General features: G+C 66.4%; 52 protein-coding genes and 1 tRNA gene (1 of these 53 only partly in view). 11 read left to right on the top strand and 42 right to left on the bottom strand.

Annotated elements, in window-relative coordinates:
* From ASC37_RS07055 to ASC37_RS07020, 8 genes are all read right to left on the bottom strand, one after another.
* Positions 1–521, bottom strand: partial view of an ATP-binding cassette domain-containing protein gene (locus tag ASC37_RS07055; RefSeq protein WP_055423701.1) — the 5' end (the start) only. It extends 1,399 nt beyond the left edge of the window; the window shows 521 of its 1,920 coding nt (coding positions 1–521); the start codon lies at positions 519–521; the stop codon falls past the left edge of the window.
* Between the two features lie 21 nt (positions 522–542).
* A tRNA-Arg gene (locus ASC37_RS07050) sits at positions 543–614 on the bottom strand.
* Between the two features lie 11 nt (positions 615–625).
* Entirely contained in the window at positions 626–1,954 is a 1,329-nt protein-coding gene (gene rimO / locus ASC37_RS07045; protein WP_055423700.1) for a 30S ribosomal protein S12 methylthiotransferase RimO, read from the bottom strand.
* Complete coding sequence (gene phaR, locus ASC37_RS07040; protein ID WP_055423699.1) at positions 1,944–2,543, bottom strand: polyhydroxyalkanoate synthesis repressor PhaR; 600 nt, start codon at positions 2,541–2,543, stop codon at positions 1,944–1,946. The genes rimO and phaR overlap by 11 nt, the downstream gene beginning before the upstream one ends.
* A gap of 167 nt (positions 2,544–2,710) precedes the next feature.
* On the bottom strand, positions 2,711–3,454 hold the full coding sequence (gene phbB / locus ASC37_RS07035) for an acetoacetyl-CoA reductase (RefSeq protein WP_055423698.1): 744 nt from the start codon (positions 3,452–3,454) through the stop codon (positions 2,711–2,713).
* 45 nt (positions 3,455–3,499) lie between these two features.
* On the bottom strand, positions 3,500–5,203 hold the full coding sequence (locus ASC37_RS07030; protein ID WP_055423697.1) for a PHA/PHB synthase family protein: 1,704 nt from the start codon (positions 5,201–5,203) through the stop codon (positions 3,500–3,502).
* Positions 5,204–5,222: 19 nt separating this feature from the next.
* Positions 5,223–6,011, bottom strand: coding sequence for a peptidoglycan editing factor PgeF (gene pgeF / locus ASC37_RS07025; RefSeq protein ID WP_055423696.1), 789 nt, complete (start codon positions 6,009–6,011; stop codon positions 5,223–5,225).
* Complete coding sequence (locus ASC37_RS07020; protein ID WP_082438409.1) at positions 6,008–6,982, bottom strand: RluA family pseudouridine synthase; 975 nt, start codon at positions 6,980–6,982, stop codon at positions 6,008–6,010. Before ASC37_RS07020 ends, pgeF begins: the two co-directional genes overlap by 4 nt.
* A 19-nt stretch (positions 6,983–7,001) precedes the next feature.
* On the opposite strand from ASC37_RS07020, the gene ASC37_RS07015 reads away from it, so the two are divergent.
* The 4 genes from ASC37_RS07015 (at position 7,002) to ASC37_RS07000 (ending at position 10,465) form a co-directional block, all read left to right on the top strand.
* Positions 7,002–7,802 carry an outer membrane protein assembly factor BamD gene (locus tag ASC37_RS07015; RefSeq protein ID WP_055423694.1) on the top strand — a complete coding sequence of 267 codons (801 nt, stop codon included), beginning with the start codon at positions 7,002–7,004 and terminating at the stop codon, positions 7,800–7,802.
* A 118-nt stretch (positions 7,803–7,920) separates the two neighbouring features.
* A complete protein-coding gene (locus tag ASC37_RS07010; RefSeq protein ID WP_055423693.1) occupies positions 7,921–8,841 on the top strand; it encodes a branched-chain amino acid transaminase in 921 nt (306 codons plus the stop codon).
* A gap of 11 nt (positions 8,842–8,852) precedes the next feature.
* Positions 8,853–9,068: a zinc-finger domain-containing protein gene (locus ASC37_RS07005; RefSeq protein ID WP_055423692.1), complete on the top strand. Its 216-nt coding sequence runs from the start codon at positions 8,853–8,855 to the stop codon at positions 9,066–9,068.
* 20 nt (positions 9,069–9,088) lie between these two features.
* Positions 9,089–10,465: a phosphomannomutase/phosphoglucomutase gene (locus ASC37_RS07000; protein ID WP_055423691.1), complete on the top strand. Its 1,377-nt coding sequence runs from the start codon at positions 9,089–9,091 to the stop codon at positions 10,463–10,465.
* A 3-nt stretch (positions 10,466–10,468) separates the two neighbouring features.
* Here the strand turns inward: ASC37_RS07000 and ASC37_RS06995 are convergent, their stop codons facing one another.
* From ASC37_RS06995 to ASC37_RS06960, 8 genes are all read right to left on the bottom strand, one after another.
* Complete coding sequence (locus ASC37_RS06995; RefSeq protein ID WP_055423690.1) at positions 10,469–10,723, bottom strand: hypothetical protein; 255 nt, start codon at positions 10,721–10,723, stop codon at positions 10,469–10,471.
* Positions 10,720–11,022 (bottom strand): DUF4258 domain-containing protein, encoded by a 303-nt coding sequence (locus tag ASC37_RS06990; RefSeq protein ID WP_055423689.1) that lies wholly within the window; start codon positions 11,020–11,022, stop codon positions 10,720–10,722. The genes ASC37_RS06995 and ASC37_RS06990 overlap by 4 nt, the downstream gene beginning before the upstream one ends.
* A gap of 72 nt (positions 11,023–11,094) precedes the next feature.
* Positions 11,095–13,722: an alanine--tRNA ligase gene (gene alaS / locus ASC37_RS06985; RefSeq protein WP_055423688.1), complete on the bottom strand. Its 2,628-nt coding sequence runs from the start codon at positions 13,720–13,722 to the stop codon at positions 11,095–11,097.
* Positions 13,723–13,787: 65 nt separating this feature from the next.
* Positions 13,788–15,785 carry a sodium:solute symporter family protein gene (locus ASC37_RS06980; RefSeq protein WP_055423687.1) on the bottom strand — a complete coding sequence of 666 codons (1,998 nt, stop codon included), beginning with the start codon at positions 15,783–15,785 and terminating at the stop codon, positions 13,788–13,790.
* 13 nt (positions 15,786–15,798) lie between these two features.
* On the bottom strand, positions 15,799–17,955 hold the full coding sequence (locus ASC37_RS06975; RefSeq protein ID WP_055423686.1) for a 3'-5' exonuclease: 2,157 nt from the start codon (positions 17,953–17,955) through the stop codon (positions 15,799–15,801).
* Positions 17,955–18,332 (bottom strand): response regulator, encoded by a 378-nt coding sequence (locus tag ASC37_RS06970; protein ID WP_055423685.1) that lies wholly within the window; start codon positions 18,330–18,332, stop codon positions 17,955–17,957. The genes ASC37_RS06975 and ASC37_RS06970 overlap by 1 nt, the downstream gene beginning before the upstream one ends.
* A gap of 36 nt (positions 18,333–18,368) precedes the next feature.
* The gene (locus ASC37_RS06965; protein ID WP_055423684.1) at positions 18,369–19,814 is read right to left on the bottom strand and encodes a M48 family metalloprotease; all 1,446 of its coding nucleotides are present in this window, start codon (positions 19,812–19,814) and stop codon (positions 18,369–18,371) included.
* A 31-nt stretch (positions 19,815–19,845) separates the two neighbouring features.
* Positions 19,846–20,877, bottom strand: coding sequence for an NAD-dependent epimerase (locus tag ASC37_RS06960; protein WP_055423683.1), 1,032 nt, complete (start codon positions 20,875–20,877; stop codon positions 19,846–19,848).
* Positions 20,878–20,956: 79 nt separating this feature from the next.
* Between ASC37_RS06960 and aat the strand changes: the two genes are divergently transcribed.
* The 3 genes from aat to ASC37_RS06945 are packed head-to-tail and all read left to right on the top strand — an operon-like array spanning position 20,957 to position 23,480.
* Entirely contained in the window at positions 20,957–21,688 is a 732-nt protein-coding gene (gene aat / locus ASC37_RS06955) for a leucyl/phenylalanyl-tRNA--protein transferase (RefSeq protein ID WP_055423682.1), read from the top strand.
* Positions 21,685–22,434: an arginyltransferase gene (locus ASC37_RS06950; RefSeq protein WP_055423681.1), complete on the top strand. Its 750-nt coding sequence runs from the start codon at positions 21,685–21,687 to the stop codon at positions 22,432–22,434. The genes aat and ASC37_RS06950 overlap by 4 nt, the downstream gene beginning before the upstream one ends.
* Positions 22,434–23,480 (top strand): quinone-dependent dihydroorotate dehydrogenase, encoded by a 1,047-nt coding sequence (locus ASC37_RS06945; protein WP_055423757.1) that lies wholly within the window; start codon positions 22,434–22,436, stop codon positions 23,478–23,480. The genes ASC37_RS06950 and ASC37_RS06945 overlap by 1 nt, the downstream gene beginning before the upstream one ends.
* Here ASC37_RS06945 and motD read toward each other — a convergent pair.
* The 8 genes from motD to clpB all read right to left on the bottom strand — a co-directional run bounded on the left by motD (position 23,422) and on the right by clpB (position 34,442).
* Positions 23,422–24,300: a flagellar motor protein MotD gene (gene motD / locus ASC37_RS06940; RefSeq protein WP_055423680.1), complete on the bottom strand. Its 879-nt coding sequence runs from the start codon at positions 24,298–24,300 to the stop codon at positions 23,422–23,424. The two genes, ASC37_RS06945 and motD, sit on opposite strands and share 59 nt — an antisense overlap.
* A gap of 13 nt (positions 24,301–24,313) precedes the next feature.
* On the bottom strand, positions 24,314–25,090 hold the full coding sequence (locus tag ASC37_RS06935) for a flagellar motor protein (RefSeq protein WP_055423679.1): 777 nt from the start codon (positions 25,088–25,090) through the stop codon (positions 24,314–24,316).
* Entirely contained in the window at positions 25,090–25,896 is an 807-nt protein-coding gene (locus tag ASC37_RS06930) for an RNA polymerase sigma factor FliA (protein ID WP_055423678.1), read from the bottom strand. Before ASC37_RS06930 ends, ASC37_RS06935 begins: the two co-directional genes overlap by 1 nt.
* A gap of 116 nt (positions 25,897–26,012) precedes the next feature.
* Complete coding sequence (locus ASC37_RS06925) at positions 26,013–26,798, bottom strand: MinD/ParA family ATP-binding protein (RefSeq protein WP_141055788.1); 786 nt, start codon at positions 26,796–26,798, stop codon at positions 26,013–26,015.
* A gap of 14 nt (positions 26,799–26,812) precedes the next feature.
* On the bottom strand, positions 26,813–28,261 hold the full coding sequence (flhF, locus tag ASC37_RS06920) for a flagellar biosynthesis protein FlhF (protein ID WP_055423676.1): 1,449 nt from the start codon (positions 28,259–28,261) through the stop codon (positions 26,813–26,815).
* 133 nt (positions 28,262–28,394) lie between these two features.
* A complete protein-coding gene (gene flhA, locus ASC37_RS06915; protein WP_055423675.1) occupies positions 28,395–30,506 on the bottom strand; it encodes a flagellar biosynthesis protein FlhA in 2,112 nt (703 codons plus the stop codon).
* Positions 30,507–30,530: 24 nt separating this feature from the next.
* On the bottom strand, positions 30,531–31,700 hold the full coding sequence (gene flhB / locus ASC37_RS06910; protein WP_055423674.1) for a flagellar biosynthesis protein FlhB: 1,170 nt from the start codon (positions 31,698–31,700) through the stop codon (positions 30,531–30,533).
* Positions 31,701–31,862: 162 nt separating this feature from the next.
* Positions 31,863–34,442: an ATP-dependent chaperone ClpB gene (clpB, locus tag ASC37_RS06905; RefSeq protein WP_055423673.1), complete on the bottom strand. Its 2,580-nt coding sequence runs from the start codon at positions 34,440–34,442 to the stop codon at positions 31,863–31,865.
* Positions 34,443–34,652: 210 nt separating this feature from the next.
* On the opposite strand from clpB, the gene ASC37_RS06900 reads away from it, so the two are divergent.
* Positions 34,653–35,171, top strand: a complete 519-nt coding sequence (locus tag ASC37_RS06900; RefSeq protein WP_055423672.1) for a phasin family protein — start codon at positions 34,653–34,655, stop codon at positions 35,169–35,171.
* Positions 35,172–35,198: 27 nt separating this feature from the next.
* Here the strand turns inward: ASC37_RS06900 and moaE are convergent, their stop codons facing one another.
* The 15 genes from moaE to ASC37_RS06825 all read right to left on the bottom strand — a co-directional run bounded on the left by moaE (position 35,199) and on the right by ASC37_RS06825 (position 51,577).
* Positions 35,199–35,636, bottom strand: a complete 438-nt coding sequence (gene moaE, locus ASC37_RS06895; RefSeq protein ID WP_055423671.1) for a molybdopterin synthase catalytic subunit MoaE — start codon at positions 35,634–35,636, stop codon at positions 35,199–35,201.
* Between the two features lie 4 nt (positions 35,637–35,640).
* Positions 35,641–35,895 carry a molybdopterin converting factor subunit 1 gene (moaD, locus tag ASC37_RS06890; RefSeq protein ID WP_055423670.1) on the bottom strand — a complete coding sequence of 85 codons (255 nt, stop codon included), beginning with the start codon at positions 35,893–35,895 and terminating at the stop codon, positions 35,641–35,643.
* Positions 35,896–35,920: 25 nt separating this feature from the next.
* The gene (locus ASC37_RS06885) at positions 35,921–37,126 is read right to left on the bottom strand and encodes a molybdopterin molybdotransferase MoeA (RefSeq protein WP_055423669.1); all 1,206 of its coding nucleotides are present in this window, start codon (positions 37,124–37,126) and stop codon (positions 35,921–35,923) included.
* A 49-nt stretch (positions 37,127–37,175) separates the two neighbouring features.
* Positions 37,176–39,155, bottom strand: a complete 1,980-nt coding sequence (locus tag ASC37_RS06880) for an ATP-dependent DNA helicase (RefSeq protein ID WP_055423668.1) — start codon at positions 39,153–39,155, stop codon at positions 37,176–37,178.
* Positions 39,156–39,166: 11 nt separating this feature from the next.
* Positions 39,167–40,324, bottom strand: a complete 1,158-nt coding sequence (zapE, locus tag ASC37_RS06875; protein ID WP_055423667.1) for a cell division protein ZapE — start codon at positions 40,322–40,324, stop codon at positions 39,167–39,169.
* A complete protein-coding gene (lpdA, locus tag ASC37_RS06870; RefSeq protein ID WP_055423666.1) occupies positions 40,324–41,745 on the bottom strand; it encodes a dihydrolipoyl dehydrogenase in 1,422 nt (473 codons plus the stop codon). The genes zapE and lpdA overlap by 1 nt, the downstream gene beginning before the upstream one ends.
* Positions 41,746–41,799: 54 nt before the next feature.
* A complete protein-coding gene (gene odhB / locus ASC37_RS06865) occupies positions 41,800–43,002 on the bottom strand; it encodes a 2-oxoglutarate dehydrogenase complex dihydrolipoyllysine-residue succinyltransferase (RefSeq protein ID WP_055423665.1) in 1,203 nt (400 codons plus the stop codon).
* A gap of 28 nt (positions 43,003–43,030) precedes the next feature.
* Positions 43,031–45,865 carry a 2-oxoglutarate dehydrogenase E1 component gene (locus ASC37_RS06860; protein ID WP_055423664.1) on the bottom strand — a complete coding sequence of 945 codons (2,835 nt, stop codon included), beginning with the start codon at positions 45,863–45,865 and terminating at the stop codon, positions 43,031–43,033.
* 49 nt (positions 45,866–45,914) lie between these two features.
* Entirely contained in the window at positions 45,915–47,210 is a 1,296-nt protein-coding gene (gene gltA, locus ASC37_RS06855) for a citrate synthase (protein WP_055423663.1), read from the bottom strand.
* A complete protein-coding gene (locus ASC37_RS11270) occupies positions 47,207–47,515 on the bottom strand; it encodes a succinate dehydrogenase assembly factor 2 (RefSeq protein ID WP_072247945.1) in 309 nt (102 codons plus the stop codon). The genes gltA and ASC37_RS11270 overlap by 4 nt, the downstream gene beginning before the upstream one ends.
* On the bottom strand, positions 47,512–48,219 hold the full coding sequence (locus ASC37_RS06845; RefSeq protein WP_055423662.1) for a succinate dehydrogenase iron-sulfur subunit: 708 nt from the start codon (positions 48,217–48,219) through the stop codon (positions 47,512–47,514). The genes ASC37_RS11270 and ASC37_RS06845 overlap by 4 nt, the downstream gene beginning before the upstream one ends.
* Positions 48,220–48,237: 18 nt before the next feature.
* Positions 48,238–50,031: a succinate dehydrogenase flavoprotein subunit gene (gene sdhA / locus ASC37_RS06840; protein WP_055423661.1), complete on the bottom strand. Its 1,794-nt coding sequence runs from the start codon at positions 50,029–50,031 to the stop codon at positions 48,238–48,240.
* Positions 50,032–50,033: 2 nt separating this feature from the next.
* Positions 50,034–50,381 carry a succinate dehydrogenase, hydrophobic membrane anchor protein gene (sdhD, locus tag ASC37_RS06835; protein ID WP_055423660.1) on the bottom strand — a complete coding sequence of 116 codons (348 nt, stop codon included), beginning with the start codon at positions 50,379–50,381 and terminating at the stop codon, positions 50,034–50,036.
* On the bottom strand, positions 50,375–50,767 hold the full coding sequence (gene sdhC / locus ASC37_RS06830; protein ID WP_055423659.1) for a succinate dehydrogenase, cytochrome b556 subunit: 393 nt from the start codon (positions 50,765–50,767) through the stop codon (positions 50,375–50,377). Before sdhC ends, sdhD begins: the two co-directional genes overlap by 7 nt.
* Positions 50,768–50,848: 81 nt before the next feature.
* Positions 50,849–51,577, bottom strand: a complete 729-nt coding sequence (locus ASC37_RS06825; protein ID WP_055423658.1) for a GntR family transcriptional regulator — start codon at positions 51,575–51,577, stop codon at positions 50,849–50,851.
* A 134-nt stretch (positions 51,578–51,711) separates the two neighbouring features.
* Between ASC37_RS06825 and ASC37_RS06820 the strand changes: the two genes are divergently transcribed.
* From ASC37_RS06820 to ASC37_RS06810, 3 genes are all read left to right on the top strand, one after another.
* Positions 51,712–52,704: a malate dehydrogenase gene (locus ASC37_RS06820; RefSeq protein ID WP_055423657.1), complete on the top strand. Its 993-nt coding sequence runs from the start codon at positions 51,712–51,714 to the stop codon at positions 52,702–52,704.
* 94 nt (positions 52,705–52,798) lie between these two features.
* On the top strand, positions 52,799–53,800 hold the full coding sequence (locus ASC37_RS06815) for an HpcH/HpaI aldolase/citrate lyase family protein (RefSeq protein ID WP_055423756.1): 1,002 nt from the start codon (positions 52,799–52,801) through the stop codon (positions 53,798–53,800).
* Between the two features lie 50 nt (positions 53,801–53,850).
* Positions 53,851–55,095 carry a lytic murein transglycosylase gene (locus ASC37_RS06810; RefSeq protein ID WP_055423755.1) on the top strand — a complete coding sequence of 415 codons (1,245 nt, stop codon included), beginning with the start codon at positions 53,851–53,853 and terminating at the stop codon, positions 55,093–55,095.
* Positions 55,096–55,267: 172 nt separating this feature from the next.
* On the opposite strand, the gene ASC37_RS06805 is transcribed toward ASC37_RS06810, so the two are convergent.
* The 3 genes from ASC37_RS06805 to ASC37_RS06795 all read right to left on the bottom strand — a co-directional run.
* Complete coding sequence (locus ASC37_RS06805; RefSeq protein ID WP_028874475.1) at positions 55,268–55,471, bottom strand: cold-shock protein; 204 nt, start codon at positions 55,469–55,471, stop codon at positions 55,268–55,270.
* A gap of 176 nt (positions 55,472–55,647) precedes the next feature.
* Entirely contained in the window at positions 55,648–56,049 is a 402-nt protein-coding gene (crcB, locus tag ASC37_RS06800; protein WP_055423656.1) for a fluoride efflux transporter CrcB, read from the bottom strand.
* An 81-nt stretch (positions 56,050–56,130) separates the two neighbouring features.
* A partial coding sequence (locus ASC37_RS06795) for an integrase core domain-containing protein (RefSeq protein WP_141654655.1) occupies positions 56,131–56,439 on the bottom strand: 309 nt, incomplete at its 5' end.

Genomic DNA, 56,439 nt, shown 5'->3' with positions numbered 1-56,439 from the left:
TCGGCCACCAGCGCGCGGGCGAGCGCCACGCGTTTCACCCCGCCGCCCGAGAGCGATGCGATGCGCGCCTCGGCCTCCAACCCCAGCGCCGCGAGCGCGGCGTCGATGCGGTGCTGCCACTGCCACCCGCCCTCGCGCTCCAGCGCCTGCTGGACGGCGTCGAGTTCGGCAAGGAGCGCCGGCTCGGGAGTGGCCGCCACGTGGCGCGACAGCGCCTGAAACCGCCGCAAGAGGCCTGCCGCCTCGCCCAGCCCCTCGGTGAGCACCTCGGCCACCGTGGCCTGCGGCGGGAAGTCCGCTTCCTGCGGCACGTAGGCCAGACGCAGGCCCGGCTGGCGCCACAGGAGCCCGTCGTCGAGCGGCTGCTCGCCGGCGAGCACGCGCAGCAGGCTGGATTTGCCCGCACCGTTGCGCCCGATCAGCACCACCCGCTCACCCTCGTCGAGCTGAAAGGACGCGGCGTCGAGCAGAGGAACGTGACCAAACGCAAGATGGGCGTCGTCGAGGCGGAGCACAGGCATGACAAAAACCTTGAAAGGGAGTCCCCCCGCCAGGAATCGAACCTGGATCTAGCGCTTAGGAGGCGCTCGTTCTATCCATTGAACTACGGGGAGAGAGGGGTGATTCAGCGCGACGGCACTTCCGCATAGAGGTCGTGCACGTCGCAGTCGGTGACGAGGACTTCGGCGAATTCGCCCGGCTGCAAGTCCTCGCCGTTGGGAATGATGACGAGACCGTCGATTTCGGGCGCGTCGGCGCTCGAACGCGCGAGCGCCCCCTCTTCGTCGACCTCTTCCACCAGCACCGCGATCCGGCGCCCGATCCAGCGCTCCAGCCGCTGCGTGGAGATGTCCTCCTGCCACTGCAGCAGGCGCACGCGCCGTTCCTCGCGCACCTCCTCGGGCACGGCACCGGGAAGCGCATTGGCCGCCGCGCCCTCGACGGGGGAATAGGCGAAGGCGCCGACCCGGTCGAGCTGCGCCTCTTCGAGGAACTGCAACAGCAAGTCGAAATCCTCCTCGGTCTCACCAGGGAAGCCGGTGATGAAGGTCGAGCGGATCGTCAAGTCGGGGCAGATCTCGCGCCAGCGCCGGATGCGCTCGAGCACCCGTTCGGTGGCCGCCGGCCGCTGCATCGCCTTGAGGATGCGGGGGCTGGCGTGCTGGAACGGGACGTCGAGATAGGGCAGGATCTTGCCCTCGGCCATGAGCGGGATGAGCTCGTCCACGCTCGGATAGGGATAGACGTAGTGTAGCCGGATCCATACGCCGAGCTCCCCCAGCAGACGGGCGAGCTCGGCGAGACGCTGGCGTACCGGCCGACCGTCGACGAAGCCCGTGCGGTACTTGAGGTCCACCCCGTAGGCGGCGGTGTCCTGCGACACGACCAGGATCTCCTTGACGCCGGATGCGACCAGCGCCTCGGCCTCGGCCATGATCTCGTGGATGGGGCGGCTGACGAGATCGCCGCGCAGCGACGGGATGATGCAGAAGGTACAGCGGTGGTTGCAGCCCTCGGAGATCTTCAGGTAGGCGTAGTGCGGCGGCGTGAGCCGCAGTCCCTGCGGGGGGACGAGGTCGGTGAAGGGGTCGTGCGGCTTGGGCAGATGGCGGTGCACCAGATCGAGCACCTCGGCCTCCGCATGCGGACCGGTGATCGCCAGCACCTGGGGGAATTCTTCGAGGATGCGCTGCGGCCGGGCGCCCAGGCAGCCAGTGACGATGACCTTGCCATTCTCCGCCAGCGCCTCGCCGATCGCCTGCAGCGATTCTTCCACCGCCGCGTCGATGAAGCCGCAGGTATTGACGATGACCAGATCCGCCCCTTCGTAGTCGGGGCTGAGCGCATAGCCCTCGGCCCGCAGGCGTGTAAGGATGCGTTCGGAGTCGACGGTGGCCTTGGGGCAGCCCAGGCTTACCATGCCCACGCGGGGCGCAGCAAACTCAAGTTTCATCGGGCTTGGTCGGTGAGGTCGTGCCGCCTTGGGCGGATTCGTCCGCCTGCGGCCGCAGGCCGGAGAACATGGCGCCGAAGAGCCCGCGCGTCTGGCTCTCCGCCTGCTTCTGCATCTGGGTGAGCAGCTGGCGCGATTGCTCGAGATAGGCGTTCATCATCGATTGTAGCGCCGGAGCCTGCAGCGAAAGAAACTGCGCCATCCAGTCGGTGCCGAGCGGCGCCTTGTCCCCGTAGAGCGAGCGCAGCTGCTCCTGGAACTTGTTCTGCATTTCGACGAAGGCGGCGATGCTGTTTTCCAGATAGCGCCCCATCAGGTTTTGCGACGCCTGGCCATAGAAACGGATGATCTGCGCGAGCAGCTCGGAAGAAAAGAGCGGCTGGCCGCAGGCTTCCTCTTCGAGGATGATCTGCAGCAGCACGCTGCGCGTGAGATCTTCCCCCGTCTTCGCGTCGACGATACGGAAAGGCTCGTGTGAAAGCACAAGGTTCTTCACGTCACCGATCGTGATGTAGGCGCTGCTGACGGTATCGTACAAACGGCGATTGGGGTACTTCTTGATCAGGCGGATCTGCTGCGCATCGGTCATTGCCGATCTTTCCCACAAGGAGGTCGCGACGAAACATTATACCGTAGCAAAAGGCAGAGGTTCCCCGCGGCCGAAAAATGCAGGGTCCGCAGGGTGACACCGACAAGGCATCGCCTCTGCAGACCCGGTGACCGTAGCCCCTCTTCCAAGGAGGGAGGTGCCGATCCTCAATACATGTGCTGGCCGCCGTTGATGGCGATGTTGGCCCCGGTCATGTAAGCAGCCTCATCGGAGGCGATGTAGGCCACCAGTCCGGCGATCTCTTCGGGCTTGCCCAGACGTCCCATGGGGATCTGCGGCAGGATCTTGGAGTCCAGGATCTCTTGCGGAATGGCGAGCACCATCTTGGTACCGATGTAGCCCGGCGAAACGGTATTGACCGTGACGCCATAGCGCGCCACTTCGAGCGCCAGCGACTTGGTGAAGCCGTGCATCCCGGCCTTGGCCGCGGCATAGTTGGTCTGGCCGAAGGCGCCTTTCTGGCCGTTGACCGAAGAGATGTTGATGACGCGCCCCCACTTGCGCTCGACCATGCCGTCGATGACCTGCTTGGTCATGTTGAAGACGCTGTCGAGGTTGGTGCGCAGCACCGCGTCCCAGTCGGCCTTGGTCATCTTGCGCAAGGTCATGTCGCGGGTGATACCGGCGTTATTGACGAGCACGTCCACCGGACCGATTTCCTGCACGATTTTCTCGACGCAAGCCTTGCAGGAATCGAAGTCGGCGACGTCGGCGGGATAGGCGGCGAAGTCGAACCCCTTGGCCTTCATGTCGGCGAGCCACTGCGGCGCGTTCTTGTTGTTGAGCGAATGCGTGGTGACGACGCGATAGCCCAGCTGGGCGAGCTTGATGCAGATCGCTTCGCCGAGCCCCCCCATGCCTCCGGTCACCAATGCGATGCGTGTCGTCATTTCCCTTCTCCTCTCTCGTAGATGGCGCCGCGGCGCGCGGCAGGGTTACACAATGGGTTCGCGCACGAGCGGCAGGGCCGGCTCCTTCACGTAGCGGCCCGGCGCCGGCTCGATCGGGCGGTAGCGATCGTTGCCCAAGGCGGTGCGCGCCGGCACGAGTTTTCCTTTGTGCGCCTCCAGCCAGCGGGCCCAGTCCCACCACCAGCTGCCGGGTTGTTCCTGCGCCCCGGCCAGCCACGCTTCCGGCTCCTCGGGTAGGGATTCGTTGACCCAGTAGCTGCGACGGTTCTTGCGCGCCGGATTGATGGCGCCAGCGATGTGGCCGCTCGCCCCGAGCACGAAACGGCGCGGGCCGCCGAGCAGCCGCTGCGACAAGTAGGCTCCGCGCCAGGGCACGATGTGGTCTTCGCGCGCCGCCATCACGTAGGCGGGCATGTCGAGGCGGGAAAGGCTCACCGGCTCGCCGAGCATCGTCAGCTTGTTGGGCACGCGCAGGTTGTTCTCGAGATACATGTTGCGCAGATAGTAGGCGACGAACGGCCCGGGCAGGTTGGTGCTGTCGCTGTTCCAATAGAGGAGGTCGAAAGGCTTGGGGGCTTCGCCCTTGAGGTAGTTGTTGACCACGTAATTCCAGACGAGGTCGTTGGCCCGCAGCGCCGAGAAGGTATTGGCCAGTTCCGAGCCCAGCATCAATCCGCCCTTGCCGATCGCCGCCTCGCGTGCGGTGACGCTCGCCTCGTCCACGAGGCAGCCGAGATCGCCGCTCTCGGCATAATCGAGCAGGGTCGTCATCAGCGTGAGGCTGCGCACCGGAGTCTCACCCCGGGCGCGCGCCACTGCGAGCGCACAGGAAAGCATCGTGCCGCCGACGCAGAACCCCAGCACGTTGGGATCGGCCACGCCGGTGAGCTCGCGCACGATCTCCAACGCCCGCAGCGGCCCCAGTTCCAGGTAATCGTCCCAGCCGTAGCGCGCCTCGGTGATGCCCGGATTCTTCCACGAGATCATGAACACCGTGTGACCCTGCTCCAGAGCGAAGCGCACGAGGGAATTTTCCGGCTGGAGGTCGAGAATGTAGAACTTGTTGATGTTGGGCGGAACGATGAGGAGCGGCCGCTCGCCCACCTTCTCCGTGAGCGGCGCGTACTGGATGAGCTGCATGAGGGGGTTTTCGGCGATCACCGCGCCGGGAGTGACCGCAAGGTTGCGCCCGACTTCGAAGGCGGACTCGTCGGTCATCGAGATGTGACCTTTGTGCAGGTCTTCGAGCAGGTTGGCGATGCCGCGCCGGATGCTCTCGCCCTGGGTTGCGAGCGCCTGACGGATGAATTCCGGATTGGTGGCGGCGAAGTTCGAGGGGGCGAGGGCATCGACGATCTGGCGCACAAGGAAACGCGCCCGCGCTTTGGTCTTGCCGTCGGGGAAGTCGCTCTCTTCCACCCAGCGGGTGAGCATCTGCGCGTTGATCCAGTAGGCCTGGCGGAGGTAGTCGAAGATGGGACTTTCCTGCCACGCAGGCGAGGAGAAGCGCTTGTCGCCGCGCACCTGCGGCACCACCGGCTCGGCGGGCTCGCCCGGCCGACGATGCAGCAGCTGGTCCCACAGCTGGGCGTGCTGCGCCAGCCACTGCTGCTGCCACTGGCGCAGCTTGTCCGGATCACCGGCCATGAGCTGCCAGTACTGCTGCCATGCCTGCAAGGGATGCCCCGGAGGAAGCGAAACGCCGGGCGGATTGGGGAAAGACGTCATATTTTCTCCTTGGTCGAATTCATTGTGGCACGAAAGGTGCATGGCGACAATCATGCGCTGCAGCATGCGTCATGTACCCCGAGGCGCGCCAGAGGCACAAAGCGAAGCGGCCGGTACACCTCCCTTCACGGCGGTAGGAATAGAACGCCTTGTCATGAAATGTACATATACCGCCCAGACTGACTGCGGCCGCTCCCGCGGCGAGCAGCTTCGCCCGCGCAATGCCGACGAGATCGGCGAGCCAATGCGCGCCGTCGCGGCCGGGTACGAAAAACCGGGCAAGCGACGGGGTCTGGTCGAGAAAAACTCCGCGCACTTCCTCCCCCACCTCGTAGTGCGCCTGCCCGATTCCCGGCCCGATCCAGGCAACGAAGCCCTGGGGCGGAAAATGCGCCGCCACCGCTTCCAGCACCCCGCCGGCGAGCCCGCGCCAGCCGGCGTGCGCTACCGCCACTCGGGTACCGTCGCAGGCGGCAAAAGCCACGGGCAGGCAGTCGGCAGTGAGCACGGCAAGCGGCAAGTTCGGCCGGGTCGTCACCGCCGCATCGGCCTGCGGCGGCGTTCCCTCCCAGGGCTCGCGATCGGCATCGAAGACGCGCGCGCCGTGCACCTGCTCGAGCCACAACGGCATGGCGGGAAGGAGCCGCGCGAGGCGCAGGCGATTCTCCGCCACCGCCGCGGGGTCGTCGCCCACGTGCGTGGCGAGGTTGAAGGAGGCATACGGCTCACGGCTCACCCCGCCCTCGCGGTCGGTGAGGCGCAGTACTACGTTGCGCGGTGCTTCCGGCCAATGAATGCGGCGGATCATCGCTTCTCTCCCCGAAGGATTTCCAGCAGCCGGGTCATGTCCTCGGGCAAGGGCGACTCCCAACGGCATGGCTCGCCGCTTGCGGGATGCACGAGGGCAAGCCGCCGGGCGTGCAGCGCCTGACGCGAAAAACGCGCCGCCACCGCGCGCGGGGCGTAGAGTGGGTCACCCAGCAGGGGGAAACCGAGGTGAGCCAGATGCACCCGGATCTGGTGCGTGCGTCCGGTCTCGAGGCGGCATTCGACGAGCGTGGCCTCGGCGAAGGCTTCCAGCGGGCGATAGTGTGTTACCGCGGGTTTGCCCTGCGGTACGACCGCCATGCGCGTGCGCACCCGCGGATGCCGTCCGATGGGCGCTTCCACCGTTCCGGCCCGCTCCAGATGCCCCGCCACCACCGTCCAGTATTCGCGGCGCACCGTGCGCGCCTGCAGCTGACGCACCAGCGCCGTCTGCGCTTCCAGGGTGCGCGCCACCACCATGAGGCCGCTCGTGTCCTTGTCGAGCCGGTGGACGATGCCGGCCCGCGGCAGCGCTGCCAGACCGGCATCGAGCGCGAGCAGCCCGTTGAGCAAGGTTCCCTCCAAGTTTCCCGCGCCGGGATGAACCACCAGGCCGGCCGGCTTGTCAATGACGAAAATCGATTCATCGGCATAGAGGAGAGACAATGACATCGCCTGTGCCCGCGGGACTTCCCCCAATGCGAATGGCGGCGGCGCGAGCACCAGCCGCTCTCCGCCCAGCAGCCGGCGCCGCACCGATTCGGCGGGTACGCCATCGACGGTCAGCCATCCTTCCTCGATCCACGCCTGCAAGCGCGAGCGGGAATGCTCCGGCCACAGCGCCGCGGCGACGCGGTCGAGCCGCTCGCCCGCGAGCGCGACCGGCACGAGGCGTGCCTCTTCTTCGGCCGTGATCGCCTCTTCGTCGTCGCCATCCCATTCCGCCTTATAATCGGTCACCGAGTCACTCATGCCCAGATCGTCATCCGCCATGATCCTGCGTTCACTCACCGCGCTCTTCCTCGCCCTCTCGCTCACGCTCGCCGGCTGCAGCCTCATCCCCGAAAAAGAGGACGAGACCCGCGGCTGGAACGCGCAAAAACTCTATTCCGAAGCCAAGGATGCCCTGAACGAAGGAAATTATCAACGGGCCGTCGAACTCTACGAAAAGCTCGAAGCGCGCTACCCCTTCGGGCGCTACGCCCAGCAGGCGCAGATCGAAACGGCCTATGCCCACTACAAGGCGGGCGAGCCTGAAGAGGCGATCGCCGCCGCCGATCGCTTCATCCGGCTGCACCCCAACCACCCCAACGTCGATTACATGTACTACCTCAAGGGGCTGGCGACCTTCAACGAAGACCTCGGCCTGCTCGGGACGATCTCCAACCAGGATCTCTCCGAGCGCGACCCCAAGGGCATGCGCGAATCCTACGAGACGTTCCGCGAGCTCATCGAGCGTTTCCCCGACAGCAAATACGCCGAGGATGCGCGCCAGCGCATGATCTACCTCACCAACGCCATGGCGCGCTACGAAGTGCATGTAGCCGACTACTACATGCGCCGCGGAGCGTATCTGGCCGCCGCCAACCGGGCAAAAGCCGTGCTCGAGCAATTCCCCGATTCCCCGGCGCAAGAAGACGCGCTGTGGATCCTCATGCAGGCTTACGACAAGCTCGGCCTGCAGGATCTGCGCGCCGACGCCGAGCGCGTGCTGCGCCACAACTTCCCCCAGTCGGCCTACTTCAAGGGCGGAAAGAAAGGCCCGGACAAACCCTGGTGGCAACTGTGGTGAGCGCGCGGCGCAGCGGTTTTCTCCGAAGTCGCGGCGGGTCCTGATCCCTCGGCGCTTTGCGCTACAATCTGCGGTTACACGGCGCAAACGCCGAGCCCATCCACCCGAGGAGAACCCCATGTCGATGTCCGACCGCGACGGCTTCATCTGGTACGACGGCAAGCTCGTGCCCTGGCGTGAAGCCACCACCCACGTGCTCACCCATTCGCTGCACTATGGCCTGGCCGTGTTCGAAGGCTTGCGCGCCTACGCCACCGAGCGTGGCACGGCGATCTTCCGCCTGCGCGAGCACACCCAAAGGCTCCTCAATTCGGCCAAGATCTACATGATGCCGATTCCCTGGCCGCTCGAGGAGCTCATGGAAGCGCAGAAAGAGGTGGTGCGCGCGAACAACCTCGAATCCTGCTACATCCGCCCCATCGCCTTCTACGGCTCGGAGAAGATGGGCGTCTCGCCCAAGGGCGCCAAAGTGCACGTGGCCATCGCCGCCTGGCCTTGGGGCGCCTATCTGGGCGAAGACGGCCTGGAGCGCGGCATCCGCATCAAGACCGCTTCCTTCCAGCGCCAGCACGTCAACGTGACCATGCCGCGCGCCAAGCTCTCCAGTACCTACGCCAACTCCATCCTCGCCAACATGGAAGCCACCAGTCAGGGCTACGACGAAGCGCTGCTGCTCGACACCCAGGGGTTCGTGGCCGAAGGCGCCGGGGAAAACCTCTTCGTGGTCAAGGATGGGGTGTTGTATGAGCCCGAAATCGCCGCGGCGCTCACGGGCATCACTCGCGACACGGTGATCCGCATCGCCGAGGAACTCGGCATCCCCTTCGTGTCGCGCCGGCTCACGCGCGACGATATCTACATCGCCGACGAAGCCTTCTTCAGCGGCACCGCCGCCGAGATCACGCCGATCCGCGAGCTCGACGACCGCGTCATCGGCGAGGGCAAGCGCGGCCCCGTCACCGCTCGCATCCAGCAGCGTTTCTTCGACATCGTCGCCGGCCGCGCGCCCGAGTACGACCACTGGCTCGCCTACCTGTAAGGAGCGCATCCATGAGTGTCCCCAATCCGCTCGAGACCGTGCGCAAGGAACACGAGATCGCTGTGCGCGCCGAAGATCTGCCGCTGCACTGCCCCCTTCCCGGCGAACCGGTCAATCTGCTGCATCCGCGCGTCTTCCTCGACCCCACGGCCGAAGGCGAAGCCGTCTGCCCCTATTGCAGCCGGCGCTTCCGCTTCGAAGGCCCCCTGCCCAAACACCACCACTGACCCCCGTGCGAGCCCCTGCGATGACGCTTCCCGACGCCAGCATCTTCAAAGCTTACGACATCCGCGGTATCGTCGACGAGACCCTCACCGAAGACGCCTCCCGTGCCATCGGCCGGGCGATCGGCAGCGAAGCGCGCCGGCGTGGCGTGGAGGCGATCGTGGTCGGGCGCGACGGGCGCCTGTCGGGCCCACGGCTTGCCGCGGCGCTCGCCGAAGGGATCATGGCTGCGGGGGTGGACGTCATCGATATCGGCGCAGTCCCCACGCCGGTCACCTACTTCGCCGCCGAGCATCTCGGCACGCGCTCCTGCGTCTCGGTCACCGGCAGCCACAATCCGCCGCAGTACAACGGCTTCAAGATGGTGCTCGCCGGCGAGACCCTCTTTGGGCCGCTCATCCAGGATCTGCGCCGGCGTCTGGCCGAAGGCGACCTGGAAAGCGGCGCGGGGCAGCTGCGCCGGGCCGACGTGCGCGAAGCCTACTTCACGCGCATCACCTCCGACGTCAAGCTCTCCCGCCCCATGAAGGTCGCGGTCGACTGCGGCAACGGCGTAGCCGGGGCCTTCGCCCCGGAGCTCATCGAACGGCTCGGCTGCCGGGTCGACGCGCTCTTTTGCGAAGTCGACGGCACGTTTCCCAACCACCATCCCGATCCGTCCAAACCCGAGAACCTGCGGGATCTCATCGCGCGCGTGGCCGCCAGCGACGCCGAGCTGGGACTCGCCTTCGACGGCGACGGCGACCGACTGGGCGTGGTCACCAAAAGCGGCAAGATCATCTTCCCCGACCGGCAGATGATGCTCTTTGCCGCCGACGTGCTCTCGCGCCATCCTGGCGCCCAGATCCTTTTCGACGTCAAATGCTCGCGCAAGCTCGCCGAGGTCATCCGCGCGCACGGCGGCGTGCCGCTCATGTGGAAGACCGGGCATGCGCTTATCAAGGCGAAACTGCGCGAGACGGGGGCGCCGCTCGCCGGCGAGATGAGCGGGCACATCTTCTTCAAGGATCGCTGGTACGGTTTCGACGACGGCCTCTATGCCGCCGCGCGCCTGCTGGAAATCCTCTCGCGGCACGAAAATCCGAGCGCCGTGCTCGAGGCGCTGCCCGACAGCATCGCCACGCCCGAGCTCAATGTCAAAATGAAAGAAGGTGAGCCGTTTGCCCTCATCGAACGGCTGCAAGGCTACAGCGGTTTCACCGGTGCGCGTGAGATCATTACCATCGACGGCGTGCGCGTCGAATACCCCGACGGCTTCGGCCTCGCGCGCGCCTCCAACACCACCCCGGTGGTGGTGCTGCGCTTCGAGGCCGACACGCCCGAAGCGCTCGCGCGCATCCAGGAAGACTTCCGCCGCGCCCTCACGAGCGTGTGGCCGGGGGTGGAACTGCCGTTTTGAGACTCAATCCTCGACATAGCGATGGATGATCTGAGCGGCTAGTGCCTCGTAGGGGATGCCCACCTCCTGCGCTTTCTGACGCAGACGCAGCATATCGCGTTCAGAGAGACGCAGGCGGATCAATCGTTCCCGACCAACCATTTCTCTCGCATAACTTTGATGGCGGGACTTGAGCTGATCCGCCTGTGGCGTCCGCTTGAGCGCCCCCGCATCGAAGGCTTCGAGGATTTCCCGTTCTTCCGGATCCAACCCATTCATGCCTTTCGCTCCAGATAGGTTTTGGTCGCCTTACGGCTCGGGATGATCGTCTTCAAAAAAATCTCGTCTTCGGACTCTACGAAAGGGACGAGATAGGCATACCCATCGATGTCGACGACGTGGATTTTCTGATCAGGATAGCGGTCCTGATTGGGATGATCGAACGTATCGAGAATGGCACCGTTCGCCATGGCGTAGACCACGTCTTGAAAAGAAACATTCCGCTCTCGACGCAATTTTTCGTTCTTTTCCGCATTCCACGAGATGCGCCCGACTTTGGTGAGTGCTTTATGCCCCATCACGCCACTCCTTTGGCGGGCAAAACGCCCCGACACGATGAGGCATGCAGCGCTCCACCGGGCTCGTCACGCTCAGTGTTTCAGCCGCTCCAGCGCCCACGCCTTGCCCTGCGCGAGCGCCTCGTCGAGCTTGGCGGCATCGCCGCCGCCCGCTTGGGCGAGTTCAGGGCGACCGCCGCCGCGCGCGCCCATTGCCTCGGCCGCGACCTTGACCCAGTCGCCGGCCTTGAGGCGGGACGTCACTTCCTTGCTCACCGCAGCGAGCACCACGGCCTTACCCTCGATCACGGCCCCGAGCAGCACCGCGGCCTTGGGCAGGCGGGAACGCAGCGCGTCGGCGAGTTCGCGCAGCGTCTCGGGCGAGTCGGCCTCCACCCGGCGCACCAGCAGTTTCGCCTCGCCCGCGGTCTCGGCCGCGGCGGCAAGCGCCACTGCCTCGGCCTGGGCGAGCCGCTGCACGAGCCGCGCCCGCTCGCGCCCGGCTTCCTTGACCTGCTCGAGCAACGCTTCCACGCGCGTCGGCACCTCCTCGCGCGCCACCTTGAGCGCCTGGGCGAGCCGCCCCAGGCTGCGATCCATGCCTTGCACCCAGCGCAGCGCCACTTCGCCCGCCACCGCCTCGATGCGGCGCACGCCGGCGGCGATCGCGCTCTCGGCCACGATCTTCACTAGGCCGATGTCGCCGGTGCGCGTCACGTGCGTGCCGCCGCACAGCTCCTTCGAGCTGCCGATGGTGAGCACCCGGACCGTCTCGCCGTATTTTTCGCCGAAGAGCATCACCGCCCCGCTCGCCTTGGCCGCTTCGAGCGGCATCACCTCGGCGCGCGTGGGAACGTTGGCGAGCACCTCGCGATTGACGAGCCATTCGATGCGCTCGATCTCTTCCTGGCTGAGCGGCTGAGGGTGCGCGAAGTCGAAGCGCAGGCGATCGGCATCGACGAGTGAGCCTTTCTGCTCCACGTGCGGCCCCAACACTTCGCGCAAAGCCTTGTGCAAGAGGTGCGTGGCGGAATGGTGCCGCGCGGTGGCGGCGCGGGCCTCGGCATCGACACGGGCGCGCACGCGCTGCCCCAGCGCGAGCCGCCCCGTGCGCACCACGCCGTAATGGCCGAACACCTCGGCCTGGATCTTCTGCGTATCCTCGACGGCGAAGATCCCCTCCGGAGCGCGCAGCTCGCCGCGATCGCCCGCCTGGCCGCCGGATTCGGCGTAGAACGGCGTGCGATCGAGCACCACCACGCCCTCCTCGCCCTCGGCGAGTTCCTCGACCGGCGCGCCGTCGCGATAGAGCGCCACGATCTCCCCCTCGTCTTCCAAGGTCTCGTAGCCCTCGAAGCGCGTCGTCGGCCCTTCGTATTCGAGCACCGCCTGCATCTTGAATTTGCCTGCGGCGCGCGCCATGGCCTTTTGCCGCGCCATGGCCGCGTCGAACCCCGCCACGTCTACGGTGAAGCCGCGCTCGCGCAGCACGTCGGCGGTCAGATCCAGCGGAAAACCGTAGGTGTCGTGCAGCTTGAAGGCGATCTCGCCGTCGAGCCCGCTCTGGCCGTTGGCCTGCATCTGCGCGATCACGGCTTCCAGCAGCGACATGCCGTGCTCGATGGTGCCGAAAAAGCGTTCCTCCTCCTGCTTCAGCGTCGCCTCGATCACTGCCTGGCGCGCCACGAGCTCGGGATAGGCCTCGCCCATCTCGGCCACCAGCGCCGGGACCAGTCGGTAGAAGAAAGGCGCGCGCACGCCGAGCTTCCAGCCGTGCCGAATGGCGCGGCGGATGATGCGGCGCAGCACGTAGCCTCGCCCCTCGTTGCCGGGAATGACCCCATCGGCGATGAGAAAAGAAGCGGCGCGGATGTGGTCGGCCAGCACCTTGAGGCTGGGCTGATCGCGGTCGGCGCAGCCGGTGAGTTCCATGGCTGCGGTGATGAGCCGCTGGAAGAGGTCGATCTCGTAGTTCGAATGCACGCCCTGCAGCACTGCGGCGATGCGCTCCAGCCCCATGCCGGTGTCGACGCTGGGCTTGGGCAGGGGATGCATCTCGCCCTGCTCGTCGCGGTTGTACTGCATGAACACGAGGTTCCAGATCTCGATGTAGCGATCCCCGTCCTCGTCGGGCGATCCGGGCGGGCCGCCGGGCACTTCGGGGCCGTGATCGTAGAAGATTTCGGTGCACGGTCCGCAGGGGCCGGTGTCGCCCATCATCCAGAAATTATCGGAAGCGTAGCGCGCCCCCTTGTTGTCGCCGATGCGCACGATGCGCTCGCGCGGCACACCGATCTCCTCGGCCCAGAGGCGATAGGCTTCGTCGTCTTCGGCATACACCGTCACCCACAGCCGCTCGGGCGGCAGCTTGAAGACCTCGGTGAGCAGCTCCCAAGCGTAGGCGATGGCCTCGCGCTTGAAGTAGTCGCCGAAGCTGAAGTTGCCCAGCATCTCGAAGAAAGTGTGGTGCCGCGCGGTGTAGCCGACGTTTTCCAGGTCATTGTGCTTGCCCCCGGCACGCACGCATTTCTGCGCCGTGGTGGCACGCTTGTAGGGGCGTTCTTCCAGACCGAGGAAGACGTTCTTGAACTGGTTCATGCCGGCGTTGGTGAAGAGCAGCGTCGGGTCGCCCTGGGGCACGAGCGAGCTGGAAGGCACGATCGTATGCCCCTTGCTCGCGAAGAAGTCGAGGAAGGTTTTGCGGATGTCGGATGTTTTCATGGGATGGGCGTCGAATGGGACGAAAAAGCGAACTGTTTAGTTTAGCCGAAAAGGGCGACCCCGGCTCAGGAAGGACGGCGCAGGAAATCCACCAGGGCTTGCTGCCGTGCGCTCGGCGCCGGCCCGACGAGGCTCACCACGACGTGCGCCGCCAGGCCCACGAGTACGCCGAAGATGCCGCAAGCCACCGGCTGGATGCCGAAGAGCTGCAGGTCGACCCGCCCGCCAAACGCCTCGTGCGTCAGGAAATAATAGCCCAGGCTCGTTCCCAGCCCCAGCACCATCGCCAGCAGCGCGCCGGCAGGAGAGGCCCGGCGCCAGAAGATGCCCAGGATGAGCGTGGGAAAGAGGAGCGAGGCCGCGAGCGAAAAAGCCAGCCCCACCAGCAAGAGGATGCTGTCGAAGCGCAGCGTCGCCACCCAGGCGGAAATGATCGCCACCGCCAGCAGCAGCATCTTGCTGACCACCAGGCGCCGCTGGGTGCTCGCCTGCGGCGCGAGGTGCCGGTAATAGAGATCGTGCCCCAGCGCGTTGGAGATGGTCAGAAGCAGCCCATCGGCGGTAGAGAGCGCCGCGGCCAGGCCGCCGGCGGCGACCAATCCGACGAAGAAGGCGGGCAGGCCCCCCATCTCCGGCAGGGCCAGGACGATTCCGTCCGGGTCGAGCGCGAGTTCGGCCAGCTGCAGCTTGCCGTCGCCATTGATGTCCTCGAAGGAAACGAGGCCGACGCGATACCAGGACACGAGCCAGGCCGGCAATTCATCGAAGGAGTGTCCGACGACGTGCTGCAGCACCTCGATCTTGGCCAGCATGGCGTAGATCGGTGCGCCCAGATAGAGGAGTGCCACGAAGAAGAGCGTCCAGGCGGTGGACTTGCGCGCCTCCGACACGGTGGGCGTAGTGTAGTAGCGCATCAGGATGTGCGGCAACGCCGCCGTGCCACACATCAGCACGAAGAGCAGGGCGAGGAAGTTGATCCGGGCATGCTGGCGCGCCGCGGGCGTGTCGCCATGCCAGGCCCGACTGAAATCGCGTGGCGGCCGGGCCTGGGCGAGCGCCGCATCGCGCAGCCGCCGCCAATGGGCGCGTGCCGCTTCCGGCGTCGTCGGCAGGAGCTGCCGCTGACGCTCCAGATGGTAGATGGTGCGCGGATCGCCGCCCTCCTGCCGCAAGCGGGCGAGCTCACGCTCGAGCGTCTCGCGCTCCTCGGCGAGCGAGGCGGGCAGAGCGTCGATCTTGTGCTGATATTGCTCGGCCCGGGCCCGGTAGAGCGCACGGGCGAGCTGCTCGTCGGGGCGGTCTCGCCGCTCGGCCACGCCCTGCGCCACCGTCTGCACCATCTCGCCCATCGCCAGATGCGGCAGCGGCACGCCGTAGCGCTCCACCGAGAGCACGAGGATCGGTGCGAGGTAGGCGACGATGAGGATCAGATACTGCGACACCTGCGTCCAGGTCACCGCGCGCATGCCGCCGAGAAAGGAGCACACGAGGATGCCGGCCATGCCGATGAGCACGCCGAGCCCGAAATCCACGCCGACGAAGCGGCTGGCGATGAGCCCGACGCCGTAGATCTGCGCCACCAGATAGACGAAGGAGGCGAGCACCACCGCCGCCACGCCGGCGAGCGCCACCGCGCTGCCGTAGCGCTCGTCGAGGAACTCCGGAATGGTGAAACGCCCGAACTTGCGCAGGTAAGGGCCGAGCAGGAGCCCCACCAGCACGAAGCCGCCGGTCCAGCCGGTGACGTAGGCCAGTCCCTCGAAGCCCTGATGGTAGATGATTCCCGCCAGGCCGATGAAGGAAGCCGCGCTCACCCAGTCGGCGGCGGTCGCCATGCCGTTGGCGATGCCCGGCACGCCGCGGCCGGCGACGTAGAATTCGAGCAGGTCGGAGGTCCGCGCCAACACCCCCACGCCCGCATAGAGGGCGATGGTGGCGAAGAGAAAAGTGAAGCCGATCGCGCGCGCCGACATGCCGAAGGATTCCCCCAACGCGAGCGCGGCGCAAAAGAGGGCAAACCCGATGAAATAGAAGAAGTAGAAGCGCCCGGCCGAAGGATTCATCGCCCTCCCCGACTCAATACCGCAGGCGCGCGTAATAGGTCTGCTGCGACGCCTCCCGCGCCTGGCGCAGGGTGACCACGCCTTTCTCGGCAAGGAGCGGAATCATCTTGAGGAAGATCTCCGCCGTCACCAGCGCATCGCCCAGCGCCGTGTGCCGGCCGAAGACCCTCACCCCGAAATAGAGCGCCAACGCTTCCAGCGAATGCTCCTGGTTCGGCAGGAGAAAGGCGGCCAAGAGCAGCGTGTCGAGCACGGGCTGATCGAAGCGGATGCCGAGCTTTTCCTCCTTGAGCTGGAGAAAACGCATGTCGAAAGCGGCGTTGTGCGCCACGAGCACGGTATCGTGGGCAAAGCGATGGAAGGCCGGCAGCACCTCCGCGATCGTCGGCTGCCCTTCCAGCATCTCGGGCGTGATGTGATGCACGGCAATGGAGGCCGGATCGAGGGGACGACGCGGGTCGATGAGCTGCTCGAAGGATTCGTGCTTCAGCAGCCGGCCGTTGACGATGCGGGTGGCGCCGATCTGGATGATTTCGTCGCCGCCGGCCGGGTCGAGCCCGGTGGTTTCGGTATCGAACACGGTGTAGCTCAGCTCGGCGAGGGGACGGTCTTCGAGCGCACCTGCCTTGTCCGACCAGGCGAAGAGATCGAAATCGTAGAATTCCGGCCGCCCCTCCTCCAAAGGGGGCATGGTGGGCACCGCCGCCGGCGGGAGGCGAACGGACTGCTTGCGCGGCAGGGCCAGGCGCACGAAGGCGCGATGGCGCGCTTTCTCGCGATCGAACCACATGGCCGCGCCGTGGCGCTCGAGCACCTCACGCAGGGTGAGCGGCGAGCGCGTCCCGCCCAGTCCCAGGGGTTCCAGCTCCCAACCGGTGACGATCTCGTTGCTGAGGCTGCCGCCCGACCACATCAGGTCGAGGTAGACCAGGCGCTCGTCGGCCGACAGGCGCAGGCGCAGCGTACGCACGCCGTAGTCCTCCACCAGACGCCCGGCGAGGAAGGCGAGCGCCTGCAGCAGCGAGAAATGATCGGCATCGAACCACAGCTCCTCGTCGAGGATCTCGAGCTTGAGCGCGACCTCGAGCCGGCGCTGCAGATAAGCCGCCGCCGCGTGCACCAGATCGGCGCCGCGCATCGGCTCGAGCGGCCAGCGCGCACGCAGCGCATCGGCGAAGGCGCGCGAGGCCGCCTCGAGCCGCTCGCTCACCGCCTCGACCTCGCGGGCGATAACGGCATGGAAGCGTGCACGCATCACCTCGTCCACCTCGGGCAGGTGCAGCATCTCGGCGGCAAGGCGGATGTTGGCGATGGCCGCGCGGTTGCCCTCGGTGAGTTCGAAGAGCAGCTCGTTGCGCGCGGCTTCGCGCTCGATCTGCTCGGTGACGTCTTCCAACATCAACACGTAGCCGCTGATCTCCTCTCCCGCCGCCTCCCCGGCGATCGGCGAGACGCGCACCCGGATGAGCGAGCCGGCCGGTGTCGCCGTCACCACCTGCAGCTGCGGATGCGCCTCGCCCCCTCCGCGCCGGGCCTCGAGCGTATCGAAGACGTAGGCCACCAGGTCGGGATCGAGCAGCGCGTGGATCGAGCGCCCCAGCCCGATCCAGCCGCTCGCCGCCGTGACCGAGGTGCCGAAGGCCCGCTCTAGCCGCCGCGCCGCCTCGTTGTAGAGGATGATCCTCCCCTCGGCGTTGCACACGATCACCGCCTCGGCCAGTTGCGCCATCAGCGCGGCCAGGCGGTTGCGCTCCTCTTCGACGGCGCGGCGCGCCTCGCTGACCCGTGCATCGAGCTCGGCGAGCAAGCGGTCGCGGTCATCGGCGAGGCGGTTGATCGCCTGGGCAAGCGCCACCACCTCGCGCGGCCCCTCTTCCGGCACGCGAAAACCGGGGTTGGCGCGGCGCAGCACGTCCAGTCCCTCGGCCATGCGCAGCAGCCCTTGGACATAATGGCGAAAAAGCCGGCCGAGCAACGCAATGCCCACGGCAAAGCCGGCCAGCGTCGTCAACACCCCCAACGGCAACCAGCGGTCGGCGAGCAGATGTAAGGCGGAGCGCGTCTCGGCGGGCGTGTCGGCCCAGATCATGACTGCCGTGAGCACGAAGGGGCCGGTCATCAGGGCGGCAAGCACCGCCACCGCCAGGGCGAAACGCCAGCGCGCCTGCATCAAGCCGCTCCCGGCGCCAGCAGCCGTTCCATATGCTCGAGCAGCTCGCGCGTGGAGAAAGGCTTGGTGAGATAGCCGTCCGCGCCCAGGGCCAGACCCTTGGCACGGTCGATTTCGCGCCCGCGCGCGGTGAGGAAGAGGATCTTGCGTCCGGCATGGCGCGGATCCTGTCGCAGACGGCGGCAGAGCTCGAAACCATCCATCTTGGGCAGGACGGTCTCGAGCAGGATCAGGTCGGGGGCGAAGGAATCCGTCAGCGACAAGGCCTCCTCGCCATCGCGCGCCACCGCGACTTCATAGCCGGCCCGGCGCAAGAGGAAATCGAGGGCGATGACGATGTTTTCATCACCGTCGACCACGAGGACTTTCTTCGCCATCTCCCCTCCCTGACATGTTTTTGATAGGTTTTCGACTCAGCGCGCCAGATTGCCTCCCTCGCGCTTGCGCTGGCGCACCTCGTCCTTGAGCGCCCGGATCTTCGCATCCAGCTCCGCCTCCCAATAATAATCCCCACGCCGGGCTCGGCGTGCCTGCTCGAACTGGTCGATGGCCGCTTCCAAGCGATCGTCGAGCACGAAGCTCTCACCCTGCGCCCGATGCACCCAGGCCTCGTCCCCCTTGGCCGCGGCCACCTTGCCCAGCGCCTGCCAATAACGCCGTTCGTCCTTGTCACGGTCGACGGCTTCGCGCGCGAGCCGTTCGGCCCGCTCCGTCTGCCCCAGGCGCAAGGCCACGTCGATTGCCTCGAGGCGCGGCGCCACCGCCTCGGGCGCGCGTTGCATGGCCCGTTCGAGCTTCGCCAGGGCTTCTGGCAGACGTCCCTCGGCGGTGAGCACCTCCGCTTCCAGCAGGTCGCGCCAATGCTCGTCGGGCCAGCCTTTGGCGTACTGATCGAAGGCCGCGCGGGCACGCTTGACGTCGTTGGCGCGCAAGGCCGCACGCACCCGCGCCATCTGGCGGTCGATCCCGGTGGCGCTGCCGTCGAACACCCGCGTCAAGGCCTCGGACGGGGTGCCGTTCATCGCCATGAGTTTTGCCCGCACCGCCGAAAAGCCGAGCGAATCGAGCCGCGGGCGCAGGGAATACTTGAAATTCGGCGAGGAAATGCGGTTTTCCAGATCCGAGATCCGGTCGGTCGTCAGCGGGTGCGTGCGCATATACACCGGCGCGTTGTTCTCGTAGAGGCGGCTTTCGCGCAGCAGCCGACCGAAGAAGCGCGGCGCGGCGCTCGGATCGAACCCCGCCTTGGCGAGGATATCGAGCCCGGTGCGATCGGCGTCGTGCTCGAATTCGCGCGAGAACCCGAGCTGCTGCTGCAAGGCGAAGGCCTGCCCCCCTACCGCCGCGGCCTCCGAGACCTGTGAGCCGCTGCGCGCGGCGAGGATCGCCAGGATCATCGAGCCGAGCATCACCGCGCTCGTCGTTTTCTGCTTGTCGATGAGCTGCGCGATGTGACGATGGATCACGTGCCCCATCTCGTGGGAGAGCACCGCTGCGAGCTCCGATTCGCTCTCGGCGGTGAGAATGAGGCCGCTGTGCACGCCGATGTAGCCGCCGGGCAGCGCGAAGGCGTTGATGGTCGGATCGCGCAGCACGAAGAAGCGGTAGCGGCGGAACGGCTGGTCGGAAGCCTCGGCGAGCTTGCGCCCCACGGCGTTGAGGTAATCTTCGAGTTCGGGATCGTCGATGTAGCTGGGCTCGCGCTCGCGCACCTGCACCATCACCATGCGGCCGACGTCCTCTTCCTCCTGCGTACTGAAGGCATCGGTGGCCACCGCGCCCAGGTCGGGCAGCTGGTAGGCCCAACCCTGGGCGGTGAAGGCGGCAAGCGAGAAGGAGAGAAGGAGGCGGCGCCACATGCCGCCTATGATAGCGAAAAAGGCAGGGAGTTCACTCCCGCCCATAATAGTCGAGATACCACGCCACGAACTTGGCGATGCCCTCGCGCACGCTGGTCTTGGGGCGGTAGCCCACGGCCGCCTCCAGCTCGCTCGTGTCGGCGTAGGTGTCGGGCACGTCGCCCGGCTGCAGGGGAAGGTACTCGCGTTTGGCCTTTTTGCCGAGCGCCTCTTCGAGCGCCTCGACGTAGTCGATGAGCGGCACCGGACGGCTCGCCCCGATGTTGTAGATGCGCCAGGGGGCGCGGCTCGACTGGGGGTCGGGCGCATCGCCCGACCAGTTCGGGTCGGGTTCGGCCGGCTTGGCGGCAAGCCGCAACACCCCTTCGACGATGTCCTCGACGTAGGTGAAGTCGCGCGTGTGCCGCCCCTCGTTGAAGAGCGGGATGGGCTCGCCGGCGAGGATCTTGCGGGTGAAGATGAAGAGCGCCATGTCCGGCCGTCCCCAGGGGCCGTAGACGGTGAAGAACCGCACCCCCGTCGTCGGAATGCCGAAGAGATGGCTATAGGCGTGCGCCATCAGTTCGTTGGCGCGCTTGGTGGCGGCATAGAATTGCAGCGGATGGTCGGCCGGCTGGTGTTCGGAAAAGGGCAGCCGGGTGTTGGCACCATACACGCTCGAGGTGCTCGCATAGACGAGGTGCGGGTGCGGGTCGGCGGCGCGGCAGCATTCCAATACATTGACGAAGGCGTCGATGTTGCTGCGCACGTAGGCGCGCGGGTTCTCCAGCGAGTAGCGCACGCCCGCCTGGGCCGCCAGATGGATGACCGCGTCGAACCGGTGCGCGGCGAAGCAGGTTTCCAGCACTTCGCGCTCGGCCAGATCCGCCCGGTAGAACGTGTAAGGCGTGCCGGTACGCGCAGCCGTGGCTTCGAGCTCGCGCAGCCGCGCTTCCTTGAGCGCCGGATCGTAGTAGTCGTTTACGACGTCGATGCCGACCACGCCCACGCCCCGTTCGAGCAGGGTGCGCGCCGTGTGAAAACCGATGAAGCCGGCGTTGCCGGTGACGAGGTAGGTGGGCATGGGAGCATCGTTTCCGTCGTTGCGATCCACGAAATTATAAGGTAATCTCATTTTCATCCTCGCCGTTTCGTGCGATTCCATGATCCCCTGGCTCGATCCACGCTTCCCTCCGCGTTTCCCTCCGCCGCAGCAGGCGCTGCCCGAACCCAACGGCCTGCTCGCCGCCGGCGGCAGCCTTGCGCCTTCCTGGCTGCTGGAAGCCTACCGGCAAGGGATCTTCCCCTGGTTCGCGGAAGGGCAGCCCATCCTCTGGTGGAGCCCGGCGCCGCGCCTGGTGCTCGAACCGCAGCGGCTACGGGTGCGCCGTTCGCTGCGCAAGGTGCTGCGCCACCGCGGTTTCGTCACCACGCTGGACGTGGACTTTCCGGCGGTGATCGCCAACTGCGCCCGGCTGCGCTCCGAAGGGACCTGGATCACGCCGGAGATGATAGACGCCTACGTCCGGCTGCACGAGCTCGGTCACGCGCATAGCATCGAGACCTGGCACGAAGGCCGCCTCGTGGGGGGACTCTACGGCGTCGCCCTGGGAGGGGTTTTCTTCGGCGAGTCGATGTTCCACCTCGTACCGGATGCCTCCAAGGTGGCGCTGGTGCGCCTGTGCGCCGAATGCCGTGCGCGCGGCATCGCCCTCATCGACTGCCAGATGAGCACGCCGCACCTTCGCTCGCTGGGAGCCGAGGAGATCCCGCGCGAGGAATTCCTCGCCCGCCTTGCCCGGCTCGTGCCCGAGCGTCCTGAGCCGCAGCACTGGCAGGGGGAGATGCCAGCCGCCGCGCTCGCCGAGGAAAAATCAGGAGGAGCTTGCGCATGAGACACGTCACCCCGCCGGAGATCCTGCGGTTCTACCCTTCCCAGCCCTACCCTTGTCCCTATCTGCCCGAGCGCACGGCGCGCTCCTGCGTGGCCACGCCGGCGCACCTGGTCGATGCCGCCACCTACAGCCGCCTGGTGCGCGAAGGGTTCCGGCGCAGTGGCCATTTCTCCTACGGCATGATCTGCACCCAGTGCGAAGCCTGCGTGTCGGTGCGCGTGCCGGCGGCGCGCTTTCAGCCGGACCGCTCCCAGCGCCGTACCTGGCAGCGCTGGGCCGGCAAGCTCAGCGCCGCCGAGCAGCCGCTCGTCTTCATTCCCGAGCACTTCCGGCTCTACCGCCGCTACGTGATGGCGCGCCACGACGAAGCCGACGAAGACGCCTCGCCCGAGAATTACGAGCAGTTCCTGCTGACCTCGCACATCGACACGCGTCTGGTCGAATTCCGCGACCCCGAAGGGCGGGTGGTGATCGTGAGCCTCGTCGACGTGCTCGACGACGGGCTTTCCTGCGTCTATACCTTCTATGATCCCGACGATCCCCGGGCGGGGTTCGGCACCTGGTCGATCCTATGGCACATCGCCCAGGCCCAGGCGAGCGGTATGCCCTATGTCTATCTCGGCTACTGGATTGCCCGCTCGCGCAAAATGGCGTATAAAGCGCGCTTCCGCCCGCTCGAAGGCTACTGGCGGGGCCGCTGGCTGCCCTTCGAGCGCATCGAACCGCTGTTTCGGACCCTGCCATGATCCCCTACTGCCTCGCCCGGCCGGCGCTCTTCGCCCTCGATCCGGAGACCGCCCACGACCTGACGATCCGCGCCTTTGCCACCCTGGGGCGGATGCTGCCCCCACCAGAGCCGCCACGCCGCGCCCCGATCACCCTCATGGGGCTGGAATTTCCCAACCGCGTCGGGCTCGCCGCCGGACTGGACAAGAACGGCGAGGCGATCGACGGTCTGGCGCGACTAGGCTTCGGGTTCATCGAGGTGGGCACCGTCACGCCGCGGCCGCAGCCGGGCAACCCCAAACCGCGGCTCTTCCGCCTGCCGCAAGCGCGTGCGCTCATCAACCGCATGGGGTTCAACAACGACGGCGTGGATGCCCTGGTCGAGCGGGCGCGCGCCCGCCGCTGGCGCGGCATCCTCGGCATCAACCTCGGCAAGAACGCCGACACGCCCATCGAGCGCGCCCTCGACGATTACCTCCTGGGGCTGCGCCGCGTGTGGACCACGGCCGACTACGTGACGATCAACGTCTCCTCACCCAACACGCGCGCCCTGCGCGAACTGCAGCGCGGCGACTCGCTCGATGCCTTGCTCGCAGGGCTGCGCGAAGAAGCCGAGCGGCTTGCGGCGAGCCAGGGCAAGCGCACGCCGCTCGTGCTCAAGATCGCCCCCGACCTGGAAGAATCCGAGCTCGACCTCATCGCCGAGAAAGTGCTCGCATACCGCATCGACGGCGTGATCGCCACCAACACCACGGTCTCGCGCGAGGGGGTGGCGCAGCTGCCGCATGGCCAGGAAACGGGAGGGCTCTCGGGCGAGCCGCTGCGCGAGCGCGCCACCGCCGTGCTCGCGGCGCTCGCCCAGCGCCTGCAGGGGCGGGTGCCGCTCATTGCCGCCGGCGGCATCCTCTCGGGCGAAGATGCGCGCGCCAAGCTGCGCGCCGGCGCGTCCCTCGTTCAGCTCTACACCGGGCTCATCTACCGCGGCCCGGCGCTGGTGGAGGAATGCCTCAAGGCGACGGAGGAAGAATGCTGCCGATCGACCCACTCGCCGGGGCAGCCTGGCTAGCCGGTGCGGCCGCATTCGCGCCGCTCACGGGAACGCGCGACTCCAGGCGGATGGTGACGCGCCGGTTCTTCTGCCGCCCCTCTTCGGTGGAATTGTCGGCGATGGGACGCTGGTCGGCGTAGCCCACGGCCGCCAGGCGCGAAGGGGCCACGCCTTCCTGGATGAAGAGCTGCACCACCGCCGCCGCGCGCGCCGCCGAGAGCTCCCAGTTGGAAGCGTAGCGCGCGCCGGGACGCAGGGGAACGTTGTCCGTGTGCCCCTCCACCCAGATGGGCGCATCGCCCGTGAAGGCGAGCACGCGCGCCATCTGCCGCAGCGCGGCGATCGCCATCGGCCCGAGCGTGGCCTCGCCGCTGGGAAAGAGGATGCCGGCGTCCATCTCTACCGTCACCCCGAAGGCACCGTCGTTGATCGAGACCTTGCCGGCCTCGATGAGGGGAGAGAGCGCCGAGCGCAGCGCCGTCGCCGTCTGGGCCGTGGTCTGGAGCACCTGACGCACCTGCTCCTCCCCTTCGCGGGGACCTCCTTCCCCCTCGCTCTTGCGCTCGGGCGCCGCGCGGCGCTGCACCGCCAGGGGCAAGCCCTGCACCACCGAAGGCACGACGGTGTCCTTCCCCTCCTGCACCTGGGGCGTGACCAGACCGGCGCGGAACGCCTGGCTCAAGGATTCGGAAATGACGCGGTATTTGCCCTCGTTGGCCGACGTCAGGGCGTACATGACGACGAAGAAGGCAAAGAGCAGCGTGATGAAGTCGGCGTAGCTCACCAGCCAGCGCTCCAGGTTCTCGTGCTCTTCTTCCTTTTTGCCGCGCCGCGCCATGGCACGTCCTCCTTCAGGATTTTTCTTCGGACGGCGCTTCCTCGCCACTTTCGGCGAGATAGGACTGCATGCGGCTCTCGATCAGGCGCGGGTTGTCCCCCTGGGCCACGCCGACGAGGCCATCGACCAGCATCTGCCGCTGGATGACGATGGAACGGATGTAGGTGGTGAGTTTCTTCGAGATAGGGATGAAGATGAGGTTGGCCGAACCCACGCCGTAGATGGTGGCGACGAAGGCCACGGCAATCCCCGCCCCGAGGCGGGCAGGATCGGCGAGGTTCTCCATGACGTGGATGAGCCCCATCACGGCGCCGAGAATGCCGATCGTCGGCGAATAGCCTCCGGCCGATTCCCACACTTTCGCCCGCAGCTTCATCTGCTCCTCGCTCATGTCGATCTCGGTCTCGAGCACCTCCCGCATCCGCGTCGGCTCGATGCCGTCGACGAGCAGCTGCAGCCCTTTCTGCACGAAGGGATCGGCCTCGGCGGCGATGCGCGCCTCCAGGGCGAGCAGACCGTCACGCCGGGCGGTGCGCCCCCAATCGACCACCTTGCCGATCAGTTCCTGGGGGTTGGACGCCGGCGGACGGAAAATCCAGGCCAGCATCTTCACCGCACCGACGAAGACACGCAGCGGCGTTTGCAGCAGCACCGCCCCCGTCGTCCCCCCGATGACGATCAGAAACGCCGTGGGCTGCAGCAGCGAGGAGAGATTCCCCCCTTCGAGGAACTGGCCGACGACGATGGCCGACAAACCAAGGGCGAGGCCGATGAGGCTGGTGACATCCATCAGCGCCCCGTCTCACCGGCAGGCGCCTCGCCGCAGGTCGGCGCATTCTTGGGCGGGCGCCCGCGCCGTCCTCTCGGCAGATGGCCTTCTTCCCCGCCAAGCAGGCGCGCGCGCATGCGCAGGATCGCCTGAGTGTGCAGCTGGGAGACGCGCGACTCGCTCACCCCCAGCACGGCGCCGATCTCCTTGAAATTGAGCTCGTGCTCATAGTAGAGTGAGAGTACCAGTTTCTCTTTCTCCGGCAGACTCTCGATGGTGCGAACGAGCTGGGCGCGCAGCTCGGCCGACTCGGTGAGATCCTGCGGACCGGGTTCGTCGTCGCCCAGATGCCGTTCCAGGAAATCCTCGCCGTCTTCCGGCTCCCGCATCAGATCGTCGAAGTAGAGGATCTGGTGCCCCTTGGCCTGGGAAAGCAGCCGTTGATAGGCTTCCAGGTCCAGGCCCAGCGCCTCGGCCACCTCCCCTTCCGTCGGATGACGGCCGAGGGATTGCTCGAGCGCCGCAATGGCCTCCTCGACGCGGCGCATCTCCTTGCGCACCTGGCGCGGCACCCAGTCGGTCTCGCGCAGGGCATCGATCATCGCCCCGCGGATGCGGGCAAGCGCATACGTCTCGAATTCGGCGCGATCGTCGTCGCGGTAGCGCTCGATCGCCTCGATCAGACCCATCATGCCGCACTGGATGAGATCGTCGAGCTCCACGTTGGGCGGCAGGCGGCTCACGAGGCGCAGGGCGAGGCGCTTCACCATCGGCGCATACGCCTGGACCAACGCCGCCACGTCCGGTTTCCCCGTCTCGTCCACCATCCACGCGATCCTAGGTTTCGACGGATTGCGCGCTACCGCGCCGCGCACCAGCCCCGCCCATAAAGGGGATTTTCCCTCAGCCCGGATTTTTTTGCCAGGGGGGGGAAGGGTGGAAGTCAGCATGATCGCGTCCTTGCCTTCGCACGACCAACTTCCGTCGGCGGCCACCCCTTGGGCAAGGCCATTCCTCCATCGTCCCCCGTCATCGCCTGCCAGCCCGCGGCATCGAGCGCTTCGAGCCGGCACCACCCGGCCAAGCGCAGGGACACCTTACGCCACCACACCCCCTGCAGTTCGCGCACGAAGGTCTCCGCCTCGGCCGCATCGCGTCCGCCCACCGTCACCACGCCCAGGCGAGAGCGCCCGTGCAGGGCGGCATCCTGCGCCCGGGCCAGCGACTCGCGCACGCCATCGGCCGACAGTTCTGCGAGCACCACGGCGCTCGGGGCGCTCGTGAGAAAAGGCGAGGCATCGGCCGTCTCGCCGCGACCGGCGTGCACCAGCACCGTCTCGAAGGGGCGCAGCAAGGTCTGGAACAGGCGCAGGAGGCGCTCGCGCCGCATCTCGTCGAGCAGCGGCAAGGCGAGCGCCGCCGCCTTGACGTTCAAATAGCTCACGCCGCCGGGCAGCGCCACGATGAGACGGATCGCCCGCTCGGTCGAGCCCAGGGCGCTCAGCAGATCGGCGGTGCGGCCGGCACCCGCCGCCTCGGGCAAGGTGGGGCTGGAGACCGCCTCGTCGACCACGAGCACCGGGCCGCTCGAACGCGCGAGCCGCCGCGCGAGCCGCATCGTATGATCCGCCCACCCATTGCCGGCAGGAAACACCGCGCACACGGCGGGTGGGCGCTGCCGGAACAGGCGCCGCAGGGTTCCTGCCTGGTCTCCAAGCATCTCACGCATGATGTTCTCCTTGCTCACGCTCCGACCGCCGCCGCCAGCCACAGCGCCGCCTCGTCGGTGGCCATCGTCACCCGTTCGGCCCCTGCACCGCGAAAGGCCCGCTGCAGCAGCCAGGCGCGGTTGGGCAAATGCAGATCCTCCGGCACGCGCTGCCCATTGGCGACGTAGTGCACACGCAGCCGGTGCCGGATCGCCACGTCCAGCGCCGCAGCGATGGTGGCCGCTTCATCGACCTTGGTGAAAATGCAGCCAGCGAGCCCTTCGCCGCCGAAGGCGCGGGCGACGTCCTCGAGCGTATCGCCGCGGCTGGTGGCGTTGAGGCACACGAGCCGGCGCACCGGCCCCGCGCCCATGAGCATGGCCACCTGCTCGGACACCGCCTTGTCGCGCTGACTCATGCCGATGGTGTCGATGAGCACCATGTGCCGGCCGCGCAGCTCGCTGAGCGTGGCCCGCAAATCGTTCGCGTCGCGCGCGGCGAACACCGGCACGCCCAGGATACGCCCGTAGATGCGCAGCTGCTCGTGGGCGCCGATGCGGTAGCCGTCGGTGGTGATGAGCGCCACCCGAGCCGCGCCGTGGCGTACCACGCAGCGGGCGGCGATCTTGGCAGTAGTGGTGGTCTTGCCCACGCCCGTCGGGCCGACGATGGCGTAGACGCCGCCGCGGTCGATCAGGTCGTCGTCGCTGCCCACCACCTCCAGCCGCGCGCCGAGCCGCGCCATGGCCGCCTCGCGCGCTGCGTCCCAGTCCTCGGTCGCCTCAATGCGGTCGCACACCTCGCGCGCGAGCGCCGGCGAGAACCCCGCTTCCAGCATCTCACCGAGCAGCCGCGCGCGGGCCGGGGCCTTGCGCACCGCCTCGTTCCAGGCGAATCCGGCCAGCTGCCGCTCGATCATTTCCTGGATCTTGCCCAGTTGCCGCGCGAGCAGGACGTTTTGCTCCTGCAGCGCCTCGATGCGCGCCTCCACCGCCGGCGCAGACGGCGGCGCCACGCTCGCCGCGCCGAACCAGCCCGGTTCGCGCAGAGGCTCCGGTGCCGGCGGCTCCTTGCGCGCCGCTTCCATCGCCCGACGGATGCGCTCGGCCTCTTCCTCTTCCTTGCGCACGACGTATTCCGGCGTTTCCATGCGCGGTGGCGCGAACGGCTTGATCTCGGGGGCGCTGCGCCGCTGCGGACCGCGCGAGGAGAGCGTCACCACCGGCTCCTCCTCGGAGGAAGCGGCCTGGGCATAGGCGGCCGCGGCGCGATGGCCCCCTTTTGCCGGTTCCGGAGGACGCGCCGCCGCAGGGGCGGACGAACCGCCGGGCAGCGCCCCCACCGCCTCGGCGGGCAGCGCCAGGATCTCGACTCCCCCCTCGACGGGGCGGTTTGCCAGAACGATCGCATCCGCCCCCAGTTCCTGCTTGAGCTGGCGCAATGCCTCCCGTGCCGTCGGTGCGAAATACCGTTTGACATCCATCTGGCTGCTCCCCGATCCGCGGGCCGTCCGGTCGGCCCCTCGATCCCATTATCGGGTGAATGCCCCTTTTGCCGTCGCATGAAAAAAGCGGGGTAAACCCCGCTTTTCTCCGAGCGCCCGTCTTCTGCCGACCTCACCCCGCAGGCGAGCCGATCATCTCCACGATCTCGATGGAGCGCTCCTCGGGCATCTCGCTGGTGGAGATCACGCGCAGACTCGGTACCGAACGGCGCAAGAAACGCGCGAGCAGCCAGCGCAGCTGCGGCGGCACGAGCAGGATGGGCGCCTGCCCCTGCTGCTCCAGACGCTGCGCCGCCGCGCCGGTCTGACGCAGCAAGGCATCGGCCAGCCCCGGTTCGATCGCCCCGGGCTTGCCGCCGCCCGCGCCCACCGCCTGCATCAGGATGCGCTCGAGCGCCGGATCGAGCATCAGTACCGGCACCTTGCCGCTGCCGGGGGCGAGCGACTGCACGATGGCGCGTCCCAGGGCTTCGCGCACCCGGCTGGTGAGCTCGATCGGATCCTGCGTCTTCGGCGCCCACTCGGCGAGCGTCTCGAGGACGGTGCGCATGTCGCGAATCGCCACCCCCTCTTCCAGCAGATATTGCAGCACCTTCTGCACCGTGGTCACTGGCACCACCGTGGGCACCAGATCCTCGACGAGCTTGGGCGACTCCTTTTTGATGCGATCGAGCAGCGCCTGCGTCTCCTCGCGACCCAGCAATTCGGCCGCGTGCTCGACCAGCACCTGGTTGAGGTGCGTGGCGATGACCGTGGCGGCATCGACCACCGTATAGCCCAGCGCGTGCGCCCGCTCACGCAGCGCGGCGTCGATCCACTGCGCCGGCAGGCCGAAGGCCGGATCCGTGCCGGGGCGCCCCTCGATGGTGCCGAGCACCTGCCCCGGATTGATCGCCAGATATTGCCCTGGATAAACCTCGCCGCTGCCGATCTCCACCCCCTTGAGCAGGATACGGTAGGCGTTGGGCCGCAGCTCGAGGTTGTCGCGAATGTGTACCGGCGCCGGCAGAAAACCCACTTCCTGGGCAAAGCGCTTGCGCAAGCCCCGGATCCGCTTCAGGAGCTCGCCGCCCTGCGATTGATCGACGAGCGGAATCAGGCGGTAGCCCACCTCCAGGCCCAAGACATCCACCGGCTGCACGTCGTCCCAGCTCGCCTCCACCACCTCTTCCTTCGGCGGGGGCGGCGCCGCCGCGGCCGCCGCCGGCGCCGCCGTCTCTTCGCGCTCCTGCGCCCAACGCTTCCAGGCAAGCCACCCCAGGCCGCCGCCGATGAGCAGGAAGACGAAGTTCGGCATCCCCGGGATCATGCCCAGCAGCACGAGGATGCCCGAGGAGAGCGCCAGCACCCGCGGGTTGGTGAACACCTGCTGGATCATGAGATCGCCCAGATCCATCGACTCCTCGCCCACCCGGGCCACCACCATGCCCGAGGCGATCGACACCATGAGCGCCGGGATCTGCGCCACCAGACCGTCGCCGATCGTCAGGATCACGTAGGAGTCGATCGCACGCGACAGATCCATGCCGTGTCCGGCCACGCCGACGATGAGCCCGCCGATGATGTTGATGAGCAGGATGAGGATGCCGGCCACCGCGTCGCCGCGCACGAATTTCGACGCACCGTCCATCGCGCCGTAGAAATCCGCCTCCTGCGCGATCTCCTTGCGCCGGCGCCGCGCCTCCGCCTCGTCGATGAGGCCGGCGTTCAGATCCGCGTCGATCGCCATCTGCTTGCCGGGCATCGCGTCGAGCGTGAAGCGCGCGCTCACCTCGGCGATGCGTCCCGCGCCCTTGGTGATCACCACGAAGTTGATGATCACCAGGATCACGAACACCACGATGCCGATGGCCATGTTGCCGCCAACGAGGAAATGCCCGAAGGACTCGATCACCCGCCCGGCCGCATCCGGCCCCGTGTGACCGTGCAACAGCACCACCCGGGTCGAAGCCACGTTCAGCGACAGGCGCAACAAGGTGGTGACCAAGAGCACCGTCGGGAAGACCGAAAAATCCAACGGGCGCACGGTGTACATCGCCACCAGCAGCACCACCACCGACATGGCGATGTTGAAGGTGAAGAAGAGATCGAGCGCGAAGGGCGGCAGCGGCAGCACCATCATCGCCAGCACGGCGAAAATGAACACCGGCGCGGCCAGCAGCCGCAGCTTCGCCGGCACGAACCACGTCCGCCAATCGATCAAGGCCCGCTCACCTGCTGCCATCGCCCCGCTCCATCGCTGCGCTCATCACGCTCCATGCTCCCCGTCTTCATCCGCCGCCGCCACTTCGCCCGGATCGAGCTCCGGCGGCACCGGAACCTCCTGCGGCGGCTGCGGCTTGGGTCCGCCCACGGCCATCCAACGATCCAATTGGAACACATAAGCGAGGATCTCGGCCACCGCCGCGAAGAGCGTGGGTGGAATCGTCTGGCCGATGTCGACGTGCGCATAGAGCGCCCGCGCCAAGGGCGGCGCCTCCACCCGCGGCACCTCGGCCTCATCGGCAAGCTCACGGATCTTCTGCGCGATCACCCCCCGGCCCTTGGCCACCACCACCGGCGCGGCCATGGTTTTTTGATCATACTTCAAGGCCACGGCGAAGTGCGTCGGGTTGGTCACCACCACGTCGGCCTTGGGCACCTCCTCCATCATGCGCTTGCGCGCCATTTCGCGCTGCATCGAACGGATGCGCGCCTTGAGGTGTGGATCGCCTTCCTGTTCCTTGTATTCCTGCTTGACCTCTTCCTTGGTCATGCGCAGGTTCTTGTAGTATTGCCACAGCTGGAACGGGACATCCACCGCCGCGATCAAGGCGAGCCCCGCCACGATCAGCACCGCCCCGAAAACCATCTCGTGCAGGAAACTCGCCGCCGCGTCGTTCACAGGCAACGCCGCGAGCGAGAGCACCGTATCGCGCTCCCGCCGAAAGGTCACCCAAACCATCCCCGCCACCGCTGCCACTTTCAGCAGCGACTTCACCACCTCCATCGCCCCTTGCAGCGAGAACATGCGGCGCAGTCCGTTCATCGGATCGAGCCGCTCCAAGCGGAAACTCAGAACCTTGGGGGAAAACACCAGGCCGCCCAGCAGGAGCGGACCGGCCACCGCCGCCACCAGCAAGACGAGGAAGATCGGGGCAAACGTGAGCAGCGACTCGACGAACACCCGGCGCAGCAGCCATAGCACGCGAACCGGATCGAAAGCCGTATCGTGCTCGAACGCGAATCCGTCGGCGAGCACCCGCACCCAACGCCGCCCCATCCATTCCCCGGCGAGCAAGAGCGTCATCACGCCGGCGAAGAGCACGAGAAAAGTCCCGAGTTCGCGCGAATGCGGGACCTGCCCCTCCTCGCGCGCCTGCTCTAGCCGCCGCGCCGAAGGCTGTTCGGTCTTTTCGAGATCGCTCTCTTCGGCCACGCCGTGGCCCTCCCACTACCCGACCCTTTCATGATCGCAGCCGCGACGACAAGGTCAACGGCAGAAAAACGCCCCCGAAGAACGGCATTTCCCCTGTTTGGACGTAAAAAAAGCGGGAACCGGCCCACTTGCCGGTTCCCGCCCTTCTCGGCGCAGGAGCGATCAGGCTTTGTCGAAGCGGAAGATGCCGTTCTCCACCGTGACGCGAATCCTGTCCTTCGGTCCGAAGCGCCCTTCCAGGATCGCCTTGGCGAGCGGGTTCTCGATGAGGTCCTGGATCGCGCGCTTCAAGGGACGCGCACCGTAGACCGGATCGTAGCCCGCCTTGGCGAGTTCGCGCAGCGCCTCTTCCGTCACCTCCAGGGTCATGTCCATGCGCGCGAGCCGCGCCTCGAGCCGGCGCAGCTGGATGCGCGCCACTCCGGCGATGTGCTCCTCGGCGAGCGGATGGAACACCACCACCTCGTCGATGCGGTTGAGGAACTCGGGCCGGAAGAACCCGCGCACCTCGGCGAGCACGGCCAACTTGATCACCTGATAGTCGTCCCCCGACATCTGCATGATGCGCTGGCTGCCGAGATTGGACGTCATCACGATCACCGTGTTGCGGAAGTCCACCGTGCGCCCCTGTCCGTCGGTGAGCCGACCGTCGTCGAGCACCTGCAGCAGCACGTTGAACACGTCCGGGTGCGCCTTCTCCACCTCGTCGAAGAGGATCACGCTATAGGGCTTGCGCCGCACCTGCTCGGTGAGGTAACCCCCTTCCTCGTAGCCGACGTAGCCCGGAGGCGCACCGATGAGCCGCGCCACGGAGTGTTTCTCCATGTACTCGCTCATGTCGACGCGGATCATGTGATCCTCGGAATCGAAGAGGAAGTCGGCGAGCGCCTTGCACAGCTCCGTCTTCCCGACCCCCGTAGGTCCGAGGAAGAGGAAGGAGCCGATGGGACGGTTCTCGTCGCCCAACCCCGCGCGCGAGCGCCGGATGGCGTCGGAGACCAAGCGTACCGCCTCGTCCTGTCCCACCACCCGCTGATGCAGATGCTCTTCCATCTTGAGGAGCTTTTCGCGCTCGCTCTGCATCATCTTGCTCACGGGGATACCCGTCATGCGCGAGACGACCTCGGCGATTTCCTCGGCGCCGACCTGGGTGCGCAAGAGCTTGAACGGCGCGCCGGATTTCTCCGCCTCCTCGGCCTGCTTCAGCTCGGCCTCGAGCTGCGGCAGCCGTCCATATTGGATCTCGGCCACTTTGTCGAGCAGCCCCTTGCGCTGATACTCCAGCATCTGCGCGCGCAGCCGGTCGATCTCTTCCTTGAGGTGCTTGGTCCCCTGGATGCGCGCCTTCTCGGCCTTCCACACCTCTTCGAGCTCGCTGTATTCGCGTTGCAACCGCTCGAGCTCTTCCTCGATGAGCTTCAGGCGCCGCTGCGAGGCCTCGTCCTTCTCCTTCTTCACCGCCTCGCGCTCGATCTTGAGCTGGATGATGCGCCGCTCGAGCTTGTCGAGCGCCTCCGGCTTGGAGTCGATCTCCATCTTGATGCGCGCGGCCGCCTCGTCGATGAGGTCGATCGCCTTGTCCGGCAGGAAGCGGTCGGTGATGTAGCGGTGCGAGAGCTCGGCCGCGGCGACGATGGCCGGGTCGGTGATCTCCACCCCGTGGTGGATCTCGTACTTCTCCTGCAGACCGCGCAAGATGGCGATGGTCTGCTCGACGGTGGGCTCGTCGACCATCACTTTCTGGAAACGGCGCTCGAGCGCGGCATCCTTCTCGATGTACTTGCGGTACTCGTCGAGCGTGGTCGCGCCGATGCAATGCAGCTCACCGCGCGCGAGCGCAGGCTTGAGCATGTTGCCCGCATCGAGCGCCCCTTCGGCCTTGCCCGCGCCCACCACGGTGTGGATCTCGTCGATGAAGAGGATGATGCGCCCCTCTTCCTTGGTGATCTCGGTGAGGATGGCTTTCAGGCGCTCCTCGAACTCGCCGCGGTACTTGGCCCCGGCAATGAGCGCGGCCATGTCGAGCGCCAGGATGCGCTTGTCGCGCAGGCTCTCGGGAACCTCGCCGTTGACGATGCGCTGCGCCAGCCCCTCGACGATGGCGGTCTTGCCCACGCCCGGCTCGCCGATGAGCACGGGGTTGTTCTTGGTGCGCCGCTGCAGGATCTGGATGGTGCGCCGGATCTCGTCGTCGCGCCCGATCACCGGATCGAGCTTGCCGCGGCGCGCCCGCTCGGTGAGGTCGATGGTGTACTTCTCCAATACCCCGCGCTGCGCCTCGGCCTCGGGCGACTCCACCTTCTGCCCGCCACGCATCTGCTCGATGGCCGCCTCCAGCGCCTTGCGGTTCAGGCCGTGCTCACGCGCGATGCGCCCCGTCTCGCCCTTGTCCTCGGTGAGCGCGAGCAGGAACATCTCGGTGGCAATGTAGGGGTCGCCGCGCTTCTGCGCCTCGCGGTCGGTGAGGTTCAGGAGATTGGCCAGATCGCGCCCGATCTGCACCTCCCCACCCGTGCCCTGCACCTGCGGCAGCGCATCGATCGCCTGGTGCAGCGCCGCCTTGAGCCCGGCCACATTGACGCCGGCGCGCTGCAGCAGGCTCACGGTGGAGCCGTCTTCCTGCTCGAGCAGCGCCAGCAGCAGATGCTGCGGCTCGATGAACTGGTTGTCGTGCCCCACCGCGATGCTCTGCGCCTCTTGCAGCGCCTGCTGGAACTTGGTGGTGAGCTTGTCGAATCTCATGGAAGACTCCGTCGAAGGAAAGTGATCGATGCCCTGTATATAGGCTCCGGACCGGCGAAATTCAAGACCGACGGAGAAAAAATGACAAATTGATTATACGATGGCATTGTGCGCTGCATCACTTTTTTCTTGCACCCCTGCATGAACGATGCTATAGTGAAAAGAAAAACTTTTTGTCGACGTCGCTACATCCTACTTCGGGAGCCAATCATGAAGAATCAGACCAATTTCGCGCAATTGCAGCAAAAACAGCTGGAAAACGCGATGAAATTCACCCAGATGGCCATCGACAATACCCAGCGCCTGCTCGCGCTGCAGATCGAAACCGCCAAGGCGCTCTTCGAAGAAGGTGCGCGCAGCACCCAAGCCCTGCTCGCCGCCCAGGCCCCCGAAGAGCAGCTCAAGCTGCGTCAGGAATTCGCGCAGAAATCGGCCGAGAAAATCATGGGCTGCATCAACGAGATCGCCCAGCTCACCGTCAAGGCCCAGGCCGAGCTCAACCGCCTCGTCTCCGAAGCGATCACCACGGGTTCCCAGGAATGGACGCAGGCCATGCAGTCGCTCGGCACCAACCTGCCGAAAATGGGCAGTGAAGACCCGATGAAAGCCGTGCAGAGCGCCATCGACCAGTCCCGCGCCGTGCTCGAGCAGATGTCGAAGATGACCACCGAAGCCTGGCAGAACATGATCTCCGGCGCCCAGCAAACCCAAGGCGGCGCCAAGAAGTAATCGCCCCCTACGAAGCGGGCGGGCCGCTCACCAGCGGCGTGCCCGTTTTTCGTCCGACTCCCTCGCCTCGACCCAACGGGCGACCCCTTCCGTTTCTTCCTTCTTCCAGAAGGGCGCCTCGGTCTTGAGGCGATCGATCAAAAATTCACACGCCGCAAACGCATCTGCGCGATGGCGACTCGCCACGCCCACGAACACGATGCGCTCGCCCGGCATCAATCGCCCCACGCGGTGGATCACCGTCACCGCGGTCAAGAACCAACGGCGGCGCGCCTCCTCGACCAGAGCCTCGAGCGACTTCTCGGTCATGCCCGGATAATGCTCCAACGTCATCGCCCGAACTTCGCCGCCGCGCACGGTGCCGACGAAGCTCACCACGGCGCCCACTTCCGGCGAAACCCGTTGCAGCCGCTCCCCCTCGGCTCCCGCATCGAAGTCTTCGACCTGCACCCGGACGGTCCACATCGTCTCACCCTCCCGTGACCGGCGGAAAAAACGCCACCTCGTCGCCGTCCTGCACCGGCTCGTCCCAGGCGCAGAGAGTCTGGTTGCGGGCACAGCGCAAGGTCTTCCACGTCACGAGCGGCGCCCACGCCTCTCCCCTGGCACCGAGCCAGGCGCGCAGCGCCGCCATCGTCTCGACCCCCGCCGGCAGCGCCACCGCTTCCTCGGCCAACGGCAAGGCATCGCGCAGCGCTGCAAAATAGAGCACTCTCACCGCCATCTCTGCTCCTCCTTTGCCTCGATCCTCATCCCAGTAAACGTGCAAAAGGACGGTAGCGGACCAGGTCTCCTTCGCGGATGGGGGTGGCCGGCGGCACTTCGACCAGACCGTCGGCCCAGACAAGGGAAGCGAGCATCGCCGATCCCTGATCGGGATGGAGCACCGCCCGACCTCGTACGTCGAGCCGGGCCCGCAGGAATTCCCGCCGTGGATCGGCCTTCGGGCGGGTGAAGCCCGCCTCCACCCACAGGGGCGGATCCAGCACTTCCCGCACCCCTTGCAGGCGCAACAGGAACGGACGGACGAAGAGGACGAAGGTGACGAAAGCGGAGACCGGATTCCCCGGCAGCCCCAGGAAGTGCGCCGCCCCGAGGCGCCCGTAGGCAAGCGGCTTGCCCGGCTTGATCGCCAGTTTCCACAGGTCCAGCCGCCCTTCCTGCCGCACGGCGGCCACGACGTGATCTTCCTCCCCGACGGAGACCCCGCCGCTCGTCAACACGACGTCCGCCCCATCGGCCGCCCGCCGCAGCGCCGCCCGGGTTTCTTCGAAACGATCCGGCACCACGCCATGATCCTCGACCAGGCAGCCGAGCTCTTTGAGCAAGGCGCGCAGCAGATAGCGGTTCGAATTGTAGATCTGGCCCGGACCGAGCGGCTGTCCCGGCATCACCAGCTCGTCGCCCGTCGAAAAGAGGGCGACCCGTACGCGGCGGCGCACCGGGAGGGTGGCATAACCCACGGCGGCCGCAAGCGCCAGCGCCTGCGGACTCAGGCGGGTGCCTGCCGTCAGGATCTCGCTTCCCAGAGCGATTTCACTGCCCGCCCGCCGCACCGATTCCCACGGATACGGAACGTGGTGGAAGATGACTTCGTCTCCTTCCACCTCCACCCGCTCCTGCATCACGACCGCATCGGCCCCCTCGGGCAAGGGCGCACCGGTGAAGATGCGCGCGGCGCTGCCCGGCTCGAGCGGCACGCCGACCGAGCCCGCCGGAATTCGCTGGCGTACCGGCAGACGCGCGCCAAGGTGCGCGACGTCGGCGCAGCGCACGGCATAGCCATCCATCGCCGCCGTGTCCTGGCGGGGCAAGGCGATCGGAGAATAGAGGGTCTCCGACAAGACGCGCCGCTCCGCCTCCAGCGTCTCGATCAGTTCTTCTTCGAGCACCGGCTCCGCGGCCGTGAGCAAGCGGGACAAGCCCTCTTCGAACGACATCAGGCTTTGCGCCATTTCCTTTTCCTCTCTTGGGGATTCATTGTGCCCCGCCTTCCTGAGGACTTTAGGGCGAAGGGCATTCTCCGCGCGCCTCGCAGGCAAGCGTCGCCAGGAAGGACTCTGCCCGTGCCACTTCGCGCGACCGCGCCATGGGCGGCAGACTGGACCACAGAATCTTACCGTAACCGCGCGTCGCCATGCGCGGATCGCAGATACACAGCACGCCGCGGTCGCGCTCGCTGCGGATGAGCCGTCCCGCACCCTGTTTGAGTTGGATCGTAGCACGCGGCAACTGCAACAAGGCAAAGGGCGACTCCCCCTGCGCTTCGAGCCGGGCCATGCGCGCGGCGAGCACGGGATCGTCTGGCGGGGCGAACGGCAGCTTGTCGATGATGACGAGCGAGAGCGCCTCGCCGGCGACGTCCACTCCTTCCCAGAAACTCTGGCTGCCGACGAGTACGGCCCGCGGCGTGGCGCGAAAGCGCTCGAGCAGGGCATGGCGCGATCCTTCGCCCTGCACCATCACCGTGTACTCTACCCCCAAGCGCGCTCGCAGACCCTCACCCAGGCGCTGCATCGCCTTGAGCGAGGTACAAAGCACGAAAGCCCGCCCTTCGGCGGCACGGATCAGCCGCTCGGCCAATTCCTCCACCGCCGGCAGATGCTGCGGCGAACCCGGCTCCGGCATCCCTTGGGGCACCAGCAGCAAAGCCTGGCGGCGATAGTCGAACGGGCTCGCCCAGATTCCTTCCCGCACCGGCAGTTCCTCGTCGAACAGGCCAAGGTCACGGCGAAAATGCGCGAACGAACCGGCCACTGCGAGCGTCGCCGAAGTCATCACCCAGGCCCGCTCCCCGCCGCCGATGAGCCGGGAAAAAGCCGGCCCCGCTTCGATCGGCGTACGGTGCAGGGTGAGCCGCGTGCCGACCGCCTCCACCCAATGCACGAAGCGCTCCTCCCCTTCGCCCCACTGGGTGAGCAGGCGCTCCAAGGCCTCGGCCCTGGCCGCGAGCCGCGGCAGGTTCTCGCTGCGTTCCTGCTGGCTTGCCAGCGCCTCACGCAAGGCCGCCGCACTCGCCGTCAAGGTCTGCAGGGCCGATTCGAACCCGACGGCCTGCTCCAGCGCCTGCTGCCGCGGCCAGCGCAGCGTCTCGGCCGGCAGGCTCAGCCGCAGGTCCTTCACCGCCTTGTCGAAGGCGTCGATCGCCTCGCGTAGCGGCCGGAAATCCGGCGCCGCCACCAGCGCCTCCACCCGGGCATCGCGCACGAGCTCCAAGCACTGGCTCGACGCCAGGCTCTCACCGAAGAAAACCGCCGCGAGCTCGGGCAGCTGATGCGCCTCGTCGAACACCACCAGGTCCGCCTCGGGCAAGAGACCGCCCACCCCCTCGTCGCGCAGCACCAGATCGGAGAAAAAGAGGTGGTGGTTCACCACCACGCACTCGGCCTCCTGCGCCGCGCGCCGCGCCTTCATGAGGAAGCACTCCTGCCAATGAGGACAGTCCTGACCGAGACAGTTGTCGCGCGAGGACGTGGCGAAGACCCAGGCGAAGGCATCCTCGGGCACTTCGGGACATTCCGCCTTGTCGCCGGACGTCGTGTGCTGGGCGAAGCGCGCGATGCGACGCAAGAGCGCCGCATCTTCGGCGGTGGTGAAGCGGCCGTGGGCAAGATTGCGTTCGAGGTGGTAGTGGCAAACGTAGTTCTGGCGCCCCTTGAGGAGCGCCGTTCGCACCGGAATCTTCAACGCCTCCTTCAGACGCGGCAGGTCACGGTGAAAGAGCTGATCCTGCAAGGTCTTCGTGCCGGTCGACACGATCACCTTGCGCCCGGAGAGCAAGGCCGGCAGCAGATAGGCAAAGGTCTTGCCGGTGCCGGTGCCGGCCTCGGCGAGCAGCACCGCTTTCTCCTCGATGGCGCGGACCACCGCGAGCGCCATCTCGTGCTGCTGCGGCCGATGGACGAAACCGGGAATCGCCGCGGCGAGCCGTCCGCCCGGGCCGAGCTCCTCTTCGATGCGCGCCTCGAGCGTCTCCCCGTCCATTGCCGCTTCCGTCAGCCGGGCCGATGGGCTTCGGCCAGATAATCGCGCGTGCGCATCTCGATCAGGCGGCTCGCGGTACGGGCGAACTCGTGCGCGTTCAAGCCCTCACGGTAGAGCTCCTGCGGTTCGGCTGCGGCGGTGGCGATCAGTTTCACCCGATGATCGTAGAGCACGTCGATGAGCCAGGTGAAGCGCCGCGCCTGCGAGGACTGCGCCGGCCCCATGCGGGGAATGCCGCTCAGGAGCACCGTGTCGTGTTCGCGCGCGATTTCCAGGTAGTCGTTCTGCGAGCGCGGCCCGTCGCACAGCGCCGCGAAGGTGAACCAGATCACGTCTTGGTGCCGGCCGAGATAGGGAATCTCGCGCTCGAAGAGCTCGAGCATGCCTGGCACGGGATCTTGGCCCGTCAGGCGCCGAAAGTCCTCTCGCAATTTCGCCTCGTTCTCCGGCGAAGGCGGCACGAGGTAGAGCTCGACGTTCTCCAGGGTACGCAGGCGGTAGTCGGTGCCGGAATCGACCTCCAGCACGTCGAAGGTGCGTTCGATGAGCGCGATGGTGGGCAGAAAATTCACCCGCATGAGCCCATTGGGATAGAGCCCGTGCGGGGGATAGTTCGAGGTGAGCACGAAGGCCACGCCGCGCGCGAGCAGCGCTTCCAGCAGCCGCCCCAGGATCATGGCATCGGCGATGTCCGAGACGTGGAATTCGTCGAAACACAGCAGCCGCACCTCGGCGGCGATGTCCTCGGCCACCTTCGCCAAGGGATCGGGCACTTCGCGGTGCCGCCGCAGGTCTTCATGCACGCGCTGCATGAAGGCATGGAAATGCACCCGGCGCTTGGCGGCAAAGGGACAAGCGGCAAAGAACACGTCCATCACGAAGCTCTTGCCGCGCCCCACCCCGCCCCAGAGGTAGACGCTGCGCACCGCCGGCTCGGGCGGCGCCGTCTCCTTGGCCGCGAAGACGCGGCGCAGCAAGCCCAGCGGCGAGCGCGACGATCCTTCGGTGCGCGACCGGGCCCCTGCGCCGCGGCACAGGTCCTCGCACAGCCGCTGGAGGCGCTCGACGGCGCGGCGCTGCGCCGGATCAGGACGATAGCCCCGCTCGGCGAGCGCCGCCTCATAGGCCGCGACGATGTCGCCCGCCGCAGCCGCAACCTGCTCGGCCATCAGAAATGCAGAGGCCGGCGATCGACCGCCAGCGCCGCCTCGTGCATCACCTCGGACAGCGTCGGGTGGGCATGGCAGATGCGCGCAATGTCCTCGGCAGCGGCGCCGAACTCCAGCGCTACCACCGCCTCGGCGATGAGCTCGGAGGCGTTCGCCCCGATGATGTGCACGCCCAGGATACGGTCGGTCTTGGCACAGGCGATCATCTTGATGAAACCCTGCGGCGCCCCCATGCCCAACGCCCGACCGTTGGCAAGGAAGGGGATCTTGCCGACGCGATACTCCGCGCCCTCGGCCTTGAGCTGGGCTTCGGTCTTGCCCACCCAGGCGATCTCGGGCGCCGTGTAGATCACCCACGGGATGGCGTCGTAATTCACGTGCCCCGCCTGCCCGGCGATGCGCTCGGCCACCATCACCCCTTCTTCCATCGCCTTGTGCGCGAGCATGGGACCGCGCACCACGTCGCCCACCGCCCAGACGTTGGGCAGGTTGGTGCGGCAGTGCTCATCGACCGCGATCTGGCCGCGCTCATTGACCTGCAACCCGACTTCCTCGGCGCCGAGCCCTTCGGTATTGGGCACACGCCCCACCGAGACGATGACTCGGTCGGCCTCCAGCGTCTGCTCCTTGCCCTCCTGGTCGCGGTAGCGCAAAACCGCCCCGTCACCCTTCAGCTCGGCCCCCTCGATGGTGACGCCGAACTGGAACTTCAAGCCCTGCTTGGTGAAGAGCGACAGTGCCTCCTTGGCCACGTCCGCGTCGGCGGCGGCAAGGAAGTCGGGCAGCGCTTCGAGGATGGTCACTTCCGACCCCAGACGGCGCCACACCGACCCCATCTCGAGCCCGATCACGCCCGCACCGACGATGACGAGCCGCTCGGGCACGACCTGCAGCTCGAGCGCTCCCACGTTGTCGCACACGATGCGGTTGTCTACCGGCAGGTTCGGCAGGTGACGCGCCTTGGAGCCAGTGGCCACGATCACGTGCTTGGCGAGCACCGTCTCCTCGCCCACGCGGATTTGCCAGGATTCCCCCTCGCGGCCGAGAAACCGCCCGTGGCCCGGCAGCAAGCTCACCTTGTTCTTGCGAAAGAGCCCCTTGATCCCCTGGGTGAGCTGGGTGACGATGCCAGCCTTGCGCTGCATCATCGCCGGCACGTCGATCGCGAGCCCCTGGACACGAATGCCTTGACCGGCAAACGTATGCGCCGCCTCTTCATAGAGGTGCGACGTGTGCAGCAGCGCCTTCGACGGAATGCAGCCCACGTTGAGGCAGGTGCCGCCCAGGCGCGGTTCGCCCTTGGGGTCGGCATACGGGTTGGATTCACAACAAGCAGTCTTGAAGCCGAGCTGTGCGGCGCGGATGGCCGCGACGTAACCGCCGGGCCCGCCGCCGATCACCAGTACGTCGAAACTTTGCATCGATCCTTCCTCCTCGTGACGAAAAAGGGGCGGCCCGCGCCGCCCCCGCGGCACTCACACGCCAAAGAGCAGGCGCGCCGGATCTTCCAGAGCCTCTTTGATCGTCACGAGTCCCAGCACCGCCTCGCGCCCGTCGATGATTCGATGGTCGTACGAAAGCGCCAGGTAGTTGATCGGACGGATCACGATCTGGCCGTTCTCGACCACCGGACGGTCTTTGGTGGCGTGGATGCCGAGGATGGCCGATTGCGGCGGGTTGATGATCGGCGTGGAGAGCATGGAGCCGAACACCCCGCCGTTGGAGATGGAGAAGGTACCTCCAGTGAGATCTTCGAGCGACAGACGTCCATCCTTGGCCTTGGCACCGAACTCGGCGATCTTCTGCTCGATCTCGGCCATGGAGAGCTGGTCGGCGTCGCGCAGGATGGGCACCACCAGACCGCGCGGCGAACCCACGGCGATGCCGATGTCGATGTAGCCGTGGTAGATGATGTCGTCGCCATCGACCGAGGCGTTGAGGATGGGAAACTTCTTCAAGGCGGCGCAGGCGGCCTTGACGAAGAAGCTCATGAAGCCAAGGCGCACGCCGTGTTCCTTCTCGAACTTCTCACCGTACTTCTTGCGCAGCTCAATGACCGCGGCCATGTTGACCTCGTTGAAGGTGGTCAGCATGGCGTTTTCGTTCTTCGACTGCAGCAGGCGTTCGGCGATGCGCTTGCGCAGCTTGGTCATGGGCACGCGCTGCTCGGGACGCTCCCCGCTCACGGCGACGGGCGGCACGGCGGGCGCAGCGGCCACGACCGGCTTGGCAGCCGCCGGCTGAGCCGCGAGCGCGTCTTCCTTGGTGATGCGTCCGCCGCGCCCGCTACCGGCGACGCTCTCGGGCGCCACCCCTTTTTCTTCCAGGATCTTGCGCGCGGCAGGGCTCGCCACGGCAGCCGTCGCTGCGGCTTGGGCCGCGGGCTGGGCCGTCGGTGCAGGCGCCGCAGCCGCCGCCGGCTCACCGGCAGACGGTTTGGCCTCGGTATCGATCTGGGCGATCACCTCGCCCGAGGTGACGGGAGCCCCATCCCCCTTGAGGATCTTCACCAGCACCCCATCGGCGGGGGCGGGCGTCTCGAGCACCACTTTGTCGGTCTCGATATCGACGAGGTTCTCGTCGCGACGGACGAATTCCCCTTCCTTCTTGTGCCAGGCCACCAGCGAGGCTTCGGCCACCGATTCGGACAGCTGCGGCACTTTCACTTCGATCAACATATCATTCTCCTGACGGTCTGGTAGGCGCTCAATCGGCCAGGATCGGGCCAAACGCCCCCTCGATCACGGCTTTCTGCTGTGCCACGTGCTTGGCGAGATAGCCCACGGCGGGCGAGGAACTGGCTGGGCGAGACACGAGCAACAGCCGACGACCGCGCCCGAGCTCGTTCTTCAGGTGCTGGCGCGACAGCAGCCAGTACCACACGCCCTGGTTGCGCGGCTCTTCCTGTACCCAGACGAGTTCCTTGGCCTGGGCGAAAGGCTTGAGGGCGGCGTTGAGCGCCTCGGCCGGGAAGGGATAGAGCTGCTCCAACCGGATGATGGCCGTATCGTCGATCCCTTTCTCGCGCCGGTAGGCGAGCAGCTCGTAATAGATCTTGCCCTGGCACAGCAGCACGCGCTTGACCTTCTTCGGCGCGAGCTCTTCGACTTCGCCGATCACGGTCCGATAGCCGCCGCGCAGGAAGTCCTCCATGGGGGAAGCGGCCTCTTTCAGGCGCAGCAGCGACTTGGGCGTGAACACCACCAGGGGCTTGCGCACGCGCCGCAGCATCTGGCGGCGCAGCAGATGGAAGATCTGCGCTGCGTTGGTAGGCACGCACACCTGCCAGTTGCGCTCGGCCGACAGCTGCAGATAACGCTCGATGCGCGCCGAAGAGTGCTCGGGCCCTTGCCCCTCATAGCCGTGCGGCAGCAGCAAGGTGAGCCCGCACAAGCGCCCCCACTTGGCTTCGCCCGAGGCGATGAACTGGTCGATCACCACCTGCGCGCCGTTGGCGAAATCGCCGAACTGTGCCTCCCAGATGGTGAGCTGGTTCGGCTCGGTGATGGCATAGCCGTAGTCGAAGCCCAGCGTCCCTTCTTCCGAGAGGGTGGAATCGTAGACGTAGAACGGCGCCTGCCCTTCCTGGATGTTCTGCAGCGGAACGTAGGTGCCTTCGTCGCGCCGCTCGCGCTTCTGGTCGTGCAGCACCGCGTGGCGGTGGAAGAAGGTACCGCGGCCCACGTCCTCGCCCGAGAGCCGCACGCCGAACCCTTGCGCGACCAAGGAAGCATAAGCGAGATTCTCGCCAAAGCCCCAGTCGGCCGGCATCTCGCCACGCCCCATCGCCCGCCGGTCCTCGATGATCTTCTGCACCCGCGGATGCAGCTCGAAACCTTCGGGGATCGTGGTGAGCCGCTCGGCCAGGCGCCGGTATTCGGCCGCCGGAATGGACGTGTCGCACTCGTCGGTGTATTCCTGCCGGATGAACGGGGTCCAGTCGATGGCGTGCTTGCGCACGACGTTGGCCACTACCGGGTTGTAGAGGAGCTCGCCCCGGTCGAGATGTTCGCGGTATTCCTGGATGTAGCGCTCGGGGTCGTCCGGGGCGATCACGCCGCTCTGCACGAGGTGATCGGCATAGAGTTTGCGCGTACCCGGATGCTGCCGGACACGGCGATACATCAGCGGCTGGGTCACCGCCGGCTCGTCCTGTTCGTTGTGCCCGAGCTTGCGGAAGCACACGATGTCCACCACCACGTCTTTCTTGAACTCCTTGCGGAATTCCATGGCGAGCTGCATCACGAAGGCCACCGCCTCGGGATCGTCGCCATTGACGTGGAAGATGGGCGCCTCCGCCATCTTGAAGATGTCGGTGCAGTAGGTCGAGGAGCGCAGGTCGCGCGGATCGGACGTGGTAAAGCCGATCTGGTTGTTGATGACGATATGCACCGCGCCGCCCACGCCATAGCCGCGCGTCTGGGCAAAGTTGAGCACCTCCTGGTTCACCCCCTGCCCGGCCACCGCCGCGTCGCCGTGGATGATGATCGGCACGACCTGATCCTTGGCTTCCGCCGGGTCGCGGCGCTGCTGGCGGGCGTAGGCCGAGCCGAGCACGACGGGGTTGACGATCTCGAGGTGCGAGGGGTTGAACATGAGCGAGAGGTGCACCGGCCCGCCCGGGGTGAGCACGTCGCTCGAAAAGCCCATGTGGTACTTCACGTCGCCGGCGGTGAGCTCTTCGGCCTTCTTGCCTTCGAATTCGGCAAAGAGCATGGCCGGCGGCTTGCCAAGGACATTGACCAGCACGTTGAGACGCCCGCGGTGCGCCATGCCGATGACGACCTCCTGCGCCCCGTGCCGGCCGGCCACGCGGATCGCCTCGTCGAGCGCAACGATGGCCGACTCGCCCCCTTCGAGCGAGAAGCGTTTCTGGCCTACGTAGCGGGTGTGCAGGTAGCGCTCCAGGGTTTCGGCCGCGGTGAGCCGCTCGAGGATGCGCTTCTGCTGATCGACCGTGAGTCTCGCCTTGCCATGCACCGGCTCGAAGCGCGCCTGCAGCCAGCGTTTCTGCGCCGTGTCGGTGAGGTACATGTACTCGACGCCCACGGTGCGGCAATACGTCTGACGCAGCGCCTCGAGGATCTCGCGCAACGTGGCCGTCTGCTTCTCCAGCCCGCGGAAGGAGCCGACGTTGAACTCGCGGTTGAGGTCGGCTTCCGTGAGCCCGTACGTGGCCGGTTCGAGCTCCTCGACGCGCGGCTTCTCGTGCATCTTCAGGGGGTCGATGTCGGCCACACGGTGCCCGAGGAAGCGGTGCGCGTTGATGAGCTGCAGCACGCCCACCTGGCGCTGGCCATCGTCGGTACCGGCCTTGACGAAACGCACCGGCCCCATCTTGGCCATCTGCTCGAACGCAGCGCGGATCGGGGCGTGCGGCACCTCCTGCTCTGGCCCTGGCCCCTGGCGCAGAGCGTCGAAATAATGCCGCCACTCTTCGGGGACCGAATCCGGATCGGCGAGATAGTGCTCGTAGAGCTCCTCGACGAACGGGGCGTTGGCCCCGAAGAGGACGGTCGTGTCCTGGAATTCCTTGTACATGGGGATTCTCTCTTTCAGGCTCGAGCCTGTATTCCGATCATACGGCGCTTCAGCCCCGAGCTTCCAGCGGCACGACGTCGCGGCGCGGAGCACCGACATAGAGCTGACGCGGACGGCCGATCTTGTATTCGGGATCGGTGATCATCTCTTCCCACTGCGAGAACCAGCCCACGGTGCGCGCGAGCGCGAAGATGCAGGTGAACATCGAGGTCGGGATACCGATGGCACGCTGCACGATGCCGGAGTAGAAGTCCACGTTGGGGTAGAGCTTCTTCTCGACGAAGTATTCGTCTTCCAGCGCGATCTTCTCCAGCGCCATGGCCAGCTTGAAGAGCCGGTCGTTTTCCAGCCCCAGCTCCTGCAGCACCTCGTAGCAGATCTTGCGCATGAGCTTGGCGCGCGGATCGTAGTTCTTGTAGACGCGATGGCCGAAGCCCATGAGCTTGAAGGGATCGTTCTTGTCCTTGGCCCGCTTGATGTACTCGCCCACTCGCGAGACGTCGCCGATCTCCTCGAGCATGCGCAGACAGGCCTCGTTGGCGCCGCCGTGCGCCGGCCCCCACAGGCAGGCGATGCCGGCGGAAATACAGGCGAAGGGGTTCGCGCCGGAGGAACCGGCCAGGCGCACGGTGGAAGTGGAAGCGTTCTGCTCGTGATCGGCGTGCAGCGTGAAGATCACGTCCATGGCGCGCACCAGCACCGGGTTGGGCTCGTACTTCTCGCAGGGCGTGCCAAACATCATGTGCAGGAAGTTCGCGGCGTACGAGAGGTCGTTGCGCGGATACATGAAGGGCTGGCCCACGTTGTACTTGTAAGCCATGGCCACGATGGTGGGCATCTTGGCCACCAGACGGATGAAGGAGATCGTGCGGTGCTCGGCGTCGCCGAAATCGAGCACGTCGTGGTAGAAAGCCGAAAGAGCCCCCACCACCCCGACCATCACCGCCATGGGATGCGCGTCGCGGCGAAAGCCGGTGAAGAAACGGTTCATCTGGTCGTGCAGCATGTTGTGACGCCGCACGCGGTTGTCGAAGTCTTCCAGTTCGGCCTTGGAGGGAAGCTCGCCGTTGCGCAGCAGATAGGCCACCTCGATGAAGGAGCACTGCTCGGCCAGCTGCTCGATGGGATAGCCGCGGTAGAGGAGCTCCCCTTTGTCTCCGTCGATGTAGGTGATGGAAGAGCGGCAGCTCGCGGTGGAGAGAAAACCGGGGTCGTAGGTGAAATGCCCCGTCTCGGCCCCGAGCTTGCGGATGTCGATCACGTCGTTGCCGAGCGTGCCCGAGAGGATGGGATAGTGATATTCCTTGCCGTCGATGACGAGCGTCGCCTTGCGTTCCGTGCTCATGCGTTTTCTCCTTGATTTTCGAGGGATCCCCGTCCCTCTTCACCCATCAGGCGCGTGCGTCGATGCCTTCTCACGCCGCGCAGTTTCTCGACCATCCCGACCCAGCGTGGCGACGGAATGGGTCGGGTACCGTTGACGAGGGCCCAGAGTTCATGGTCTTCCAGTGCCAGCAGCTCTTCCAGAATTGCGAGTTCCTCGTCGTCGAGCCGCTCGAACTCGACCGCCAGGAAATCCTGGAAGATCAGGTCGAGTTCGAGCAGGGCCCGCCGGCAGTGCCAGCGGATCCGTCCCTTGGGGCTCGTCATACCGCACGCGAGACCATCAGCTCCTTGATCTTGCCGATGGCCTTGGTGGGGTTGAGATGCTTGGGACAGACGTCGACGCAGTTCATGATCGTATGGCAGCGGAAGAGCCGATACGGATCGTTGAGATCGTCGAGCCGCTGGCTGGTGGCCGTGTCGCGCGTATCGGCGATGAAACGGTAGGCGTTCAACAACCCGGCCGGGCCGACGAACTTGTCCGGGTTCCACCAGAAGGACGGACAGGAAGTCGAGCAGCACGCGCACAGGATGCACTCATAGACGCCGTTCAGCTCCTCGCGCTCCTCGGGCGTCTGCAGGCGCTCGCGCTCGGGTGGAGGATCGTCGTTGATGAGATACGGCGTGATCGAATGGTACTGCTTGAAGAACTGCGTCATGTCGACGATGAGGTCGCGGATCACCGGCAGGCCCGGCAGCGGCCGCAGCACGATGGGCTGTGTCAGGCTGTCGATGTCGGTGAGGCAGGCCAGACCGTTCTTGCCGTTGATGTTCATCGCATCCGACCCGCACACCCCTTCGCGACAGGAGCGGCGGAACGACAGCGAATCATCCTTGGCCTTGAGGCGCACCAGCGCCTGCAGCAGCTTTTTGTCGGTCGGCTCGAGCTCGACCGAAATGTCTTGCATGTAGGGTTTCTGATCCTTGTCGGGATCGTAGCGATAGATGCGGAACTGCACCACTCGGGTCATGGTCGGTTCTCCCGCCGGTCAGTACGTGCGCTTGGCAAGCGCGATGGGTTGGGTGTCGGGGTTGAGCGGCTTGAGATTCACCGGCTTGTACACGAGCCGGTTGCCGTCACGGAACCACAGGGTATGCTTGAGCCACTCCTTGTCGTTGCGCCCGTTGGGGAATTCGGGGGTGTCGGGACAATCGTCGCGCACGTGCGCCCCGCGGGATTCCTTGCGCGCCGCCGCCGAGATCATCGTCGCCTTGGCCACCTCGATGAGATTTTCGAGCTCGAGCGCCTCCATGCGCGCCGTATTCCACACTTTGGAATGGTCGCGGATGGCCGTACGACGTACGCGTTCCTCGACCTCGAGGATCTTCTGCACGCCTTCCTCGAGCATGTCCTTGAAGCGAAATACGCCGGCGTGTTTCTGCATCGTGCGCTGCAGCTCGAGCAGCACGTCGGCCACCGGCTCGCCTTCTTTCTGGTTCTCGAGACGCGCCAGGCGCGCGAGGCTCGGCTCGGCCGCATCCTTGGGCAGCTCACGCAGCGTGAGGTTGCCGCTCTTGATGTCGGCCACGGCAGTCTCGGCCGAAGCCTTGCCGAAGACGAGCAGGTCGAGCAGCGAGTTGGTCCCCAGACGGTTGGCACCGTGCACCGACGCGCAGGCGCACTCGCCGGCGGCATAGAAGCCGGGGACCGGCGCGTTCGGGTCGCCATCCTGGGGCATCACCACCTGGCCCTTGTAGTTTGTCGGAATGCCACCCATCATGTAGTGGCAGGTGGGCACGACCGGAATCGGCTCCTTGATCGGGTCGACCCCGGCGAACTGGATGGAGATCTCGCGGATGCCCGGCAGCCGCTTCATGATGATCTCGGGCGAGAGGTGCGTGATGTCGAGCAGCACGTAGTCCTTGTTCGGCCCGCAGCCGCGCCCTTCGTTGATCTCGGTGACCATGGCGCGGGCGACGACGTCGCGCGAGGCCAGATCCTTGAGGTTGGGCGCGTAGCGCTCCATGAAGCGCTCGCCGTTGCAGTTGCGCAGGATGCCGCCTTCGCCGCGCACGCCCTCGGTGATGAGCACGCCGGCGCCGGCAACGCCCGTGGGGTGGAACTGCCAGAACTCCATGTCCTCGAGCGGGATGCCTGCGCGCGCGGCCATTCCCAGGCCGTCACCGGTATTGATGAAGGCGTTGGTCGAAGAGTGGTAGATGCGCCCCGCCCCGCCGGTGGCGAAGATGGTGGCCTTGGCGTGGAAGATCGCCACTTCGCCCGTCTCGAGCTCGAGCGCCGTGACGCCGAGCACGTGCCCTTGGCTGTCGCGGATGAGATCGAGCGCCATCCATTCGACGAAGAAGTGCGTGCGCGCACGCACGTTGCGCTGGTAGAGCGCGTGCAGCATCGCGTGCCCGGTGCGGTCGGCCGCGGCGCAGGAGCGCATCACCGGCGCCTCGCCGTAGTTCATCGAATGCCCGCCGAAGGGACGCTGATAGATCTTGCCTTCGTCGGTGCGGTCGAACGGCATGCCGAAGTGCTCGAGCTCGATGACCACCTCGTTGGCCTTGCGGCACATGAATTCGATCGCATCCTGGTCACCCAGCCAGTCGGAACCCTTGACGGTATCGTACATGTGCCAGTGCCAGTGATCCGGCGTGGAGTTGCCCAGCGAGGCAGCCACCCCCCCCTGCGCCGCCACGGTGTGCGAGCGCGTGGGGAAGACCTTGGTGAGTACCGCCGTGCGCAGCCCCGCTTCGGCCAGTTGCAGCGCCGCGCGCAGGCCGGCGCCGCCGGCACCGACGATCACGGCATCGAACGTATGCTTCGCGACTTTCACGGTCAGAGTCTCCACAGGATTTTGGCCGCCCAGCCGGCGTAGCCGACGAGCAGGAAGAGCGTGATGAGGTGCAGCGCCAGGCGCAGCCCCAGCGGCTTGACGTAGTCCATCCAGATGTCGCGCACGCCGACCCAGGCATGATAGGCAAGCGACATGAAGAAGAGGAAGGTGAGGAAGCGCATCAGCCCGCCCGAGAAGAGCGCCGACCAATGCTCGTAATCCATCTTGGGCAGCGTGAGCGCCGCGAAGGCGAACACGATGGTATAGAGCGCCATGTACGTGGCGGTGGCACGCTGGGCGAGCCAGTCGCGCAGACCGTAGTGGGCGCCGACGACGAGACGTTTCACCATAGCCAGACTCCCAGGATCACGGTGAGCGTGAGGCTGACGATCAGCACCAGCCGCGCACTCTGGCGCGCGGGTTCGAGCTCGATGCCCTTGTGCAGATCGAGCAGCAGGAAGCGGATGCCGGCGCAGAAGTGGTGCAGGTAGGCCCACAGCAGGCCGAAGAGGATCAGCTTCACCAGCGGATGGCCGACGATCGCCTTATAGGTGGCAAAGGTCTCGGGTGAAGACACGCTCAGGTCGAACAGATACAACAGGAACGGCAACAGCAGGAACAATCCGGCCCCGCTGATCCGATGCAGAATCGAGACGATCCCCGGCAACGGCAGCCGAATTTCCCGTAGGTCGAGAAACTTGGGCCGCGCCTTTCGTGCCACGCTTGCTTCGCTCATCGCGCTTGCTCCCTTGGTCACACACACGCGTCCGCCGTCGCGGACGCACCCTCGAAAAAACGGTGCTCGCCGACCCGGTGCTCAGGTCAGCTCGTTGTGGTAGTGGTATTGCGTGGTGAGATAGCGCCCGCGGCGCCATTCCACCGGCCGATCGTTGTAAGTATACGTCACGCGCTCCACCGACAGAAGCGGCGTTCCCTCCTTCACGCCCAGCGTCTCGGCCGCCATGCGGTCGGCGGCCACGGCGCGGATGTGCTCCTCGGCCCGCAGCATGCGCACCCCGAAGCGCGTCTCGAAGAAACTGTAGAGCGAGCCTTTCCACTCCTTGAGCGTGTCGAGCGTGAGCCCCTCGAACACCTCCCCGGGAAGGTAGATCTCGTCGAGCACCACGGGCTTGCCAGAAAACTTGAGCACGCGCCGCAGGATGATGATAGGATCGCCCACGGGAATTTGCAGCACACGCGCCGCCTCTTGTCCCGCCTTGGCGCGCCAGCAGTCGAGCGGCACGCTCTGCGGCTGGGTCAGGCTGCCGTCGTCGGGCACGAGCCGCAGAAAACGGAAGAACTGGCGCGGATCGTGGTGCGAGACCACAAAAGTGCCTTTGCCCTGCTTGCGCACGAGCACGTTCTCGGCGGCCAGCTCATCGACGGCCTTGCGCACGGTGCCTTGCGAAACGCCGAAACGGGCCGCCAGCTCCTGCTCGCTGGGAATGGCCTCGCCCGGTCGCCATTCGCCGGATTCCAGCGCCTGGACGATCAACGATTTGATCTGCCGATACAACGGACTGAAGGTGGGTGCATTCGAGGCCATGTTCGTTATTTCAGCACAAAAAAGATAGGACGTCTACCGCATCTCCTATCTTATATAAGATATAAGACATGGATTGACAATCCCCCATCGCCGGACTAGGATTCCAAAGTTATCGTCCACCACGGAGAGCACCGATGAGCAAAGCCCCCGTTCGCGTCGCCGTCACCGGCGCCGCCGGTCAGATCGGCTACAGCCTGCTGTTCCGCATCGCCAGCGGAGAAATGCTGGGCAAAGATCAACCCGTCATTCTGCAGCTGCTCGACCTGCCCCAGGCCCAGAAGGCCGTCAAGGGCGTGATGATGGAGCTCGAAGACTGCGCCTTCCCGCTGCTCGCCGGCATGATCGCCACCGACGACCCCAACGTCGCTTTCAAAGACGCGCAGATCGCCCTGCTCGTGGGCGCGCGCCCGCGCGGCCCCGGCATGGAGCGCAAGGACCTGCTCTCCGAGAACGCCAAGATCTTCACCGTGCAGGGCAAGGCGATCGCCGAACACGCCAACCCCGACTGCAAGGTGCTCGTGGTCGGCAACCCCTGCAATACCAACGCCTACATCGCGATGAAAACCGCCGAGAAAGTCGGCCGCATTCCCTCCAAGAACTTCACCGCCATGCTGCGGCTGGACCACAACCGGGCGCTGGCGCAGCTGGCGATCAAGACCGGCCGGCCGGTGTCGAGCTTCGAGCACATCGTCGTCTGGGGCAACCACTCCCCTACCATGTACCCCGACTATCGCTTCTGCACCTCCAACGGCGAGTCGGTCAAAGATCTCATCAACGACGAAACCTGGTACCGCGAAGTCTTCATTCCCACCGTGGGCAAACGCGGCGCGGCCATCATCGAGGCGCGCGGCCTCTCTTCGGCCGCCTCCGCTGCCAACGCCGCCATCGACCACATCCGCGACTGGTGGCTGGGCACGAACGGCCGCTGGGTGACCATGGGTGTGCCTTCCGACGGTTCCTACGGCATCCCCGAAGGGATCGTCTTCGGCTTCCCCTGTGTGTGCGAGAACGGCGAATACCGCATCGTCCAGGGGCTGCCCATCGACGACTTCTCCCGCGAGCGCATCCTCGCCACGCTCAACGAACTCATGGAAGAGCGCGAAGGGGTCAAGGATCTCCTCGGCTGAGGCAAACCCCGAACAAAGCGTGTATCATGAAGGCACGTCGCCGCGCATTGCGGCCGCGTGCCTTTTTCTCGTCCTTCGCAGTCTCGATGCCGCCATGACCGAATCCAAGTTGCTGCGCCCGGCCCAAGTCCTCTTCGAACGCGAACGCCAGCTGCCCGACATCCCCGCCGTCGACCACTACGCCGGCAGCGAGAAGTTCATGCGCCGGGCGCTGGCCTTGCAGGCCGAGATGGGGCCCGTGTTCGACGTCACGCTCGATTGCGAAGACGGCGCACCGGCCGGCAATGAAAAGGCACACGCAAAGATGTGCGCCGAGCTCGCCGTCTCGAGCGAAAACCGCCACGGCCGCGTCGGCGTGCGCATCCACGATCTCACCCACCCGCACTGGCTGCGCGATCTGGAAACCATCCTGCCGATCGCCGCAGGCCGCCTTGCCTACCTCACCGTGCCCAAGGTGCGCTCGGCGCGCGACGTGCGCACCGTGCGCGAAGCGATGCGCCCGCTGTTGCCGCCCGGCACTCGGCCCCCGCCGCTGCACGTGCTCATCGAAACGCCGGAGGCGCTCGCCGAAGTCGCGCGCATCGCCCATGAACCGGGCGTGGAATGCCTCGATTTCGGTCTGATGGATTTCGTCTCTTCGCACCGCGGCGCGATCGGGGCAGAGGCGATGCGCTCGCCCTTGCAGTTCGAACACCCCCTGATCCGCCGCGCCAAGGCCGAGATCGCCGCCGCCGCGCACGCCGCGACCATCGTGCCGGCGCACAACGTCTGCACCGAGCTAGAGGATGCCTCCCTCGTCTATGCCGACGCACATCGCGCCCGCACCGAGTTCGCCTTCCTGCGCATGTGGAGCATCCATCCCAACCAGATCCGCCCCATCCTCGAAGCGATGCAACCCAGCGCGGCAGAGATCGAAGACGCGGTGCGCATCCTCACCGCAGCCCAAGACGCCGCCTGGGGTCCGATCCGCGACGCGGGCCACCTTCACGACCGCGCCTCCTACCGCTATTATTGGGCCGTGCTGCAGCAGGCGCGGCGCACCGGCATCGCGCTCGCCGACGAAATCCTGCATCGATTCTTCGGATCCGAATCGTGAACCGCCCGCCCTTTTTCGCGCCACGGCGCTTTCCCCGCTGGCTCGTCCCCTTGCTTCTGGCGCTGCCGGTGGCCGGCGCCAACGGGCAATCCTATCCTTCGCTTTCCGCGGAGGAATTCCGCGCCTGCCTCGAGCGCCTCGCCCCCGAAGCCGAGCGGCGCGGCATCCCGGCCGAGCGCTTTTCCGCCCTCACGGCCAGCCTCAGCCCCGACCCGAGCGTGATCGCCCGGCTGGATCGTCAGCCCGAATTCGTCATCCCCATCTGGCAGTATCTCGCCAACCTCGTCGATACGCGCCGCATCCAGACGGCGCAGGAGAAGCTGCACGAGAATGAAGGCTTGCTGCGCTACGTCGAGGCCACCTACGACGTCGACGCCGAGCTCGTCGTCGCCTTCTGGGCGGTGGAGAGCAATTTCGGACAGAATCTCGGGCGCGACGACCTGCTGCAATCGCTCGCCACCCTGTCGTGCTTCGGCCGGCGGCAGAGCTATTTCCGCCCCGAATTCCTCACGGCGGTCGACATCCTCGAACGTGGAGAAACCGGCGCCGAGCGCCTGCGGGGTTCCTGGGCCGGCGCCTTCGGACAGACCCAGTTCATGCCCAGCACCTTCGCGCGCTACGCCGTCGACTTCGACGGCGACGGCAAGCGCGACCTCTATCATTCCCTGCCCGACGTTTTCGCTTCCACCGCCAACTTCCTGAAGCAAGCCGGCTGGCGGCGCGGCGAACCCTGGGCGATCGAAGTCGTACTGCCGCCCTCGTTCGATGTCCAGCTCGCAGGGCGCACGAAAAAACGCCCGACGAACGAATGGCTCGCCATGAGTCTTTCCCGCGCCGACGGCAAACCCTGGCCGCGCACCCTACCGGAAAAAGCCGCCCTGCTCTTGCCGGCCGGCCGCCAAGGCCCGGCGCTTCTGGCCTTTCCCAACTACGACGCGATCTTTCGCTACAACGCGGCCGAATCCTATGCCCTGGCGATCGGGCTCCTCTACGATGCGCTGAAAGATCCCCTGAAAGCCGCCCGCTTCGATCCCAAGCAGCCTTTCGTGCAAGCCTGGCCCACCGACGACCCGCCGCTCACCCGTTCGGAAACGCTGGAGTTGCAAGAACGCCTCTCCACCCTGGGCTACGATCCGGGCACCATCGACGGCGTGGCCGGCGCCCAGACGCGGGAGGCACTGAGCCGTTTCCAGCAGGAATGCGGCGGCCAGGCACTCGAAGCCGATGGCTGGCCCGGCACGAAGGCGCTGGAGCAGCTGCGGCGCTTCGAAGGCGGCTGCAACAAAACGCACTGAAACCAAAGCAGGCCCATTGCGCTTCGCTTCGTTCGCCGTGATCAACTCATGGAAGTGTTTTCACCTCTAAGAGTGCGCCCGTGCCGGGCGCACTCATAAAAAAAGAAGCCACCCAATCGGGTGGCTTCTCTGCTGCCAGGCGGTCCAACGTCCCGCCGCGGCGGGGCAGACGTCAGGCCTTCTGAATGTTCGACGCTTGCTTGCCTTTCGGCCCTTGCGTGACTTCGAAGCTGACTTTCTCGCCTTCCTTCAGGGTTTTGAAGCCCGGCATGTTGATCGCGGAGAAATGCGCGAACAGATCCTCACCGCCGTCATCGGGGGTGATGAAGCCGAACCCTTTGGAATCGTTGAACCACTTGACAGTACCAGTTGCCATGATGAAGCTTCCTTCGTTACTACTTTATTGAAACGGGCCATTCGACCCACGGTGTGCCGAGCAGGAATCGCGAATCTCCGCAAGCGGTGAAGACGATGCGCGCTTCGAACACTGTCGCTACGATACGCGCCTTTTACGCCGGCGTCAATACATTTTTCCCTGCGTGCAGATTTTTTTTACGCCAGCGCCCGCAGCATCCTCACGATGGCGAAACCGCCTGCCGTCGCCAGGAGCGATCCGCCCACGTGCAGCGCCAGCGCGACGAGCGCGAGCGCGAGGCGCCCGTGCTGCAGCAAGGCGAAGACTTCGGCGCTGAAGGTAGAGAACGTGGTCAGGCCGCCGCAAAACCCCGTGGTGAGGAAGAGGCGCCACCCCGCCGGGATCCCCGGACAGGCCGAAAACGCCGCGATCGCCGCGCCGATCACGAATCCGCCGATGAGGTTCGCCGCGAGCGTGCCCGGTGGCAGTTCGGGAAACCAGGCATTGAGCCGCACGCCCAGCTGCCAGCGCAGCAAAGCCCCCAGCGCCGCCCCCAGGGCAATCGCCACGGCCTGCGTCACGACCCCACCGCCGCTCATCGCCCGCTCCTCGCCGTCGGTTGTCGTTCAGCGGATTCCGCTGCGGAACAAGTCAAGATAGTTGTCGCCTGATTCATGCAATCACCTGCCTTCTATTTCAGCTTGGGTAGAGTCCCGAACGACGCTGTCCCGTTCCGGGTTGAGCGTGACGGCCCCGATCGGTGTCCAGTCCCGTGTCTGCCCGGACCAGCGCGCCGGGTGACGTTCGCGGGCTTGAAGATAGGTCTGGTGCCGTGCCGCCAGGATCGCATGGTCTTCCCCGGCATGCCGTTGGGCGGGGGTGACGTAGCGCAGGCCGCTGTGGCGGTGCTCGACGTTGTACCAGTGCACGAAGTGCTGTCCCCACTGGCGGGCTTCGTCCAGGCTGGCGAAGCCGCGCGCCGGGAATTC

Origin of the sequence: Tepidiphilus thermophilus (assembly GCF_001418245.1) — a bacterium.
GTDB classification, from domain to species: Bacteria; Pseudomonadota; Gammaproteobacteria; order Burkholderiales; family Rhodocyclaceae; genus Tepidiphilus; species Tepidiphilus succinatimandens.
This window is presented reverse-complemented; position numbering and strand designations above follow the sequence as displayed.

Excerpts from the sequence above, each read along its gene's own strand:
- ASC37_RS06965 (WP_055423684.1), bottom strand. The coding sequence starts at position 19,814 with ATGTGGCGCCGCCTCCTTCTCTCCTTCTCGCTTGCCGCCTTCACCGCC.
- ASC37_RS11270 (WP_072247945.1), bottom strand. The coding sequence starts at position 47,515 with ATGACGAGCCCCAAGGGACGGATCCGCTGGCACTGCCGGCGGGCCCTG.
- ASC37_RS07005 (WP_055423692.1), top strand. The coding sequence starts at position 8,853 with ATGAGTGTCCCCAATCCGCTCGAGACCGTGCGCAAGGAACACGAGATC.
- alaS (WP_055423688.1), bottom strand. The coding sequence starts at position 13,722 with ATGAAAACATCCGACATCCGCAAAACCTTCCTCGACTTCTTCGCGAGC.
- ASC37_RS06980 (WP_055423687.1), bottom strand. The coding sequence starts at position 15,785 with ATGAATCCTTCGGCCGGGCGCTTCTACTTCTTCTATTTCATCGGGTTT.
- ASC37_RS06935 (WP_055423679.1), bottom strand. The coding sequence starts at position 25,090 with ATGGATGTCACCAGCCTCATCGGCCTCGCCCTTGGTTTGTCGGCCATC.
- ASC37_RS07010 (WP_055423693.1), top strand. The coding sequence starts at position 7,921 with ATGTCGATGTCCGACCGCGACGGCTTCATCTGGTACGACGGCAAGCTC.
- sdhC (WP_055423659.1), bottom strand. The coding sequence starts at position 50,767 with ATGAGCGAAGCAAGCGTGGCACGAAAGGCGCGGCCCAAGTTTCTCGAC.
- flhF (WP_055423676.1), bottom strand. The coding sequence starts at position 28,261 with ATGGATGTCAAACGGTATTTCGCACCGACGGCACGGGAGGCATTGCGC.
- zapE (WP_055423667.1), bottom strand. The coding sequence starts at position 40,324 with ATGGCCGAGCAGGTTGCGGCTGCGGCGGGCGACATCGTCGCGGCCTAT.
- ASC37_RS06825 (WP_055423658.1), bottom strand. The coding sequence starts at position 51,577 with ATGGCCTCGAATGCACCCACCTTCAGTCCGTTGTATCGGCAGATCAAA.
- clpB (WP_055423673.1), bottom strand. The coding sequence starts at position 34,442 with ATGAGATTCGACAAGCTCACCACCAAGTTCCAGCAGGCGCTGCAAGAG.
- pgeF (WP_055423696.1), bottom strand. The coding sequence starts at position 6,011 with ATGATCCGCCGCATTCATTGGCCGGAAGCACCGCGCAACGTAGTACTG.
- rimO (WP_055423700.1), bottom strand. The coding sequence starts at position 1,954 with ATGAAACTTGAGTTTGCTGCGCCCCGCGTGGGCATGGTAAGCCTGGGC.
- phbB (WP_055423698.1), bottom strand. The coding sequence starts at position 3,454 with ATGACGACACGCATCGCATTGGTGACCGGAGGCATGGGGGGGCTCGGC.
- ASC37_RS06950 (WP_055423681.1), top strand. The coding sequence starts at position 21,685 with ATGAGACACGTCACCCCGCCGGAGATCCTGCGGTTCTACCCTTCCCAG.
- ASC37_RS06885 (WP_055423669.1), bottom strand. The coding sequence starts at position 37,126 with ATGGCGCAAAGCCTGATGTCGTTCGAAGAGGGCTTGTCCCGCTTGCTC.
- ASC37_RS07015 (WP_055423694.1), top strand. The coding sequence starts at position 7,002 with ATGATCCTGCGTTCACTCACCGCGCTCTTCCTCGCCCTCTCGCTCACG.
- crcB (WP_055423656.1), bottom strand. The coding sequence starts at position 56,049 with ATGAGCGGCGGTGGGGTCGTGACGCAGGCCGTGGCGATTGCCCTGGGG.
- moaD (WP_055423670.1), bottom strand. The coding sequence starts at position 35,895 with ATGGCGGTGAGAGTGCTCTATTTTGCAGCGCTGCGCGATGCCTTGCCG.
- lpdA (WP_055423666.1), bottom strand. The coding sequence starts at position 41,745 with ATGCAAAGTTTCGACGTACTGGTGATCGGCGGCGGGCCCGGCGGTTAC.
- ASC37_RS06860 (WP_055423664.1), bottom strand. The coding sequence starts at position 45,865 with ATGTACAAGGAATTCCAGGACACGACCGTCCTCTTCGGGGCCAACGCC.
- moaE (WP_055423671.1), bottom strand. The coding sequence starts at position 35,636 with ATGTGGACCGTCCGGGTGCAGGTCGAAGACTTCGATGCGGGAGCCGAG.
- ASC37_RS06925 (WP_141055788.1), bottom strand. The coding sequence starts at position 26,798 with ATGCGTGAGATGCTTGGAGACCAGGCAGGAACCCTGCGGCGCCTGTTC.
- phaR (WP_055423699.1), bottom strand. The coding sequence starts at position 2,543 with ATGACCGATGCGCAGCAGATCCGCCTGATCAAGAAGTACCCCAATCGC.
- ASC37_RS06995 (WP_055423690.1), bottom strand. The coding sequence starts at position 10,723 with ATGAATGGGTTGGATCCGGAAGAACGGGAAATCCTCGAAGCCTTCGAT.
- ASC37_RS07000 (WP_055423691.1), top strand. The coding sequence starts at position 9,089 with ATGACGCTTCCCGACGCCAGCATCTTCAAAGCTTACGACATCCGCGGT.
- sdhD (WP_055423660.1), bottom strand. The coding sequence starts at position 50,381 with ATGGTGAAACGTCTCGTCGTCGGCGCCCACTACGGTCTGCGCGACTGG.
- motD (WP_055423680.1), bottom strand. The coding sequence starts at position 24,300 with ATGGCGCGGCGCGGCAAAAAGGAAGAAGAGCACGAGAACCTGGAGCGC.
- ASC37_RS06815 (WP_055423756.1), top strand. The coding sequence starts at position 52,799 with ATGACCGAATCCAAGTTGCTGCGCCCGGCCCAAGTCCTCTTCGAACGC.
- ASC37_RS06970 (WP_055423685.1), bottom strand. The coding sequence starts at position 18,332 with ATGGCGAAGAAAGTCCTCGTGGTCGACGGTGATGAAAACATCGTCATC.
- ASC37_RS06960 (WP_055423683.1), bottom strand. The coding sequence starts at position 20,877 with ATGCCCACCTACCTCGTCACCGGCAACGCCGGCTTCATCGGTTTTCAC.
- flhA (WP_055423675.1), bottom strand. The coding sequence starts at position 30,506 with ATGGCAGCAGGTGAGCGGGCCTTGATCGATTGGCGGACGTGGTTCGTG.
- ASC37_RS06820 (WP_055423657.1), top strand. The coding sequence starts at position 51,712 with ATGAGCAAAGCCCCCGTTCGCGTCGCCGTCACCGGCGCCGCCGGTCAG.
- aat (WP_055423682.1), top strand. The coding sequence starts at position 20,957 with ATGATCCCCTGGCTCGATCCACGCTTCCCTCCGCGTTTCCCTCCGCCG.
- ASC37_RS06990 (WP_055423689.1), bottom strand. The coding sequence starts at position 11,022 with ATGGGGCATAAAGCACTCACCAAAGTCGGGCGCATCTCGTGGAATGCG.
- ASC37_RS06805 (WP_028874475.1), bottom strand. The coding sequence starts at position 55,471 with ATGGCAACTGGTACTGTCAAGTGGTTCAACGATTCCAAAGGGTTCGGC.
- ASC37_RS07030 (WP_055423697.1), bottom strand. The coding sequence starts at position 5,203 with ATGACGTCTTTCCCCAATCCGCCCGGCGTTTCGCTTCCTCCGGGGCAT.
- ASC37_RS07020 (WP_082438409.1), bottom strand. The coding sequence starts at position 6,982 with ATGAGTGACTCGGTGACCGATTATAAGGCGGAATGGGATGGCGACGAC.
- ASC37_RS06880 (WP_055423668.1), bottom strand. The coding sequence starts at position 39,155 with ATGGACGGGGAGACGCTCGAGGCGCGCATCGAAGAGGAGCTCGGCCCG.
- ASC37_RS06975 (WP_055423686.1), bottom strand. The coding sequence starts at position 17,955 with ATGCAGGCGCGCTGGCGTTTCGCCCTGGCGGTGGCGGTGCTTGCCGCC.
- odhB (WP_055423665.1), bottom strand. The coding sequence starts at position 43,002 with ATGTTGATCGAAGTGAAAGTGCCGCAGCTGTCCGAATCGGTGGCCGAA.
- ASC37_RS06900 (WP_055423672.1), top strand. The coding sequence starts at position 34,653 with ATGAAGAATCAGACCAATTTCGCGCAATTGCAGCAAAAACAGCTGGAA.
- ASC37_RS06930 (WP_055423678.1), bottom strand. The coding sequence starts at position 25,896 with ATGGTGGACGAGACGGGGAAACCGGACGTGGCGGCGTTGGTCCAGGCG.
- gltA (WP_055423663.1), bottom strand. The coding sequence starts at position 47,210 with ATGAGCACGGAACGCAAGGCGACGCTCGTCATCGACGGCAAGGAATAT.
- ASC37_RS06845 (WP_055423662.1), bottom strand. The coding sequence starts at position 48,219 with ATGACCCGAGTGGTGCAGTTCCGCATCTATCGCTACGATCCCGACAAG.